Consider the following 55,607-nt stretch of genomic DNA (forward strand, 5'->3'; position numbering starts at 1 on the left):
CGGCAGGGGGCATTAAAACAACTACGTTACGGATTCTGGCAGGGATTACCAAGTCGGCGCTCCAAGGGAAAGAGGTGGTACTGCTCTACCGCCGTCAAGTGCCCCCCTCCCTCATCATGAAAGCCGTCGCCGTCGCCTTTGGCTCAATGTTTACGGTGCTGGTTTCAACCACCCTGATTGCGATCGCTGACCCGGAAGAGAATTTCATCAATATCCTCTTTGAAACTGTTTCTGCCTTTGCCACCGTTGGGCTTTCCACCGGTATTACCAGTGATCTAAGCATCTTTTCTAAGTTAGTCTTGATTGTAACAATGTATGCCGGCCGGGTGGGTATCCTGCTACTGATGGCGGCAATTATCGGTGATCCCCAGCCTTCTAACGTTCAATATCCCGAGGAAAATCTGCTGGTGGGTTAGGGGGCGGCGTACTCGGCAATCGCAGCAGCCATCTCTTGGGTGCCTACGGGTTCTTTGCCTGGCGCCGCCAAATCATAGGTGACAAAGCGCCCCTCAGCAATTACTTTTGCCACAGCCCCTTGCAGACGCTGGGCTGCCTCCATTTCACCCAGGTGTTGCAGCATCAATACCCCTGAGAGAATCAAGGCCGTGGGATTGGCTTTGTTTTGACCCGCGTATTTGGGGGCTGAACCGTGAATCGCCTCAAAAACCGCATATTCATCGCCAATATTGGCGCCGGGAGCCACCCCCAGACCGCCAATCATCCCTGCACAAAGGTCTGAAAGAATATCGCCGTAGAGGTTTGGCATCACCATCACATCGTAGAGTTCGGGTTTCTGCATCAACTGCATGCACATGTTATCGACGATGCGATCTTCAAAGGCAATATCGGGGTAGCGGGTGGCAATTTCGCGGGCGCGCTCAAGGAAGAGGCCATCGGTAAATTTCATGATGTTGGCCTTGTGAACAGCTGTCACTTTCTTGCGGCCGTTGGCCTTGGCATATTTGAAGGCAAACTCAAGGATGCGATCGCTCCCTAGGACGGAAATGGGCTTGACACCAATGGCTGCATCCTCCCGAATTGGCTTGCCCGATAGATCACTTAAAAAGGCGCGGGCTTTAGCTGCTGCGGGACTGGTGTATTCAAACTCAATCCCGGCGTAGAGGTCTTCGGTATTCTCGCGAACAATGACGAGGTCAATGTTTTGAAAATAGCTTTTCACCCCCACAATGGATTTAGCAGGCCGTAGGTTCGCATACAGATTGAGCCGCTTGCGGATCTCGACATTGACAGAACGAAAGCCTGTACCCACGGGGGTGGTAATCGGGCCTTTGATGGCAGTTTTCGTACTTTTGATGGCCTCGAGAACCTGTTCGGGCAAGGGAGTACCGTAGCGTTCCATCATATCCACGCCGGCATCCACCACTACCCAGTCAATTTTGACGCCGGTGGCATCAATGGCGGTGCGAGCTGCAGCGGCAACCTCAGGACCAATACCGTCGCCGCGAATTAAGGTGACAGCGTGGGACACGAATTTTCTCTCCCTATGCAGAACTTCAATCCAGAGATACCAAAAGGGTAGGATGCAGCTAAATGAGCTTCACGGTACGTAGGGTGTGAAACAAAATCGTCGCCAGGGCGATCGCACCAGCAACAATGACAAAGTACAAAACGACTCCCATTCTGTTTCTCCTCAAGTTGCAATAATTGCTCCTAGGATGAAGAGCACCCTAGGCTGTGCCTACAAAACTAACATCACTAAATCGTTTTTGCGCCTCACTGACGGGACGATCTTTGCCCTCCTCTTGCCAGTAGTTAATGATTTCGGTGGCACGGTTGAGGAGTTCAATGCGCTCGGCTTCCGTAATCCAAGATTTCTTCTCTAACTCCGCCTTGAGGAGTTCCCAAGCGTCGGTGCGCGGCCAAAAGAAGTAGGAGGTGAGGGGGCTTGTCCCTTTGCCAACAATTTGATCGACAGCGATCGCCACGTCTTTCTCTAACCAAAGCACTCTTAGGGTAAAACGGGACAACTCTAACCTCCTAGAACTGATTTTTCACAAAAGACCATCCTCTATAATAACCAATCAGACCAACTGCATACAAGTTTCTGGAGAGCCACAGTTGAGTACCCCCTGTGCCTGTGTCTTTTTTGATATTGACGGGGTGATTCGCGACGTCAGTCGTTCCTATCGCCGTGCCCTAGCGGATACCGTTGAGCATTTTACGGGGGGTGCCTATCGTCCCAGTCAAAAGGAAATTGACGACCTCAAGGCGGAAGGCTGCTGGAATAACGACTGGGAAGGATCCCGCGAACTCATTTATCGCTACTTTGAACGTCAAGGAAAACCCCGTTCCCAAGTGCCCTTGGACTACAAACGCTTGGTGATCTTTTTTGAAGAGCGCTATAGCGGTGAAAATTGGTCAGGCTATATTCAAGATGAGCCCCTACTGGTGGATGTTGCCTATTTTCAGAGCCTCGATCAAGCCCAGATCCACTGGGGGTTTGTCAGTGGTGCCACGCGGGACTCGGCAGAATATGTCCTGAAACACCGTTTGGGTTTGGATCAGCCCCTGTTGATCGCCATGGAAGATGCCCCCGGCAAGCCTGACCCCACAGGACTCTGCATGGCCTACCGTCAGGCCAGTGATCAAGAAACGATTCCCGCCTTTTATGTGGGGGATACCGTGGCGGATATGCAAACCGTTGTCAATGCTCGCAAAGAACAAGCAACAACGCCGTGGATTGCCCTCGGAGTGATTCCTCCCCATGTCAAGCCCGAAGATCGGCGACGCTATGGCGATCGCCTGCGCTCAGCGGGAGCCAGTGCAGTCTTTGAACGCACCCGCGACATTACCCCAACGGTGGTGGCAGCGTTCTTAGGGCAATTGGCTGCCCACGACTCAAACTGCGGGCAATAAGATCGCAGCGTTCATTCCCGACATCGCCGCTATGGCCGCGTACATGGCGCCATTGGACTAAGGGATCATTGAGGGCATCTAACTCCTGCCACAGGTCTTGGTTGAGAACCGGCTTTTTGGCGGCTGTTTTCCAGCCCCGCCGTTTCCAGTTGTGGATCCACTCAGTAATTCCCTTGAGGACATACTCGCTGTCGGTGTAAAGGGCGATCGCGCGCCCAGGCGCCAGTTGGTGCCATGCCTTGAGGGCTTCAATAGCAGCCTGTAATTCCATGCGATTATTCGTAGTGGCCGGGTGGTGTCCTCCAAGCTCCTGCACAGAGCCATCGGTAAAGTAAATAACCACGCCCCACCCCCCGGTCCTGGATTGCCTTCACAGGCACCATCGGTATAGATGGCACGAATATAGGTCATGGGTCTCTAGATTCCCCAAATACTAAAAAAGGGTGGCCAGAACACCACCCTGCAAACAAATGGATACCAAAGATTACTTGATGCTGACTTTGGCGCCGGCTTCCTCGAGTTCTTTCTTGGCGGCTTCGGCGTCTTCTTTGGTAGCACCTTCTTTCACGGGTTTGGGTGTGGATTCCACCACTTCCTTGGCTTCCTTGAGACCCAAGCCCGTCAAAGAGCGCACCACTTTGAGCACAGCAATCTTCTTGTCGGCGGGGACTTCTTCAAGAATGACATCAAAGGCGGTTTTCTCTTCGACTTCTTCTGCGGGAGCAGCCGCAGCACCAGCGACGGGCGCGGCCACCATCATCCCACCGACGGGCGCAGCGGCACTGACGCCAAAGGTCTCTTCAATTTGCTTGACCAGCTCGGCCGCTTCCAACAGGGTCAAGGATTTCAACTTTTCGAGAATTTCATCGGTTGCAGCAGACATTGTAAACTCCTATCGTTTCAAAGTTGGAAAACAAGAACAGGTGGCTTCCCGAGGGAAACCGAAAACAGGATCGATCTATTCCGCACCTTTGTCGGCGATCGCCTGCGTTGCCCGCGCCAAGGAAGCAGGAACTTCCTTGATGCCAATGGCAATCTTCGCTGTGACGGCATTGAGGGCACCGGCAATCTGGGCCATGAGTTGTTCTTTTGAGGGCAGATCACCAATGGCCTTCACTTGCGCTTCGTCAAGGGCACGTCCCTCCATGACCCCACCGCGGAGGGTGGTTTTCTTTGTGGCCTTCTGGAATTCTTGGTAGGCCTTAATTGCGCCTCCAATGTCCTCCTTGACCAAGAGGAACGCTGACGGTCCCTTGAGGAATTGGGTCATGGGTTGCCAAGTGTCACTTTCTTTGACCGCCAATTCCATCAGCGTATTTTTCGTAACCTTGCAACTGGCATTGCACTTGCGCAAGCGTTGCCGCAAATCCTTCATCTCGGCATCGGTGAGACCCTGGTAGTCAATCACCAATGCCATTTGTGACTCCCTCAGGCGTTCCTTGAGCTCCGCCACAATTTCTTTTTGTTTGCTAGCGTGCGTCCCACGCGCATCACCTCCTCTAGTCAGTGAAAGAAAAACCCCAGCAGTGGTGCCGGGGCGATCGCCCAATCGCAACGGATGGACTTCGCAAACCTCGGCAGGAAGATTATGTCTCAGCCAGACCCCTGCGGTCTTCGGTTTTAGTCTTGAGTTGTCAAGTATTGGGCAATAGGCAAGTCCTCCTTAGACGGCTTCGGCCAGTTTTAGCTCCCGCAGAGCATTAATGTCCACCTGAATGCTCGGCCCCATTGTCGCCGCCACATAGACACTGCGCCAGTAGCGCCCCTTGGCACCACTCGGGCGGTTGCGGTCAATGCTTTCTTGCAGTGCCTTGAGGTTAACGAGCAGGTCTTCGGCGCTGAAGCTGGCTTTGCCAAAGAGCACATGGACAATCCCGGTGCGATCGGCGCGGAATTCCACTTTCCCCGCTTTGAACTCCTGAATTGCTTGGGGCAAGTCAAAAGTCACCGTACCCGCCTTGGGGGAGGGCATGAGCCCCCGCGGACCCAGAATCCGACCCACTTTGGCCACTTGGGGCATCATATCGGGGGTGGCAATGAGGAGGTCAAAGTCCATCCGCCCCTTTTGAATTTCGTCAATCAGCTCCTCTGAGCCCACAAGGTCGGCACCGGCGGCACTGGCTTCGGTCACTTTTTCACCACGGGCAATCACCGCCACGCGAATGGTTTGACCGGTGCCCTTAGGGAGCGCCACGGTAGTACGCAATTGTTGATCTGTATATTTCGGATCAATGCCCAAGCGGATGTGGGCCTCGGCCGATTCAGGAAATTTGGCTGTGGCCGTTTCCTTGAGCAATTGTAAGGCCTCAAGGGGAGCGTAGGGACGATCCTCCACCTTGGCATAGAGTTCGCGCAGTCGTCGCGAGAGTTTACGCATCAGAATTTACCTCCACGGGGTACCAACGAAACAAAGTTTCTCCCCCAACACAACAAAGGGCTCAATAGGAACACACTCAGAAAGCTTTAGTCGGTAATGGTCACGCCCATATTGCGGGCCGTGCCTTCGATAATCCGCATGGCCGCTTCAATATCGTTGGCATTGAGATCTGGCATTTTCTTCTCAGCAATTTCCCGCAGTTGGGCACGGGTGATGCTGCCCACTTTTTTCTTGTTGGGTTCGCCGGAGCCCTTTTCAATGCCAGCGGCTTTTTGAATCAGTACGGAAGCGGGTGGGGTTTTGAGAACAAAGGTGAAACTGCGATCTTCATAGACTGAAATTTCAACGGGAACCACCATCCCCACTTGATCGGCGGTGCGAGCATTGTACTCTTTGCAGAACATCATGATGTTCACACCGTGCTGACCAAGGGCTGGGCCAATGGGGGGAGCAGGGTTGGCTTTACCTGCTTGAATGGCAAGTTTAATAACTGCGACGACCTTTTTCGCCATAGTAAGTTCGCGTCCTAATCTACTTTTTCCACTTGAGTGACTTCGAGTTCGACCGGTGTTTCGCGGCCAAAAATCGAGAGTAATGCTTTCAGTTTGCTGCGCTCAGCACTGACTTCAATGACCTCTCCCTCAAAGTCCTTAAAGGGACCATTGAGAACTTTGATCCTATCACCACTGTTGAGATCAATGCGGTGAACCGGTTCTTGTTCTTGGGCTTTGCGGAAGATGCGCTCCACTTCGGCTGGACTCAGGGGCATAGGCTTGACGTGACCGCGTCCCCGGCCTGTACTGCGGCGCTGCTCGGCACCGACAAAGTTAATCACATTGGGGGTGTTTTTAATCACCTGCCAAGCTTCATCATCAATTTGCCATTCGCCGGTTTCGGGAGATTGCTGGGCCCGTACTTGGACAAGCACATAACCGGGAAAAACTTTTTCCTCAATGGTTTGCCGCGAGCCATCTTTTTTGATTTTGATGACCGGGGTTTGGGGAATTTCAATGCGAAAGATGCGATCGGCCACATCCAGCGTATGGAGCCGCTGCTCGATGGTGCTTTTCACTTTTTTTTCGCAGCCAGAGGCGACTTGGACGGCATACCAAAATCGTTTGACCTTACCAGCTTGCTCCTCTTCGGACACTTCAACGGTATCGTCAAGAGGATCGCTTAGATCAGAATGATCAGTAAATTCACTCACCATAGGCGCGTACTCGTAGAAATCTTTGGCTGTCTAAAAAATCAGTGTGGCCAGCCAACGAAAGAGTTCATCCACTAGGTAGATGACAGCAGCGGAAAGGGAAACAATGAGAATGACTGCGGCAGATTCGCCAATCAGGCGTTGGCGATCGGGCCACACCACTTTGCTGAGTTCTTCCTTGGTTTCGCGGAAAAACTCGGTTAGATTAAAGCCACTAGTGGGCTTTTCGCCTTCGGTACTCTTGCTCACGGCGGCACTCCATTGGGGCGGGGCAGCCCGTTGCTACCCGTTTAATTCAGCGCGATTTATCATCATAGCAGGTTTCTTCTCTTTAGGAAATCCCCATGTTTGACTGCTTGCGATCGCGCACCCTCACAACGGCTATGGGTGAGGTGGCCTACGTGACGAATGATTTCAGCCCGGCGAACCCTGCCCGGCCGCCTCTATTTTTTTGGCATGGCTTTGGCGGTGGCTCGAGCCGCTATGAGTGGTCGGCGGTTTATCCAGCCTTTGCAGCCGAGTATTCCCTTTTTGCTTTGGATTTGCCCGGTTGGGGAGCCTCTGAGCATCGCGATCAACCCTATACGGTGGCGGCCTATGTGGATCACTTGCTGGAGTGCCTTGGCCAATTGACGGCAGAACCGGCGGTGGTGATCACGTCTTCACTGACGGCAGCCTTTGCCATCCAGGGGGCGATCGCCCATCCCCAACGCTTCCGTGGCCTCATTCTCACCTGCCCAACGGGTTTGAGTGATTTTGGCCAAGATTACCGCCAAACTCCCCTTGCCCAGATTGCACGCCAACCCTATGTGGATATAGTCTTTTATCGCCTTGGCGTGGCCAATTCCCTGAGTGTGCAATCCTTTATGGCTCATCAGCAGTTTGCCCGACCTAGCCGCATCAGCCCCGAAATGGTTGCCACCTATACCCAAGTGGCACAGTCACCGGGGGCAGAGTTTGCGGCACTGGCTTTTGTGCGCGGTGATCTCTGCTGCGATCTCAGTCGCTTCTTGCCCCATTTGACGGTGCCGACCTATATTGTTTGGGGAGAGCAGGCAAAACTCCCTCCTCTGAGGGTAGGTCAACGCTTGGCACAGTTAAACCGGGAGGCGATTCGTGCCTTTGATGTGATTCCAGAGGTGGGACTAACGCCCCAGCTGGAGTGCCCGGCGGTGATGATTGGCTGCATCGATCGCTATCTGAGCCAATTGAGGTAACTGCTCCCCGCTGGGGCACTTTGAATTTTGGATACCACTGCCCTCAATACCTGAATTGCCCTAGGGAAGGAAACCTAGGGCCGACGCTGGGCATTAGCAGTGGCGGGTAGGGTGGTGCCATAGACACGGGGGCGATCGCCCTGGGCCAATTGGGTGCTGCCTTGGGTATCCACTGCCCAAATCGTAACTTTGGGATTCCCCATTGTTTGGGTTTGAAAGAGCACCCGTTGCGGATCCGTTGTGCTCCAGCCGAGGAGGGTGGCAAAGTCGTATTCCTCAGCGGTAGGATAAACTGTGGCCACATGACCCACCCCCGCCTGCCAAATCCATGCGCCGTCGCTTATTAAATCCGTGGCAAAGAGCCCACCGACCTGTCGCACCAAAAGACGATTGCCCGTTGCTGACCAACCGACAGGAACCAGCACCGCAATCAGACCTTGGCCTGGGGGCACCTCTGCCAAAAATTCAGGCGGCATTTCCTTGAGACTTTCAATCTGCTGTTGGCTGCCGCTCTGGCGATCGCGAATTTCAAGAACGCTCACCAGTTGTTGCCGTTGCGCCTCGGGATCAGCCCTAAAGTAGAGGGTGGCCTGTGCTACATAGCGGCCATCGGGAGAGAGATATTGGGGGGTCTGTTGTGTGAAGCGGAGGGGTTTCTTGGCTTTTACAGCGGCAGCGTGGCCGTCCTCAATCCATTTCCAAGGGAGCGGGAAGGAACTCTGGAGGGGATCCGCCACAACAGTTTCTACAGGTTGATCGGGGGCAGGGGGTCGTTGGGATTGGGCAAGCATCACTGGGGCGATCGCGAGGGCGGTCAGTATCCCACAGACTGAGGAGAGCAAAAAGCCCCGCCAGGGCTCAAATCGGGTTACCATGAGGTCACTCCCCTTAAATAAAATTTTTTATTGACAGTTTGGTTAAATGAATGACGACGGCTCCTCACACCTCCAGCATAGCAATTGGCCTAGGCCGATCGCCAGCAAATTAACGAATTTTTATGGCCTTGACAAAATTAATCAAAGAATCTCGTAACTATTTACATTCACTGGCAGTCATCGAGATTCATTCCCAGTGGTTTCCCCTCACCTCCCCCTCCCTCAAAGATGCAGGGACGACTCCCTATGCCGTGAATGTTAAAGGTCATCTGGCGTGGCCCAAGGGTCGGCACTCCCTGTGGTTGGGGCAGCGGATCAGTGTACCGGCGATGGTTCAAGGCTATAGCGTGGCGGGCTTAACTCTACGCCTTGATCTCACGTGGTGGGCAGATCAGGCCACGGTGTATGTCAATGGCCAGGCGATGCATCGGGGGGATTTATTCGATCATTCGGTGAGTCTTTGCCTAGGGGAAGCCGTAACCCCTGGCCAAGCCTGGGATGTGGTGTTGCATCTCATCAGTCCCAGCCACGATGACGGTGCTTTGGTGAGATCCTGCCTGCGGTTTGAATCGTCCACGGGAGTTGACCCCGACTTTGTTGCCGCTGAGTTGAACATTTTGGAGATTTTTGGTGACACCCTCAACTTAGAACCCCTTGAACTGCTGCTGAAGGAAATTCTAGAAAGTCAAGGGCAGCGCCCCGTTTTAGATCCGTTGCTGGCGGAGATTCATGACAGAATGCTGGCGATCGCCACCCCTTTACGGGAGTTCACTATCCATCTGTGTGGCCATGCCCATTTAGACTTGGCGTGGCTCTGGCCAATCGCAGAAACATGGCAAGTGGCACAGTCCACTTTTCAATCCGTCTTGGGGCTCAAGAAACGCTACCCTGAGCTGACCTTTACCCACTCCACCCCAGCTTTGTATGCCCATTTACAAACCCATGCCCCGGAACTCTTTGGGCAAATTCAGGCAGCCGTTGCCGCCGGTTGGTGGGATGTGGCAGCGGGTCTTTGGGTGGAACCGGAGCTCAATCTCATTAATGCCGAGTCCATTGCCCGTCAAATTCTCTATGGGCAGCAGTACGTGCAGCAGGTCTTTGGTGACATTAGCCCCATTGCTTGGTTGCCCGATACCTTTGGCTTTCCGGAACGCTTGCCCAGTTTCTTGGCCCAAGGGGGGATTCGCTACTTTGTCACCCAAAAATTGCGCTGGAATGACACCACCCGCTTTCCCCACGGTTGGTTTGTCTGGCGGGATGTGGCGGGGGCTGAGATCAATGCCCTGATGTCAGCGCCCATTGGCGAGGGGATTGATCCAGTGAAAATGGCGACCTACGCCCAACAGTGGTGGCAACAAACGGGATCGCGGCGCAGCCTCTGGCTCCCCGGTGTTGGGGATCATGGCGGTGGACCAACGGCGGAAATGTTGGAACGGGTGCGACGCTGGCAACGCCTTGACGGCCTTGGGCCGCAGTGGCAATGGACAACCCTGCGGCAGTATTTGGAACAGTTGAGCCAAGAAACACCGCCGACCACTCAGTGGCAGGGGGAACTGTATTTAGAATTCCATCGCGGTTGCTACACCAGTCATGGTGATCAAAAGGCTGCCCACGATCGCGCCCAACGGCAACTGCAAGAGGCAGAGCGCTGGTGTGCCCTCGCCGCAATTACGACTGCTTTTTCCTACCCCAGGGAAGAACTCAAAACCTGTTGGCAACAACTGCTCTTTAACCAGTTCCACGACATTCTGCCTGGCTCCTCAATTCCTGAGGTCTATGCTGAGGTCAATCCGACATGGCAGCAGCTTCTGAAAACCACAGAAACATTACTGGCTGCGGCCCAAACCGCTCTGTGTGCGTCGATAGACTACGGCACCCCCCCCGTGGCAGGGGCAATTCCTGTGGTTATTTTCAATAGTGGGGTGGGCGATCGCGCCGGGGTTGTCCACATTGATTTGGCGCAGCTACCGCCGGAGATCCCCTCTTGGCGGGTGTATTGTCCACGGGGTAACTACGATTTACCAGCCCAGTTGAATACTCCCCAGGGGTGTCTGACCTTTCGTACCCCTGAGGTGCCGGGAATTGGCTACACACTCCTGTGGCTCTGCCCGCGATCGCGCCCTGACCCCTTACCCACCCCGCCCTTGGGCTATGTCTTGGAAAATAGCTATCTTCACGTTGAGATTGATCCGACAACGGGGGAAATCACCAACCTCTACGACAAGTTGAATCATCGTCCCTGTTTGGGCGAGCGCGGCAATCAACTGCAATTTTTCCGTGATCAGGGGCAGTACTGGGATGCCTGGAACATTGATCCCAACTATGGGCAGCACCGCCTGGCGGGCGCGATCTTAGAGTCAATTGAATGGGTGACGTGGCATCAACTGGAGCAACGCCTACGGGTAAGGTGGCGCTTTCAGTCCTCAGGGATTCAGCAGGAATATGTGTTGCAGTATCAAACCCCCTGGCTGCGCATTGATACGGTAATTGACTGGCAGGAGGAACATATTCTCCTCAAGGCAGCTTTTCCCTTGGCAATCAGTGCTGAGCAGATCACCTGTGAAACTCCCGGCGGCGTTACGGTGCGCCCGACACTCCCGAATCCGCACCTCAGTCCCCATGAACAAACCAAATGGGAGGTGCCCTTTCTCACCTGGGTGGATTTGAGTACGCCAGAGTATGGGGTGAGTCTTTTCAGCAACTGCAAGCACGGGCTTGATGCCCAAGCCAATCAACTGCGCTTGACCCTCTTGCGATCCCCCACATGGCCTGATCCGACGAGCGATCGCGGTCAGCACCGCTTTAGCTATGGCGTGTTTCCCCACAGGGGGTCATGGCAGGCGGCGGCTGTCTCCCAATGGGCGGCTCAGTTTCATCATCCCCTCAGGAGCGCGATCTGCCACGGTGCAGCGAAGCTGTTTGGTCACTCTCCAGGAACCTTACCCGCCCACGCCCATCTGCTCCATTGGTCGGAGGCTAGCATTCAATGCCTTGCTCTCAAGGAGGCTGAAGATGGAGAGGGCTGGCAATTGCGAGTGGCAGAGGTCACTGGGGAAGGGGGCACCTTGGAACTGCACTCAACCCTCATCCCATGGCAGATCAAAGGCGGCCAAACCCTCCTGGAGAGGTCCACAGACCGTGGAGACCGAATGACCCTGGAGCCATGGGAAGTGGTAACCCTGCGGCTGGAAACTTAGAAGGGCACCTCGTCCAAGTTGATATCCCCGGCTTCAGGTTCAGGGGGTGGGGAGGCCACCCTGGGTGTCACGGGTACGGTGGCGGCGGGCTGTGCAGGGTGGTCCACAATGTTGCCCTCAACTGTGTAGAAACGGCTCACCACTAACTCGGCGCGTTTTTCTTTGAAGCCCTCGGGGCGGTCAATGGTGTCCATTTTTAGCCGACCTTCTAAAATCAGGCGATCGCCTACCTTGCATTCTGCGTGCATTTTTTGTCCCAAATTCCCCCAAGCAACTGTTCGCAAACTCATGGGTGGTTCTTCACTGCGAAGGCTGGCAAACTGCACCACCATCGTCGCCACTGCCATTTGATTTTCTTGGGTGTAGCGCAGTTCTGGGGCTTGGATCACTTCCGCAAAGAGGACGCAACTATTCATCTGTGGGCTTCCAACAGCTCATGTTCTTTCCAGTATAGTCCCAATGGCTGCCGCAACAAGGCCACAAGATGAACAGTGCAACTCTGGGGTTTTTCTCAGCACAGATGGCTGTGGCCAATTGTATCTTCTTATACTACCATATAGTTAATTAAATAAATTTGTAGAGGATACAGTCATGGCACGGGTGGTTGTCCTTGGGGCGGGCATTGGTGGATTGCCCACAGCCTACGAATTGAAACATCGTTTCGGCGATCGCCATGAAGTGATCTTGGTCTCTGATGTGGATCGCTTTACGTTTATCCCAGGATTAGTGGCGGTTGCCCTCGGATACAATTCCCTCGAACACCTGCAAGTGCCCCTAGAGAGGGTCAGCCGGCGCCATCGGCTGAGATGGGTGCAAGGGAAAGTTCAGCGGCTTGCCCCTGAGGAAAAGAAAATTTACTTGCCTGAACAAACCCTTGACTACGACTATTTGGTGATTGCCACAGGGGCAGAACTGGCACTTGATACGATTCCCGGGCTCGGTATTTACAGCCATTCCGTGTGTACTCCCGCCCACGCAGTAGCTGCCCAGAGAGCATGGCAAGAATTCCTCAAAGAGCCAGGGGACTTAGTTGTGGGTGCCGCTCCCGGCGCCAGTTGCTTTGGGCCTGCCTATGAATTTCTCTTTTTGGCAGAGCAGGCCCTGCGGCGTCATGGATTGCGCGATCAGGTCAAGATCACCTTCATTACCCCTGAACCCTACGTTGGCCACTTGGGAATTGGTGGGTTGGCCAATGGCGATCAACTCACCCGCAACCTGATAGAGAAACGGGGCATTGAAACAATTACCAACGCTGAGATAACTGCTATCGAGCCGCATCGAATCCTGCTGCGGGATGGACAGGTGATCCCCTTTGGCTACAGTATGATTTTGCCACCTTTTCGCGGAGTGGCCTTTGTGCGCGCCTCTGGCCTTGGCAATGAGAAGGGGTTTTTGCCCTTGCTGCCCACCCTACAGCATCCCAACTTTCCTGAAATCTATGGGGTGGGCATCAGTGTTCACTTTCCACCTTTAGAAGTGACCCCTGTGCCTATGGGAGTGCCCAAAACCGGTCAAATGACGGAGGAGATGGCGATCGCTGCGAGCCACAACATTGCCGTTGCCCTTGGGGAATTAGCGGCTGACCCTGTGGTCCCGACACTGGATGCCCTATGTTTTGCTGACTTTGGCAATACCGGTATTGCCTATATTGCCGCTCCGGTCATTCCGGAACCCCCTGGGGGGAACCGCCGCTTGGCCTACGCCATTCAAGGATTGTGGGTCAGTTGGGTCAAGGCCGCCTTTGAACGCTACTTCCTGCTGAAAATGTGGTGGGGACTGAGTGTCCCTTGGTTTGAACAGTGGGGACTGCGGCTATTCTTTGGCCTTTCCCTTGTGCGTCCCCTGCAACCCACGGTGTTTCCAGAGCAGCAACCCATCATAAAAGTTTGACAGACAAACATTGACAAAATTTAATAAAGGAGTAACTTCTATGGTGCGCATCTTTCTCATGGCTCTGTTGATGGCGTCCCTATGGATCCAGGCTTCCCCGCCCACCTTGGCCAGTGTGAATCCTGATGAGCTGGGGAAAGTGGTCACAGCCATTGAACAGTTGGATCAAATGCGCATTGGCCTTGCCTCTACCCTAGAAGGGGGTACTGGCGAACCGACCCTTGACACCTTTAAGGCCGTCTGTGCCCCCGTGGGCAAGCAAGCCAAGGAAATTGCTGCTGCCAATGGCTGGCAAGTGCGTCAAGTGGCCCTCAAGTATCGCAACCCCAACCATGCCCCGCGCACAGCCCTGGAAGTGCAAGCCTTCAATCAGTTTGATAACAACCGCCAACTGCAAGCCTTTTGGCAAACTGATAACGAAGGGGTGCACTACTTCCGTCGCATTGATGTCCAAGCCAGTTGCCTTGCCTGCCATGGCGCTAAAAATCGCCGTCCTGCCTTTATTCAGGAAAAATATCCCAGCGATCGCGCCTATGGCTTCCGTGTTGGCGATCTGCGGGGCATTTACGCTGTAACGATTCCGCAAATTCAGCAGGCACTCCAAACCTCACCCTAAGGAGGTCCTCCCATGGCCCGTTGGGAACGTTGTTTACTTTTGATTCTGTTAGTCATTCCCCTGTGGCTGGCGGTGTCCCCCAGTAGCGATGCCATGATTCGCACCATTGAAGAGGCTCCCAACCAAGTGGTGGTGCAGTCGCGGCATTCGTTGCGCGATAATCATGGCTTTACGTGGCAGGTGATTCTCTTTTCGCGTCCCGACCAGTTGCAGTTGCGCTTGGTGGGGTTTCCAGAGCAGTACCATTTTCGCCATCCCGATCCCTTGGTGTTGATCACGTCCAGCGGTCAAACCCTCACAGCTGCGGATGACTTTCCCAAGGCAGACACCGTTGCCAATGTAGGACAGTTTGATCTGTTGCCCCTTGCCTCGCAACTGCCGAGGAGTGAGCCCTTGGTTCTGCGTCCACCCCTAGAGGAGCAGGGGATTGAGATTGCTGTTCCTGCCGCTGTGGTCATTGAGTGGCACGCCCTGATGGCGGAAGTTTAGGAACGGGTGGCAATGGGCGTTGGTGTTCCGAGGGCAAGGAGCAGGGCTTGGGCTTTGCTCAGGGATTCTTGCCATTCCCGTTCTGGATCGCTGTCGGCCACAATACCGGCACCTACTTGTCCCCAGGTTTTCTGGCGATCGCGCCCCACCAAGAGGGTACGGATGAGGATATTCAAGTCCAGATGCCCTCGCTGATCCCAGTAGCCACAGGAACCGTAGAACAAATTGCGGGGAAAGGGTTCAAGAGCTGCCAAAATCTCCATGCAGCGCACCTTGGGACAGCCGGTAATGGTGCCACCGGGAAAGAGGGCACGGATCACATCCACGGGGGATCTCCTCGGCTGTAACTTGCCGCGCACATTGCTCACGAGGTGCATCACATGGCTGTAGTACTCCAAACTGAGGAGTTCATCCACCACCACACTGCCCCATTGGCAGATTCGCCCCAAGTCGTTGCGCTCTAAATCCACAAGCATAATGTGTTCTGCCTGTTCCTTGGTATTGCTGCGGAGTTCCTCGGCGTGGGCGCGATCGGCCGCAGGGGTTTGGCCGCGGGGACGGGTACCGGCAATGGGTCGTGTTTGCACCCAATCTCCCTGAACCTGCACCAAGCGTTCCGGTGAGCAACTGACAATGTAGCCCCAAGGGGTTTGCCAAAAGCTGGCAAAGGGAGAGGGGTTAATCTGCTGTAGCCGCAGGTATTGTTGCCACGGATCAACGCGGCCATCATGGCAAAAGCGCGCCGACAGATTGGCCTGAAAAATATCGCCAGCGCGGATATGGCGGAGAATTTGCTCAACGGCTGCTTGGTAGGTCTCGGACTGCCAGCCCGCCGCGAGTTCAATGCTGCCGGGGCGATCCGGTAATAAGAGGAACTGCTCAAGGGGGGGATCTTCAAGAGTTTGTTGCAGCGCCGCCAGTTGACTCGCACTCGAAGCCGCCAGATACAGGCGATCCGCCTGATGATCCAAGACAGCAAAGGCTTGAGGCTCATACCAAAAGGCCACTGGAAAAGGGAGCGGATCGGGCTTGGGCGGGGGTAGCGCTTCAATTTCCCATGCCAATTCGTACCCCAGCCATCCCAACCACCCTCCTGCAAAGGGCAGATGGCTGACTTCTTCGGGCACAGCGGTTGCTTGGGGAAATGTTTGTAATGTTGGCAGCACCTCACCGAGGGATAAAACCCACTGGCGATCGCGCCGTGGTGACCCCGCACAAATGGAATAGCGAGCTTGGGGTGTGGGGGCTTGGGCTGGACTTTCCAGTAGGACAGCAATTGGCTCCCTCAAAAACAACTGCTGAAAAATAGCGCGACCCGTGCGCCCACGCAGGGGCAGACAGCGCCAAAGCCACGGCTCACAGGGGCGCATCACGAGTGCTCAACCCCCAACCAACCCAAGCGAATTAACCAAAATAGCCCCAGACCCCCCAAGGCTAACCAATCGCGCCGCTGCAATCGCAGATGGTGCCACGGGTTATCGTAGGTTTCCGGTTCTTGAAAGCCCCGCACTTGCATCGCACAGGCCACCTGTTCTGCCCGCAGGAGTAAATTTTCCAACAGCCGTACCGCTAAGGTGAGCCACAGCTTGATACTGCCTTTAATGCCCACAAGTCGCCAATTGATGGCACGAGTCCGCACCGAGCGGCTCAGGTTTTGCACTTCTTCCAAGACCAAGGGAATAAACCGCAGTGAAAGCGTCAAGGTCAGGGCAATTTCGGCCACCGGCAGCTTAAAGCGTTTCAGGGGCTGCATGAGATTTTCTAAGCCAGCGGTCACTTCCTCAGGAGCGGTGGTGAGCAAAAACAAATGCGTACTGTACAGGAGTGTAAACAGGAGGGTACTCAGGCGGATGCCTAAATCCAGCGATCGCTGGGAGACTTGCAGCTGAATGGGAAACTGACCCACTTGGGCGTGAAATTGCCACAGGATATAGCGGTAACTCGTGGCCGGAACTGTCGCTGCCAAGGGACGGCGGGGTTGATAGGTTACAGCCATCCCATCGGGCATCAAAGCTGTGATCACCAGAATTAAACTACCCACCAGGAGGAGCCACAGCAGTTGCCGCCGCCATACCCGTGCCGGAATTCCCCCTACGAGCGTCAGGAGAATTAAGCTGACCACTAGCCCCAACCGCCAAAAGACATCCGCTAAAATAGGGGCCAACAGAAACGTCATCAACCATGCCAACTTCACCCGTGGATCAAGGCGGTGCAGCCAAGTGATGGGTTGTTCAAGGTATAGCCCTAGGGGGAGCGATCGCAGCAAATCCATGGAAAATCGCTAGTTTTTCTCCAGTTGTCGCCGCAGGGCTTCCAATTCTGGATCGTAGGCAGGGGTGCTACTGGGGGACAGTTGCGGATTGGCTAACTCCGCCTTCAGCCGCGCTAAGTCCTCCTCCACACTGCCCCCTTCTAGGGCAGCAAACTTGGCTTCGAGGGTATCGCTATTGAGTTCAGCCACCGCTTGGGAGCGAGCCTCCAGTTCCTGAACCCGCTCTTCCATGCGCTCAAAGGCGGCCATTGGGGCGTTGATGTTCATACTGCTAAAGGTTTGTTGCAGTTGCTCTGAGGCCTTGGCTGCCCGTGCCCGTGCCACTAGCATTTCTTTGCGGGTTCTCGCTTCAGCAATCTTGCTTTCAAGCTGTTGCATTTGTTTTTTGAGAGCTTCTACTTGGGTCACAGACTGCTCCAGTTGCCCTTTGAGGGCCATGGCTGCATTGAGTGCTGTTTTTTTGCGACTCAAGGCCTCTAGCGCCAGTTGCTCATCCCCATGTTGCAGGGCAATTTTGGCACGGCGTTCCCACTCAGCCGCCTGCTGTTGGTTTTGGTTGAACTGTTGCTCTAACCGCTTTTGGGAGGCGATCGCTTGGGCAACGGCTTGCCGCAGTGTTACCAGATTGTCCTGCATTTCGATCATGGTCTGCTCGAGAATTTTTTCGGGATCTTCAGCAGCACCCACCAGCGCATTGAGCCAACTGCGAACCACACGGCTGACGCGATCAAATAGTCCCACAGCGTTATCTCCCTATTGGTTCCTTATCTATAGCAGTATGCCACTTTCTTCAGATTCTTTGGCCACAAGTCTCAAAAACGCTTGCTGCCCTGGGCTTAAGCTATAGTAAAATCATTGGAATCTTGATCCTAACTTTAGTGATGTCTGCTTCTTCGGGGCGATCTTCAGACTCCTTTGATAAACATGGTTTTCTCAGTCGCTACGCCCCGGCCATTATTAATCAAAATAGAGCCGATCAAATGCTGGCGGACTATGCCAAGGGGCGGCGTGACTTTCGGCGGCTTGATTTGCGTGGCATCACCCTAGAAGACGTGAATTTAGCAGGGGCAAATCTCAGTGGTTCGGATTTAAGCAATGCCACACTCATCAATGTAGATTTGACTGATGCCAAGCTGATTGAGGTTCAGCTGATCAATGCTGAACTCACGGATGTGCAACTGCGCCAGGCGAATCTTAGTCGAGCTAATCTGCGAGGTGCTAAACTCACCCATACTTCCTTGGCCACGGCAACCCTGCGGGGCACAGTCCTCCCCAATGGCCGGTTGTCGGATTAGTTGTCAGATTCGTTGTCGGATTGATCGTGTTGGTTCAAATAGGCTTGCAGCCGTTGCCAAAAGCGCTCCATTTCCGCAGGGGTGCCAATGGTTACCCGGATGCCGCCGGCGATCGCCCGCACAAGGGTGCCCTGACTCCTCAAGGCATCCCACAGGGGCGGGGTGTGTTGGGGTTCGCGCAAGCGGAAAAAGAGGAAATTGGCCACACTTGGCCACACCTGCAGTTGGGGGCATGACTGAAGCCGTGCATAGAGCTGATCTCGCTCCGCTAGCACCGTGGGAATTTCTGCTAGCAGCGCCTGACGATGGTCAAGGGCAACTTGCGCCGCCACTTGAGAAAATGTAGGCAGGTTATAGGGCAGACGAACCTTTTCTAAAACCGCAATCACCTCTGCATTGCCAATGGCATAGCCGACCCGATGCGCCGCCAGTCGAAAGGCCTTGGAAAACGTCCGCAGGATCAACCAGTTAGGATGGGCTGCCAAGTCCCCCACCAGTGTCTTGCCGGAAAATTCAAAATAGGCCTCATCAATCACCACTAAAATATCCTCAGGAAGCTGCCGTAGCCAGTCCACCTCAGCTGCAGTTAGGGGGTTTCCCGTCGGCGAGTTGGGTTGCAGCATAAAGAGAACGCGCACCGGTGGCGCTGCTTGGGCAATGAGGGTATTGGCGGCGGCAATTTGCACTGCAAACGTGTCAGGATCGCGGGTTGCTCGATGGACGGGAATCCCTAGGGTTTGGGCGAGGATCCCGTATATGGAAAATGTTGGTTCTGCCACTAGGATAGAACCGTAGCCCCCAATCGCCGTAGCCAGCAGTATGGAGCGAATCAGCTCATCGGAGCCGTTGCCAACCGCAATTTGGTGTGGGGAAATTTCAGTTGGGCTGTGTTCACTGACGTAGCGGGCGATCGCCTGCCGCAGCGGCCAGTGGTGACTATCGGGATAGCGATGACTGCCTAGGGTGCTGACGTACTGCTGAGCTAACGCCTCCTTAAGGGCAGTGGGCAAATCCCAGGGAAACTCATTGGTATCGAGGTAGTCCAGTTCTAGCGGTAGGGAGTCGCTCGTGGGGGTGGAGTAGGCGCGAAAGTTGCTCAGTTCTGGACGAAGAAACGTCGCCATGCCAAGACAGTATAAAGGGATTCAACTATAATAGCACTGAGCTTTTTGCCCTAATTTGCTGTCAGCCCTGACACTCAATCTCCATCTTTTGACTACGTAGAGGCGAATGTTCCTATGGCGCGTACCGACTTCAAAGATTACTACCAAATCCTCGGGGTCAGCAAAAATGCCACGGAGGCTGAAATTCGGCAGGCCTTTCGCCGCCTTGCTCGCAAATATCACCCGGACTTGAATCCGGGGGATAAAGAGGCAGAAGCTCGTTTTAAGGAAATTAACGAAGCCCACGAAGTTCTTTCAGATCCGCAAAAACGACGCAAATACGATCAATTTGGTCAGTATTGGCAACAGGCCAGTGCAGCGGAGGCGGGTGGCTTTAATGTCAATGTGGGCGATTTTGGCGCTGATTTTAGTCAGTTTGCCAACTTTGAAGACTTTATCAATGAATTGCTGGGGCGATTTGCCACAGGCACAGGGCGTACCCGCACTTGGAGCACGGTTGGGTTTGATACCTCAGGATTTGGCAGTGCCGATGCAGAAGCAGAGATCCAAATTAGCTTTCAAGAGGCCTTTCAGGGCTGCCAAAAATCATTCGCCATTGGTAATGAACAGGTAACCGTGACGATTCCCGCTGGCATTAAGCCGGGGACGAAGTTGCGGCTGCGGGGCAAAGGTCAATATAACCCCTACAGTCAACAGCGGGGAGATTTATATCTCACGGTACAGGTGGCGCCCCATCCCCTCTTCCGCTTTGAGGATGATCAACTGGTGATTGATTTGCCTATCACTCCCGATGAAGCTGCTTTGGGTGCGCAAGTGACGGTGCCAACACCCTCGGGGAATGTGGTTTTGAATGTGCCTGCGGGAACGCGATCGGGGCAATCGCTCCGGTTACGGGGCAAAGGCTGGCGCAGTAGTGGCGGCATTGCTGGCGATCTCCTGGCCAAGGTGCAAATTGTGCCCCCCAAATCCCTGAGTGCCCAAGAAAAAGAACTCTACGAAAAATTGCGATCGCTCCGTACCTTTAATCCCCGTGCCCATTGGCCGATCTGAGTCGATCTAAGTCAGGGAAATTGCCGCGATTTGACGGCTTGGCAGTAATTTTCAATGGCGGCGATCGCCTGTGTTCCCAAGTCGGCATACACCTTAGCAAAGGGGGGCACCTGGAAACTCAAGCCCAAAACATCTGCAGTCACCAGTACTTGACCATCACAGTGGGGGCCGGCGCCAATTCCAATTGTGGGAATCTTCAACTGGGCGGTAATCTGCTGCGCCAAAGCCGCAGGAATATGCTCCAAAATCACCGCAAAGGCACCGGCTTCAGCAAGGGCAAGGGCACCCGCTAGAATCGCTTCTGCGCCTTGGGGAGTATTCCCCTGTTGTCGCCATCCCCCCAACTGATGTACCCGTTGGGGCAATAGACCCACATGACCCAGCACTGGAATTCCAGCCTCCACTAAGCACCGCGTTGCTGCCTGCACCACAGGGGAGGCACCTTCCATTTTCACAGCTTGCACTTCTGCCTCTTTGATTAGGCGCCCCGCCGATCTCAGAGCCTGTTCAGGGCTTTCTTGGTAGCTCAAAAAGGGCAGATCACACACCAGGAAACTATGGGTAACGCCTCGGCGCACTGCTTGGGCATGGTGAATCATCTGGTCAAGGGTCACAGGCAACGTGGTTTGATATCCAAGGGCAACCATCCCCAGGGAATCCCCCACAAGGATCACATCCACCCCCGCCGCATCCAACAGGCGGGCCCACAGATAATCCCAAGCCGTGAGCATGGTAATGGGTTCTCCCAGCGCTTTTTTTCTTGGAGTTGGGGTAATGTTACAGGGCGACGCACCATGGCCATATTCAAGAGGGTTGTATCCCCATCCTCTAAAGGAACAGAGAAAACGTCAATTGAGCTTTATCAGCAGGAAGCCCCCCATTGCGGATTCTGTTCACTCAAACATAAATTCAGTGTCGAGGTCAGAGCTGTATAGGGTATGATTGATGAAACAGATGTGGAATCTCTGGAGAGTTTCCCTGATGGGTCTCAGTATGTCTGCGCCCTGGGTCCTGCAGTGGCAGCAGGCTGAGGCCTCTGTATAAAGATGTCGATGAAACGTGAAGTCCGCTCTCCATCTGAGGTGTGTTTATTCAGTGAACAGGAGAGTCGGGGGTCGTTCACCCATAGTACACATGTCTTTGCCTGCCTTTGTTGAAGCCCTATTAACCCCTGCTGCTTACCCTCATGCGGTCACCAGTCCGATTCAATTGCTGCAAACGCATATTTCCTATGTGTTTCTGACGGGGGACTATGCCTATAAGGTGAAAAAGCCGGCGGACTTTGGTTTTTTGAACTTTACAACTCTAGAAAAGCGGCTGTTTTACTGTCAGGAGGAGTTGCGGCTTAATCGCCGCTTGGCGCCCGATCTCTACTTGGGGGTGGTGCCCATTGTGGCGGTGGGCGATCGCTATTGTGTGGCGGATCCCCAAGACTTACCCGTGGGGGCTGAGGTCATTGACTATGCTGTGCAAATGCGCCAATTTGATCAGTCGCAACTGTTTTCTCACCTCTTTGCGGCTAACCAAGTCACCCCTCACCTGATTGAATCCCTTGGCAAAGAACTAGCCCGCTTCCACCGCAGCGCTGCTACGAGTCCCCACATTGCTAAATTTGGTTCGCCGCGGGCGATCGCCCAAGTGATTGACAACTGCCATGCCTTGGCTGCCCAGTTTGTCGGTCGGTGTCAATCCCCAGAGCAGTACGCGGCAATTCATGCCTTTACCGATGACTTTTTGAGCCGTCATCAAGAGTGGTTTGTGCGGCGGCAGGCAGGGGGCAAAATTCGGGAGTGCCACGGCGATCTGCACCTGAATAATATCTGTCTATACAGGGGCAGGGTCCAAATTTTTGACTGTATTGAGTTCAACGAAGAATTTCGCAATATTGACGGCATCTATGACGCCGCCTTTTTGCTGATGGATTTGGAGTTTCGCGGGCGCGGCGACTTGGCCAATCTTTTCCTCAACACTTACTTGGAATGGAGTGGTGACTATGAGGGGGCGGTGCTCTTGCCCCTGTACCTGTGTGTGAGAGCCTATATTCGGGGCAATGTCAATGCCTTAGCCCTCAATGATCCCGCCATTGGCGAAGCCGAAAAGGCACAGCTGCAAGCCACTGCTGCGGCCTACTATGGGGCTGCCTATCGCTACACCCAACCCCGCCAAGCCAAGCTCTATGTCATGTCTGGTCTGTCGGGAGCAGGCAAAAGTACGCGGGGACGAGGTCTTGCTCAAGGGGAGCAGGCAATACAAATTCGCTCCGATGCGGTGCGCAAACACTTGGCGGGCTTACCCCTAGATCGCCGCAGTACGGATTTCCCTGAGGTGGATCTCTATTCCGATGCCATGACCCAAAAAACCTATGATCAGCTCTTGGCCTATGCGGAATTGTTGCTGCGTCAGGGACAAACGGTGATTTTGGATGCGAAGTACGATCGCGTGGCGCTGCGCCAACCGGTGATTGCCTTAGCCAAGAAACTGCGTGTCCCCCTAGAGATTCATTTCTGTAGTGCCCCCCCGGAGGAACTGCGCCGTCGCTTGAGCGATCGCCAAGGGGATATTGCCGAGGCCACCCCTGATCTGATTGCTGCCCAAGTGGCCAGTTTTGAATCCTTTTTGCCTGAGGAGGAGCCCTACGTTCGCCATGTGTGTGACTAGGACGAGGGCAACTGATAATAGGAACAGAGCAATAGGACGGGTCTGATGTATCACATTGGTTTACTAGGGTTAGGCACGGTCGGTGGCGCTGTGGCGCAAATTTTGGTAGATCCAGCGGGGCGCCATCCCCTGCTCAAGGAACTGGCGATCGCCCAAGTGGGGGTACGGGATCCCCATAAGCCCCGTGCCGTTGCCCTTGATCAGCAACTTTTGACAACGGATTTGGAAAGCATTGTCACCAACCCAGCCATTGACATTGTGGTGGAAGTCCTCGGCGGTATTGAACCGGCGCGATCGCTGATCCTCAAGGCCATTGCCCATGGCAAGCACATTGTTACCGCCAACAAGGCCGTCATTGCCCGTCATGGTGCCGAAATTTTTGATGCTGCCAATGCCCAAGGGGTCTATGTGATGCTCGAAGCTGCCGTAGCCGGTGGCATTCCCGTCATTCAAGCCCTGCGACAGAGCCTAGGGGCCAATCGTATCCACAGTGTTAGCGGCATTCTCAATGGCACCACCAACTACATTTTGACCCGCATGCAGCAGGAGCAGGGGGATCTTGCCCCCATCCTTGCCGATGCCCAGCGCCTAGGCTATGCTGAAGCTGATCCCAGTGCCGACATTGAAGGTTGGGATGCAGCGGATAAAATTGCCATTCTGGCCAGCCTTGCCTTTGGAGGACGAATTCGCCGCGAGGAAGTGTATGCCGAGGGCATTGGTGGGATCACAGCGGTGGATATTGCCTACGCTGAAAAACTGGGGTTTTGCATTAAACTGCTGGCGATCGCCCGCCAACTAAGCGGTCAGCCCCTCGAAGTGCGCGTTCATCCCACCCTCGTGCCCCTCGATCATCCCCTTGCGGGTGTCAATGGCGTCTATAATGCCATTCTCCTAGAGGCAGAGCCCTTAGGACAGGTGATGTTCTATGGTCCCGGTGCCGGTGCAGGGGCAACCGCCAGTGCCGTCGTGGCAGATTTAATTAACATTGCTGCTCTTCTCCCCCAAGGACGTGCCAGCCATCCTTTGCTCACCTGCCAGCACAATCAGTTTATGCCGCTGCTACCGATGGCAGAGGTGGATAGTCGCTTCTATGCTCGTGTCCATGCCCAAGATCATCCGGGGGTGCTGGGAAAACTGGGCACCTGCTTTGGTCAGCATCATGTCAGCCTGGAATCCTTAGTTCAAATTGGCAGCCATAACGAGCTAGCAGAAATTGTGATTGTCACCCACCACGTGCGCGAGGGCGAGTTTCGCCAGGCGATGGCCGAGATTGCGCAAATGGCAGACATTGAAGCAGTGCCCTCTGTTTTACGGGTCTTGGGCATGTCCTAGGCATTGGGCTTGATGCCTGTCTTGCGCTCTAAAATTTCCTTCACCACCAGTGTCACTAAGGCCAGCAGGCCAAGGATGACCGCTGCCGCGTAAGCAGACTCGGTGTTGTAATTTTTATAGGCGTCCTCCACAAAGAGGGGCAGGGTTTGGGTGAGGCCAGCCACATTGCCAGAGACCACCATCACGGCACCAAATTCCCCCATGGCGCGGGCATTGGTTAACAAGACACCGTAGAGCAGCCCCCAGCGGATATTGGGTAAAGTAACTCGCCAAAAAGTTTGCCACTCATTGGCTCCAAGGGTTTTTGCGGCCTCCTCCTGCTCGGTGCCGATTTCTTCCAGCACAGGAATGACTTCTCGCGCCACAAAGGGCAAACTAACAAAGGCGGTTGCCAGCACCATCCCCGGAAAGGAGAAAATAACGCGCATATCCAGCGCTTGCAGCCAGCTCCCGAACCAGCCATTGCGGCCATAGACCAGTACCAGCATCAGTCCAGCAACAACGGGGGAGATGGAAAAAGGTAAGTCAATAATGCTGAGCAAGAGGGTGCGGCCGGGAAAACGATGGCGGGCGATCGCCCAAGCGGCACAAAGGCCAAAGACTGTGTTTAAGGGCACCACCACCAAGGCAAGGGCAAACGTCAGCCACAGGGCATGGAGAAAATCGGGCTCCAGCAAATTTTCCAGAAAGGGCATGACTCCCCTGTAAAACGCTTGGAAAAGAACATTGGCCGCTGGAATCAGCAGCACAAGGGCTAAGTAGCCGATGGCAATGACAATTAAAAGGAGATGCAGCCACGGCTTTTCTTGGGTGGGAGAGGGTTTAAGGCTCCGCATAGCGCCGCCCCCATGCCTGCAGCAGATTAATCAGAAATAAAATCCCTAAGGAGACCAAGAGCATCACCGTACCAATAATGGTTGCCGCCTCATAGTCGTACTGCTCTAAGCTCTGAAAGATGAGCACCGAGGCAGTCAAGTCCCGGAACGAGGTGTTGGAGGAAATAATAACAATTGAGCCAAATTCTCCTACGGCCCGTGAGAAACCCAGGGCAACGCCTGTGAGAATCGCGGGCATCAAAGGCGGCAAAATGACTCGCCAAAAGGTCTGCCCATGGGTGGCACCCAGGGACCATGCAGCCTCCTCTACATCCTTTTCCATTTCCGTGAGGACAGGCTGAACCGTGCGAATGACAAAGGGCAGGGAAATAAAGAGCATGGCCACCGCAACTCCCCAGCGGGTAAAGGCAATTTTCACTCCCCAGGGGGCCAGTAAACTGCCAATCCAGCCGTTTTCACTGTAGACCGTTGCCAAGGTCAAACCTGCCACCGCCGTTGGCAGAGCAAAGGGCAGATCCACCACGGCATCAAAAAAGCGCTTCCCCGGAAAGGAGTAGCGCACCAGCACCCAAGCAATCAGGGTCCCAAAGAGGCCATTGATCAGAGCTGTCACTAGGGCAGTTACAAAGGTTACCTCATAGGCCGATAGGGCGATCGGCCGCGTCGCTACCTGCCAAAAATGCAATGGCCCGGCACTGCTGGCGCGACTAAAGAGGGCAGCTACGGGCACAACCAGCATCACCAGCAAGTAAAAGACAGTGATTTTCCAAACCCAAGGGAACCGCCAGCGCCGTTTCTGAGAAATGGGGGGGGTAGCACTCATCAGGCTTGATTCTCCCGCTGAATTTGATCAAACAGGGCACCCTGGGCAAAAAATTGAGCCTGCACCCTCTCCCATCCCCCGAGATCCCTAACGGTAAACAGAGTGGGTACCCGTGGAAATTCTTGGGCATGGGCAGCCAGAACTGTCCCATCCACTGGCCGAAAGCCATATTGAGCAAAAACTTCTTGAGCCTGAGGTGTGTAAAGAAACTGAAGGTAGGCTTGGGCAACCTCACGAGTACCGTGCTGATCGGCGTATTTGTCCACAATCGCAACTGGGTTTTCAATGAGGATATTTACCTTAGGAATGTGATAGGAGAGGCGCTTCCCCTGCTTGCGGGCCAAAATTACTTCACTTTCATAGTTGATCAGAGCATCCCCCTGTCCCTGCGTCAAAAAGGCATCGGTGGCCTCACGGCCATCGCGGGGGAGAGCCGCTACGTGGCGAAAGACCTCAGTAACAAAGGCTTTGGCTTCCTGAGGGGTTCCCCCCGTCTGCGTTACTGATCCCCACAGGGCAAGGAAGTTCCAGCGGGCGGCTCCAGAGATTTTGGGATTGGCCGTCACAAAGGTCACGCCCTCACGGGTTAAATCCTGCCAGGTCTGTAAGTTTTTCGGGTTACCCTCACGGGTGATCAGGGTACAGACAGAGGTGGTGACAGTACTGTTGTGGGGGGCCTGACGCGCCCAATCGGGGCGGATTAAACCTGCCTGGGCAATGCGATCCACATCTAAGCCAAGGGATAAATGCACAATATCGGCCTCTAGGCCATCAATGACTGCTCGGGCTTGACTCCCAGAGGCACCATAGCTGGTGCGAAAGCGGACCGCTTGTTGATGTTCCCGTTTCCACTGAGCGGCAAATAGGGGAATAATTGCCTCGTGGGCTTTCCTAGTCAACGAAAAGGACACCAAGGTCAAGTTGACCTGGGCAGGACGACCATCCGGTAAGGTGGCTTGAAATTGACAGGCAGCAGTGAGACCACTGAGGCCTACCGCTAGTAAGAATAAGCTTAACCCAATCCTAAAACGCCGCCAACTCACCATTCTACCGTTAATCTACCATAAATCGATCGGAATACCGATATGCAAATCCATCTTAGCAGAAGGGGGGTGATTCTAGCTGAAATGCTTAAAACGTGATCAGCACCTGTCTAGGATGGGTGGGAATCACTCATTGCGGTTGATTGCGATGGGGCGTTTTCGGTGATGGCGCGATCGCCAGGAGGTTGGCGGAACACTGACCCCTCTTAGCGGTAGCCCATACACGGGTTGCGTCTGAGGAATGGGCACCACATACACCAGCTGACGGCAACCACCGAGCTCCACATTGACATTCAATTAAGGGCAATTAAGGGGTGGTTGTATCCGCAAAGGAAAGGATGGTCAAACCAGTCAAGGAGGATAGGCCAACTACTTGGAGTGTTGTCAACATCCTCAACTCCGCCACAGAAAAAACGTCCTGCGGGGTCTGATGCTCAATCTATAGGGAGGGTTCCACCACACCTGCGCCCAAATAAAAAGGGGGAGAGTTTCCCCCGATTCTGTTAACGTTGTTTACTCAACTCCCTCAATCTTGTCCTCCACTTCTTGATAGAGTTGCCGTAGCAGTTCCAGATTGGCCTCACTGGTCTCCCAGTAGCCACGTCCGTGGAGCTCTAGGAAGGTGCTGACCATCTTACGGAACGAGTGAGGGTTGGTATTCAAAAGCCGCTGCCGCATCTGCTCATCGAGAATAAACGTGGCATTCGCTTCTTCATAGACCCAGTTATCCACGGCCCCGGCGGTGGCCGACCAGCCCATCGTGTTCACGAGCCGCTTCGAGATTTCGCGCACCCCTTCGTAGCCGTGGGCGAGCATTCCTTCGTACCACTTGGGATTCAGGAGTTTGGTACGGCTGTCGAGGCGAACGGTTTCCGAGAGGGTTCGCACTTGGGCATTGGCGGTGGTGGTATCGGCAATATAGGCCTTGGGTTGCTTGCCATCCCCCCGCAGTGCTGCCACCAGCTTGGTCGGATCCGAGTCAAAGTAGTGGCTGACATCCGTGAGGCTAATTTCTGAGGAGTCGAGGTTTTGGAATGTCACATCCACGGTTTTGAGCGCCGTTTCAAAGAGTTCCCGGGCCTGCTGCATCGTCCCCGGAGAATCCGCCGAGAAGGCAAAGGACTTACGGGAGAGATACATATCTTGAAGTTCCGACTCCTGTTCCCAGGAGCTATTTTCCACCGCTAGGTTGACATTGGCGGCGTAGGAACCAGAGGCATTGGTAAAGACTCGTGTGGCCGCTTGGCGCAGGTCAATCCCTAGTTCTGAGGCCTGTTGCAAGGCGTGCTTGCGGATAAAGTTTAGCTCAAGGGGCTCATGGGCTTCGGCAGCCATTTTGATGGCACGGTCAATAAGCGCCATCTGGTTAATAAAGAGATCGCGGAAGACGCCCGAACAGTTGACGACCACATCAATGCGTGGCCGCCCCAGCTCCTCGAGGGGGATGAGTTCCACCTTGTTGACGCGCCCCAAGGAGTCGGGTAAAGGACGTGCTCCCACTAGCCACAGCACTTGGGCCAGGGACTCGCCATAGGTTTTGATATTATCTGTGCCCCAGAGCACCATGGCAATGGTTTCTGGCCACTGGTTGTTATTTTCTGCTTTTTGCCGCGCGAGGAGGCGATCGACCACAACTTTGGCAGACTGCACCGCAGCGGCTGTAGGAATGGCTTGGGGATCTAGGGCGTGGATATTTTTGCCGGTCGGCAGGACCTCAGGATTGCGAATTGGATCGCCACCGGGACCCGGGAGAATGTACTCGCCCTCAAGGGCTTGCAACAGTGCCCCCAGTTCATTGTCAGCGACAATCTGCTGCAAACAGAATTCGAGATATTCCATGAGGGGCTTGAGGGCAGCGGCATCCACTTGGGTATAGCCTGCACCATGGAGAGATTCAATCCACGGCTCTTTGCGCCCCATGTTAAAGAAATTCAGCTTCGAGACCCGCGACACACGACCGTCGGCATCAGCTTGGGCTTGGACGAGGGCACTGACGGCGGCGCGGGTGGCTTCGTTAATCTGGCGTAGCAATTCGACATCCGCCAGTACGCCGCGATCGCTCTGCTGATAAATGTCGTCAATGTCCCGGCCTAAGCTTTCGGCAATCAGGCGCGGCAGACTCTTAATACCGTCCTCAGCGCGATCCAAGCTGGCAATATTCACCAAGGTGGCCACTGCTTCTTCCGTTGTTGGTGGTTTACCAATCACGTGCAGACCACAGGGCAGGAGGCGGCTTTCAATCTCCATCAGCTTGATGTAGACCTTGCCCACGAGGGTATCGCGCTCCTCGGCACTGAGATCCGCGGCGTCCTTGTCGGGGAGAGCGACATCTTGATCGAGATTGACCATACGGCACTTGTCCATGATCGTGTTGACAATCTGGACACCCCGACCGCTATCTTTGAGGCTTTGGTAGGAACCAATGAGATCGCTGAGTTCCCGTAGCCCTTTGTAAAGGCCGGCATTTTCCGCCGGCGGTGTGAGGTAGCTAATTGTGTTGGCGTAGCTGCGGCGCTTGGCAATAGTGGCCTCGGAGGGGTTGTTGGCGGCGTAGTAGTAAAGGTTGGGAATACAACCAATGAGATTATCGGGGTAACAATCGCCGGACATCCCCATCTGTTTGCCGGGCATAAACTCCAAGGAGCCATGGGTGCCAAAGTGAAGGACCGCGTCCGCCTGCCAAATATGGTTGAGGAAGGTGTAGTAGGCAGCAAAACCATGGTGGGGACTGGCGGAGCGAGAAAAGAGTAGCCGCATCGGATCCCCCTCGTAGCCAAAGGTGGGCTGCACGCCGATAAAGACGTTGCCGTAGATTTTGCCGTAGATAAGCAGGTTTTGGCCGTCGCTGTTGAGGTGTCCCGGGGGTTTGCCCCAGTTTTCTTCAAGGCGCTTGGCATAGGGGGTGAGGCGCTCGTATTCGGGCACGCTCATGCGGTAGGCAATGTTGAGTTCAGGACTGCCCACTTGGGCGCGGGCGTCGTGGAGAATTTCCTGCATCAGAGCTTCAGGACTCTCCGGCATGTCCTGCACATCATAGCCATTGTTTTTCAGGGCTTCCATGACTTTGTAGATGGAGCCAAAGACATCCAAGTAGGCAGCTGTACCAATGTTGCCCTTGTCGGGTGGGAAGCTAAAGATGGTGATGGCAACTTTCTTTTCTACCTTGGGTTTGCGGCGCAGATTGGCCCACTTCAAGGCTCGCTGCACAATCATTTCGACGCGATCTTGGAGGGCGATCGCCTTACCAGTCATGCCATCGCGACCCGAAAGAATAATTGGCTCAATGGCGCCATCCAGTTCCGGTAGGGCAATTTGCAGTGCCACTTGAATCGGGTGCAACCCCAGATCACTCTCCTCCCATTCTTCGGTGGTTTGAAACACCAAGGGCAGTGCCACCATGTAGGGACGGTTGAGCTTTTTCAGTGCCGCCACGGCTTTGGGATGATCCTGCTTGGCGGGGCCGCCCACAAGGGCAAAGCCTGTTAGGGAAACCACCACATCCACAAGGGGTTTATCGGTGTGCAGGGGATCGTAGAAAAATTTTTCCAGGGGCGTTGAGAAGTCCAGACCGCCGGAGAAGACGGGAATTACTCGCGCCCCTTGGGATTCAAACTCTTGCACAATGGCGACATAGTGGGCATCGTCACCTGTGACAAGGTGGGTGCGCTGCAACAGCAGGCCAATGGTCGGCACCAGAGGATCTTTGAGATCGGCGCCAATATCGCGACGACTGTTGAACCAGTTGAGGTACTCTTTGAGATCCTCAAACATTTGAGGGGCTAGGGGATGCCAAATGCCCGTGTCGGGGTAGGTGACGGGTTCTTGGTACTTGAGATTGCTGCTGTATTGCCCCTTGAAGACATAGCGATCGGCCAGCATCAGGAGAAAGTTTTCTAGGTTCTCCGGCGAGCCCCCCAGCCAGTACTGGAAGCTGAGCATGAAGTTGCGGGCATCCTGTGCCTTGTCAATGGGGAGGTACTTCAGGACTTGGGGCAGGGTTCGCAGGAGTTTGAGCATGGCATCTTGGAAGCCGGCCCCTGACTTCTCCTTGCGCTTTTTCATGAAATTGGCAATCACGCTCTTAGATTGGCCAATCTGAGCTAAGGAAAAGCTGCCCATTTTGTTGAGGCGCATCACCTGCGGCAGTGAGGGGAAGACAACCGCTACATCGAGGCGATCGCGATAGGGCTGAACGGCCTCGACCACCTTATCCGCCAAGTCCTCAATAAAAATGAGGGAGGCAATAAACACATTCGCCCGTGCCACATCTTCACAGAAGGCGGCATAGTTTTCAGGATTGCGCAGTTCCTCAAGGAGATAGCCACTGATTTCAATGGCCACCTGTGGATGGGTATCGTTAATGCTGCGAACCGCTGCCGACAGCGCGCTCTGGTATTGGGCTTCAAGTACCACATACACCACTCGCAACAGCGATCGCCCATTTAACGCCGCTGGCGCGATATGCCGAATTGTGGACTTGACGTGGGTGAACATGCGTTCAAACTCCTTGTAACGATCGAGACCAAACCCCAAGTGGGGGATATACGCCCTTTTGCTAAAACCATGGAGCACATCGAGGAGGTACTATCCCCCACGGGCCTTCACAGTGCTGCGGGTTTTCCATCCTTGCAAGAAGGGCTGTACCTCTTGTGGTTGTAGCAGAAAATCAAGCTGTAGAGCGACTTTGCGTCCCTGCGGTAACAAATTGCAAAGTTTTGCTACCTAAGTATTAAAACTTATTACAGGACTTGACTGAGGGGAAGTCAGTGGTACTAGACAACCGTTTTCCAATCGCCACCTGCGATCGCTCATCTCCTGCAGTTCGGTGGCCTCATGGGTCACCACAAGAAGACTCCAGTGTTCCTTGAGGCGGCCCAGTAGCTGTACCAATTGGCGGCGCATGGACCAATCCAGACCCGCTGTGGGTTCATCGAGCAAGAGCAGGTAGGGTTGACGCACCAGTTGCACAGCGAGAGCAAGGCGACGCTGCTGCCCACCACTGAGGGATTCAGGGCGGGTGTGCAAAGGCAGGTGATCGAGGCCAACATCGGCAAGAGCACGGTAAAAATTTTCGTAGGGAATTTCTGGGTGGCCAAAGCGCAACTCTTCAAGAATGGTGCTGCCGCAGAAGTAGCGATCTGGGAACTGAAAGACCAATCCGGCCAACTGTTGTAAATGATCCGGTGTGAGAACCTGATCCTGCCATCGAATGATTCCCCGACTAGGGGTGGCCAAGCCCGCTAAAATTTCCAGTAGGGTGGTCTTGCCGGATCCACTGGGTCCGATAATCAATCCCAGTTCAGCCATACCCAAGTCTAAATTAATGTCCCGCAAAATGGGTTGAGGGGTGGCGGCGGGATGGTAGCTGAGATGGCGAACCGAAAACAAGATGCAGACTCCGGAGGTAACGACTGTGCAAAGACGTCAATGGCGCCTATGGCAATACTTTGCTCTCTATCTTAGTGGAGCGATCGCTCCCTGGGTACTGAGTACGGCTGCCCTTGCTGGAGATCCTTTCCGGAACGGCCCCCAGGCGCGACCCATTTCAGATGCAACGGAAGCCGTCTTTGTTGCCCTCTTTCGCGATGGTGACTATGTCAAAGGTAAGGAGTTACTGCCCGCTGCCCTAGAGCGCGATCGCCAAGAACCCCTAACGCTGACGTTGGCTGCCGCCATTGCCTATCTCAATGAAGACTGGGCAGAGTACAAACGCTATGCTGAGGCAACCCTCCGCGCTGCCCAAGCCCTCACGCGCCGCGATCCCCTGCGGGGTAACCTTTACCAAGCAGTCGGTCACTTCTTGATGGCTGGCTATGAAATCTCCGATGCGGGATCCGGTCCTGTAATGGGTACGCCAGCCGCTCTGTTGCGGGTACAGCGGGTTCTCGATCATGTGGGCCGCGCCGAAGCTGTCAATCCTCGCGATCCGGAATTGAATCTTATCCGTGGCTTTATGGAGTGGGGCATTGCTAGTAATGTCAGCTTTGTCAGCATGGATCGGGCGATTCAAACCCTGCAAACCTACGCTGCTCCTGATTACCTGAGATATCGGGGGTTAGCCTTGGCCTATCGCGATCGCAAGCAATGGCCCCAAGCCTTAAACGCCGTTGATCAAGCCTTGGCACTTGCGCCCAACAATCCAGAACTGTTTTATCTGAAAGCCCAAATTTTAGCCGCCAGTGGCAAGCGATCGCAGGCGCAGCAATACTTCCAGCAGGCCCTTGCCAAACAAAACCAATTGCCACGAGGCATTCGCGAGGAGATTCAGCAGTTTAGCCGCCGTATCCTACCTCAGGGCTAGGGTACTCGCTCCGACAAAGGAACTCCTTGGGTTTCCAATACGGAATCCAATACTGACGTCAGGGGTGCCATCCTTGGGAAAAAGGCTGTACCGCTAGTGTGCGACGATAAGGATAAGCAGCCAAAAATCTGGAGAACTTCCCTCGCCCAATGATTGATGAACTACTGGAACTCTCGCCCAACTGGGGACTAGATACCCTGTTGTTACTTGTGGTGTTGTTGGCATTGGAAGCAGTTCTCTCAGCGGACAATGCGATCGCCCTAGCAGCTTTGGTGCGCGGCATCGAAGATTTAGATCAACAGCGGCGGGCACTCAATCTGGGACTCGCCATTTCCTATGTTTTTCGGATTGGGCTTATCCTCACAGCCACTTGGGTCTTGCAGTTCTGGCAGTTTGAGTTGGCGGGGGCCCTTTATCTGCTGTGGTTATCGGCAAAGTACTTTTTCTTTACGACTGAGCCAGAGCATGAACACGAGCGGGTGATTCGTTCTTTTTGGCAGGCAGTCCCCCTGCTGGCCTTAGCGGATTTGGCCTTTTCCCTCGATAGCGTGACCACAGCGATCGCCCTGTCGGATGAGCGTTGGCTGGTATTACTCGGCGGCACGATTGGGGTGATTATGCTGCGCTTTATGGCGGAGCTATTTATTCGTTGGCTCAAAGAATTTTCTCGGCTTGAGGATGCGGGCTATTTCACAGTGACGCTAGTGGGCCTGCGGCTGCTGATTCGTGTCATCAATCCGCAACTCGTCCCCTCTGACTGGGTGATGATTAGCCTGATTGCCCTTTGCTTTACGTGGGGCTTTTCCAAGCGGGAGGTGGAGGAGCCAGACACTCCCCCAACCCTCTCCAAATCAACCCATGAGCCTACATCTCATACACCCAAGAGGTAAGGGCCGGCTCCCAAGGCACGAGTTCCTGGGTTTGGAACCAGAGATTGATTTCCCGCTCCGCATTTTCGGGACTGTCGGAGCCGTGAATCACATTCCGTCCCACATCTACGGCAAAATCGCCCCGCAGCGTTCCTGGTTCAGCATTGAGAGGGTTGGTGGCACCAATGAGTTTGCGGGCACTGGCAATCACCCCCCGTCCTTCCCAGACCATGGCCACCACTGGCCCAGAGGTAATGAAATTCACGAGCCCCGGAAAGAAGGGCTTGTCTTTGTGTTCGCCGTAGTGCTGCTCCGCAAGTTCGCGGCTGACGCGCATGAGTTTGAGGCCGACCAGGGTGTAGCCTTTTTGTTCAAATCGTTGGATAATCGTCCCCACTAGCCCACGTTGCACACCATCGGGCTTAATGGCTAGAAATGTCCGTTCCACGCAGTATGTCCTCTGCTCGATCTACAGGATTGATCTTACGGTTTTCGGGGGTCGGATGCCGCTACCACTGTACCAAGTTGATGCTTTTACTCAAGAACCCTTTCAGGGTAACCCAGCGGCGGTTTGTGTCCTAGAAGCATTTCCTGGGGATGAGACCTTAAGGGCGATCGCCCGTGAAATGAACCTTTCAGAAACGGCTTTTGTCGTACCGCTGGCCAGTGGCTTTCACCTGCGCTGGTTTACCCCTGTGGCGGAAGTGGCTCTGTGTGGTCATGCCACCCTCGCAACGGCCCACGTCCTCTGGCAACACCAGGGGGTGGTGGAGGACCTAGAATTTCATACCCACAGTGGTCTCCTGCGTGCCCAGCGCCTTGGGGATTGGATCGCCCTTGATTTTCCGCAGCAGCCCGTGACCCCCCTTGAGGATCAGCAGGTGCAAGCTTCAATCATTACAGCACTGGGAACAACGCCCCTGTTTATGGGACAAGCAGGGAGTGATCTGCTGGTGGAGCTGGCCGCTGCCGATGCCGTAGCCCAGTTGAAACCCGATTTTGACCAGATTGCCCGCCTGCCCTGCCGGGGACTGATTGTAACTGCCCGTGGCGAGAAATATGGATATGACATTATCTCTCGCTTTTTTGCCCCCCAATTGGGCATCCCAGAGGATGCCGTCACGGGCTCTGCCCACTGTAGTCTTTATCCCTACTGGCAAGCCAAGCTCGGTCAACGGGAACTGGTGGCCTATCAAGCTTCAGCACGGGGCGGCGTGATTAAAATGCAACCCCAAGGGGGCGATCGCCTGCTGCTATTGGGTCAGGCGGTTACCATCTTCGCCGGGGAACTCCTGCTTTAGAATTCGATCCCCGGCTGTGCCCTGACCCCCTGCTCACGAAAGGGATGCTTGACAAGGGTCATTTCTGTCACCAAATCCGCGGTCTCAATCAGGGCCTGGGGAGCACCGCGCCCGGTGAGAATCACATGGGTCATTTCTGGCTTGCGGGCAAGCCCCTCGAGCACCTCTGCCACATTTAAGTAGTCTAGCTTGAGGGCAACGTTAATTTCATCCAGCAGCACCAGGCGGTACGCGGGGTTTGTGATGTAGCTGAGGGCCAGCTCCCAAGCGGCTTGGGCACAGGCAATATCCCGCTGCCGGTCTTGGGTTTCCCACGTAAAGCCCTCCCCCATTGCATGGAAGGCCAATTGGTCTGACCAATGGCTAAGGACGGTTTTTTCCGCTGGCTCCCACGCCCCCTTAATGAACTGAATAATTGCCACTCGGTAGCCATGCCCTAGGGAACGCAGCACCATACCAAGGGCCGCTGTGGTTTTGCCCTTACCGTTGCCTGTATGGACAATAATGAGACCTTTTTCACGGGTGCGCTCCGCGAGGCGTTGGGCCTGCACGGCTTTGCGCTGCTGCATTTTTTGGCGGTGCTGTTCGTCAGTGAGCATGGGCTAGCTGGCAAGGTACTCGTGAATATCGCCCCGGCGTTTGCGGAGTTTGCTGAGGGCTTCCCGCTCAATTTGCCGTACCCGCTCACGACTAATGTTGAGCAGTTCTCCCACTTTGGCAAGGGTGAGGGGTTGACCATTCTCTAGACCAAAGCGTAGGGAGAGGACGTGGCGTTGCTGTGGGGTCAGATCCGCCATCAACCGTTCGAGGTCACTGCGCAATGAGGATTGAGTTGCAAACTCCTCGGGTGAAATGGAGGAATCCTCCAACAATTCCCCCAACTCTGTATCCTGATTATCGCCGACACGGACATCAAGGGAGAGGGGCTGCCGTGCCCGTTCGAGGTATTCCCGCACTTGGGCGGGGGTTAACTCCAGTTCTGCGGCCAGTTCGTTAATCGTGGCAGCGCGACCCAGGCGTTGGGACAGTTGTCGCTGGGCTTTTTTAATTTTGTTCAGCTTTTCGGTGATGTGGATAGGGAGGCGAATCGTCCGCCCCTTTTCAGCGATCGCCCGTGTGATGGCCTGGCGAATCCACCAGTAGGCATAGGTAGAGAAGCGATACCCCTTAGTGGGGTCAAATTTTTCTACCCCTCGCTGCATCCCGATGGTTCCCTCTTGAATGAGATCGAGCAAATCCACATTGCGCTTGATGTACTTTTTGGCCACCGAAACCACTAGCCGTAGGTTGGCTTCCACCATTTTCCGTTTGGCGCGCTCGCCATTCTCGATAATTGTCTCCAACTCTGCTTCACTGATGTTGGCGGCGGCAGCCCATTCAGCACGGGTGGGTTCACGGTTGAGTTCTGCCGCCAGCTTTTCGCGAATCTCGTTCATGGCGGCGAGCTGCTGCACTTGTTTTCCGTAGATCACTTCCTGTTCATGGGTGAGCAATGGCACACGGCCAATCTCCCGTAGGTAAGTGCGCACTAAATCTTTTGAGGTATCCATAGTCCCTATCGCTCGTTCTCAAGGTTGACAGCAGTGATTCGTCCAAAGCCTAGGAATATCGTTTTCTCTATAGGATGGGCGATCGCCCCTGCTAAAGATCGCGGCCAAGCCAACGGTGCTTTAACAGCTTTTGCAAAGCTAGATTACATATATTAAGAATCTTAACATTTCTAAATCTGTTCGGCAGAATACTAACACTGACCTTTAGCGGTTCTTAATCTTTCTTTTATATTTTCCTTATTGACAAAGCTCTATGAACTTTGAAAATAGAGACGAATTCAATAAATCCTCTATGCATGCCTCCGCCCCCCCGCCCTACTGAAGAGTTATCCATTCCTGCAGCTAGGGGTATGCAGTCGCCTTTTAGGAGTTGGACGTGCTGTCTTGGAGAAGGGATTTAATTTGGGCTAACAATTGGCCAGGTTTCCCCTCCTCAAAAAGGGCATTCACCAGGGCCAACCCACTGGTGAACAGGAGCAGTTTATTAAAATCAGCGGTGCTGCCGCCATTGGCAAAGCATAAATTTTGGCATTGCCAATCACCCCCGGTTGGGGGCAAGGGCTTGGCGAACCTAAAGCATTATAGGCCGGCGCGGTAATTTCGGTGTGGGGAGCGATGGCTCGCTGTTTTTAAGGGTTTCTAAGGGTTTTTAATTTGCAGCAGCCACTTCGGTGGTTGAGGCCACGGCGGCATCTTTACGTTTTTTCTTCTCTGTCACTGTTACAGGTCGCATTTCAATATGGTTGAGCAGGGTCGTGACAAAGGCAAAAAGCAAAAAGGGCAAGGTTAAGACCAAAATTAGCCCCCCGACCAGAAACGCCTGCACTGGATTGTTGTAGAGGGTGAGGGAGGCGGCCAAACCAATAAAGATCACAATTAGCCAAACAATGACTTGGCCATAAATATCCCCGAAGGTGAGGGTGCAGACGAAACGGTATTTTTGTAAACTGTTTTGTAGTTCATTGGCCATAGGGGCTATCCTCGCGGCGTATGCTCAACAGTTCCAGTTAAAAAACAAGCTTTTGACTAAGGCGGGGTGAAAGTGGGAGCTGTGTTACAGGGTTTGCAAGTATAGAAAAACGAAAGTACTTGAATTTTAGAGAACCTGCCCGCAAGATTAAAGCTTTTGCAACAAATGTACAAACTTTGGTCAAAAAAAGCAGGCCCGGGCACTAAACAGACCCTTTCTACACCTTTCTACAATGGGGATACCCTAAAAAACCTCTCTGATCTGAATCCTGGTTTTCGCAAGCTTGAGTGGCTTCTCGCCGTGGGAAAAGGGCTGTAATATGACAGATTGTACCAAAACTCCATCCATCGCCCCCGCAGCACTCTATGGGTAAGTTTTACCGTTTAACCACCACGGCGGGTTTACAGACTGCCCTTGGCGCATTCTCTCCGGCAACCACGGTTGGTTTTGTGCCGACAATGGGGGCACTCCATGGGGGGCATGCTGCCTTGATTCAGCGGGCACGGCAAGAGTGTGATGTGGTTGTTGTCAGTATTTTTGTCAATCCACTGCAGTTTGGTCCCCAAGAGGATCTGGAGCGCTATCCCCGTGCCCTTGAGGCCGATACTGCCCTCTGTCAGCAGTTAGGGGTGGATCTGCTCTTTGTGCCCAGTGTGGCTGAGCTTTACCCAACGGGGATGAAGCACTTGACCGTGGTGGAGCCGCCAAGGGAGTTAACGGAACACCTCTGTGGGCGATCGCGCCCCGGCCATTTTCGCGGGGTAGCAACAATTGTGCTGAAGCTGTTGCATCTAGTCCAGCCCGATCGCGCCTACTTTGGGCAAAAGGATGCCCAGCAGTTAGCGATTATTCGCCGCTGTGTAGCGGACTTGAATCTGGAGGTGGAGATCATTGGCTGCCCCATTGTCCGCGATGCCGACGGCCTTGCCCTGAGTTCCCGCAATCAATACCTGAATGCTGAGGAGCGCGCCACTGCCCTTGCCTTAAGCCAAAGCCTAGAGGTGGCTCAGGCTGCATTCCGTCAGGGCTGCTTGGAAGCGAGTCTGCTTCTAGCCCAAGTGCAAGATCATCTGCGCCAGTTTCCCCAGTTGCGCCTCGACTATGCCGAATTGGTGCATCCCCAGACCCTTGTGCCCTTGGAACGCATTGAGACCGTGGGTCTGTTGGCGATCGCTGGCTGGGTGGGGCAAACGCGCCTCATTGACAATTGTCTACTGGATCGCCGCCTGCCGATTCTGGCGGTGGATGGTCCTGCCGGTGCTGGGAAGTCAACCGTGACGCGACTGGCTGCCCAAGCCCTAGGGTTGCAGTACCTTGACACCGGTGCCATGTATCGGGCGGTAACTTGGTGGTGCTTGGAAAATAATATAGATTTCCACGATGAGCCAGCGATCGTAGAGGCGATCGCCCATTGTCAGTTGCATCTTGAGAGCCGTGATCCCCATCAACCAACGCGAGTGTGGATCAACAATCGCGAGGTCAGCCAAGCGATTCGCTCCCTAGAGGTGACGCAGCGGGTATCCCAGATTGCCGCCCTGCGCGGTGTGCGGCGGCTAATGGTACAACAACAGCGGGCGATCGGAGCCAATGGCGGAATCGCTGCTGAAGGTCGTGATATTGGCACCCATGTCTTTCCAGAGGCGGGCTTGAAAATTTTCCTAACGGCCTCCCCCCAAGAGCGTGCCCAGCGCCGCTGGCAGGAATTACAACAGCAGGGACAATGCGACCTCTCCTATGAAGAATTGCTTGCTCAGATGACCGCTCGCGACACAGCGGATCAGCAACGCACCTACGCCCCCTTTCGTAAAGCGGCCGATGCGATAGAAGTTTGCACTGACAACTTGGGGATCGATGAGGTAGTGAGTAAAATTGTCCACCTCTACCGCAGCCGCTTTCCTCAACCTTGAAGAGCAAGAGAGATTTCCCGTAGAGTAAAAGGGATAGTCTGCTTCGGGATGAACTCTATGGATCGCAATCCCCTCGAAATCGTCCAGCAACTCTACTACACCGGTATTGGAGCTGCGGCTGCCGCCATTGAATCGCTACAGGATGAAGCCAAGCGCCAAGAATACCTGACGCAGCTGCGAGTGGATGCCCGGCACCTGGCCACGGTCTGCGCTGAGAAAGGCCGACTCACTGAAGCCCAGGCCCGGGAACTAATTCAAGCCTTTATTGCTCAGCAGCGGCAAGCCCCCTCAACCCCTGAGCCTGCTGCTCGCGAAAGTGCCGACTTGGCCGCAGATATTCAGACGCTTTTGGAAACCCTGCGAGCCCTTCGCCAAGACCTACAGCAGGACTTAGACGCACCCACGTCCTAGGATTTGCCCATTAGGGGAAGTAGGTGCCCTCAATGATTGTTCTTTAATCGTTTTAATCGTTGTCCCAGCACTCACGACCAATGAGGTCGCCAATGCGATCGCGCAGCATAAAATCACAGCGCTCTAACTCTGCCTCAATGAGGGGCCACTCCCGAACGGGCACAAACTGGCAGAGGGTGTAAATGGGCTGCTGCCGACTGACCACACCTTTGGCCACCAATCGTCGTGCTTCATCTTTGACGAGTTCAATGGAGTATTGAAGGGATTGAACCATAACATCCTCGTTTGGCTGAAGAGACCCTAGGAGTCAGAATTGGCAAATTGTAATATCCAATACTGAACTATTTTAATTTTTGCCCTAGGGAGCTACCTGCCATAATAACAAATGTTTCCTAAGTCAGGGGGTTCTGACGAAAAAATCCTACGACTGGTGGAAGTAAGCCGTACCCAAGTTGCCTTGAGGGCTGAAGACCAATCCCTACCAATCCCCTAGCTAAGGGCATGCTTTATCCTAGAAGTGCATCCTAAACAAAATCTTAAAGACTGCCCCATGGCTTTCCATCTTCCGCAAGTGAGCTGCCAACTGCGTCCAGAGGTCGCTGCCCTACAACCTGAACTTGTGCAGTGGCGACGCTATTTGCACCAACGACCGGAATTGGGCTTTCAGGAACACCTGACGGCGGCCTTTGTCAGTGAAAAACTGCGGCAATGGGGGATTCAGCATCGCACTGGCATCGCCGAAACGGGCATTGTGGCGGTTCTTCCGGGATCTCGACCGGGGCCTGTGCTGGCAATTCGCGCTGATATGGATGCCCTGCCCATCCAGGAGGAAAACGATAAGCCCTATCGCTCTCTCCATGAGGGGAAAATGCACGCCTGCGGGCACGATGGTCATACGGCGATCGCCCTCGGCACTGCGAAATATCTGGCGACTCACCGCGATTTTGCTGGTACGGTCAAAATCATCTTTCAGCCGGCCGAAGAAGGTCCCGGTGGTGCCAAACCAATGATTGAAGCGGGGGTTCTCGATACGCCAAAAGTGGATGGCATTATTGGCCTGCACCTCTGGAATTTTCTGCCCGTTGGCACGGTGGGCGTGCGTAGTGGGCCGTTGATGGCGGCAGCGGAATTCTTTGAGTGTGAAGTGCACGGCAAGGGAGGACACGCGGCTTTACCCCAGTTTACAGTGGATACTGTGCTCGTTGTTGCTCAAATCATTACAGCGTTGCACACCATCGTCTCGCGCAATGTGGATCCCCTCGAGACTGCGGTGATCTCCGTGGGGGCAGTGCACGCGGGCACCGCAAAGAACGTGATTGCCGATACTGCAACGTTTCGGGGAACAGTTCGATACTTTAAGCCAGAGTTGGGGGACTGGCTACCCCAGCGCATTGAACAGGTGATTGCTGGTATCTGCCAGAGTCATGGTGCCACCTATCGCTTTCACTACGAGCGGATGTATCCCCCCACGGTCAACGATGCCAAAATGGCGAAATTAGTGCGCTCTGTTGCGGAATCGGTCGTCGAGGTGCCAGCTGGAGTCACGTCCCATTGTCAGACGATGGCCGCGGAGGATATGTCATTTTTTCTGAAAGCTGTTCCAGGCTGCTACTTCTTTTTGGGGTCAGCCAATGGCACACTGGGGTTAGATTTTCCCCACCACCATCCCCGCTTTGACTTTGACGAAATCGTTTTAAGTATTGGGGTTGAGCTGTTTGTCCGCTGTGTGGAGAAATACTGTGGTCTAGTGGAGACATAAATTTCCTATGTCCCTTACAGTACTCATTGCCGACGATGATCCCGGCATCCGCTTGTCGGTGAGTCGCTTTTTGGAATCCGAAGGGTACTGTTGCCTGACGGCGGGAGATGGGGCCCAAGCTTTGGAAATGATCCATCGCTATCAACCTCACCTGCTGATTACGGATATTGCCATGCCCAATATGAATGGCTATGAGTTAGTGCGGCAGGTCCGCCAGCATCCCTCGTTACGCTTACTGCCAGTGGTGTACCTAACGGCGCGCACGGAATTGGAGGAGCGAATTCGTGCCTATCGTACCGGCGGCGATGTCTATCTTGCCAAGCCCTTTGACCTCAATGAGTTAGCAGCGGTGGTGCGCAACCTACTCGATCGGGCACAACTGGTACAAATGGAGTGGCAGCAGCGACAGCAGCCTTTCTCTGTCTCGAAAAGCCAACGCGTTAGGGTTGATCTGACGCAGCGGGAAAAGGACGTTTTGGCTTTGTTGGTGGCGGGACTCTCCAATGCCCAGATTGGCGATCGCCTGCACTTGAGCGCGCGAACGATTGAAAAGCACGTCAGTAGCCTTTTTCAAAAAACAGCAGTTCACAATCGGGCTGAGCTGGTGCGACTGGCAATTGAACAGGGCTTGGTGGAGCGACAAACCAGTTCCCAACCTTGAGCTATAGCGGTTAGTTTGACATCCTCGCCGGCGATTCCTACTGCGCTCCGCAGGGATTGCACCTTGTCTAGTCGCTTTAAGGGATTCCTGCTTCCGACCGCTAGTGGGGTTGAATCCACAGGCCCTCCGGGGGTGTCTTGGATATTCCTGTTAGCATTGGATTTTCGTGCTAAGAACAATTAAGAACAATATTGTAGTCCAACTATTCTATGCTGTAACTAAGGCTGTAACTAAGAACGGAGACACCAATCCTGCTATCCTTGTGCGCCCTAGACGGCGGAGTTTGTTACGCCTTTGGTCAAAGCAGGATGTTCAGGAACTGAGAGCCCATGCAACAGATGCCCCCTGCCCCTGGTCAAGAGTCGGTCTGGGACTACCCCCGTCCGCCCCGTCTTGAACCCACGGCAAAACACCTGCGGGTGGTCTTTAATGGTGTGGTGATTGCTGACACCCAGCGGGGACAGCGGGTACTTGAAACCAGTCACCCCCCGGTGTATTACTTTCCGCCAGAGGATGTACAGTCGCAGTATCTGGTGCCCTCGGCACGGCAAACTTTTTGTGAATGGAAAGGACAAGGCGCCTACTACCACGTCAAGGTGGGCGATCGCCAAGCTGAGAATGCAGCGTGGTACTATCCCAAACCCACCCCTGCCTTTGCGCCAATCCGCAACTACATTGCCTTCTATGCTGCTTTGATGGATGAATGCACCGTGGATGGCGTGGTGGTGATTCCGCAACCGGGGGGCTTCTATGGCGGCTGGATTACGCCAGACATTGTTGGCCCATTCAAGGGGGCACCGGGAACGTGGGGCTGGTAAGGGCTGCTCAGTGTTTCTCAAGTCCCTCCATCTGCGCCACTTCCGCAACTACAGCGAGCAATCCGTGGTGTTTGCTGCTCCGAAAACTATCGTCGTCGGCGACAATGCCCAGGGCAAGTCCAATTTGCTGGAGGCTGTGGAGTGGCTGGCCACATTGCAATCCCATCGCACCCATCGCGATCGCGACCTGATTCAGCAGGGACAAGAGAGTGCCCAAATTGAAGCCACCCTTGAGCGCCAAGGGGTTCCCCTTGATCTGGCGGTGAGTTTGCGCCCCCCCTCAGGCCGTGTCCTACGGGTCAATGGCTGTACGGTCAAGCGCACTGCGGAATTTCTCGGTCAACTCAATGCGGTGGAATTTTCCTGCTTGGATTTGGAACTGGTGCGGGGTACACCAGCGATTCGCCGCAACTGGTTGGATCGGATTTTGGTGCAATTGGAACCCCTCTACAGTCAACTCCTGCAAACCTACCAAAAAGCCCTGCGCCAACGCAATGCACTCCTCAAACAGGCAGGCAGCCAAGGATGGGATGAAGCCCTCTGGCAAGCCTGGAATCAGCAATTGGTTATCAATGGCACCCGCATCATCCGCCGCCGACAGCGCCTCGTTGAACGCTTGGCTCCCTTGGCACAGCATTGGCAGCGAGTCTTGAGTGGCGATCGCGAGACCCTGACCTTGAGTTATGAGAGCCATGTGCCCCTTGGGGATGGCACCTCTGAGGCCATTGTGGCAGCCTTTAGTGAGGCCTTGGCGACTCGCCGCGCCATTGAACTGCTCCAAAAAACTAGCCTGGTGGGACCGCACCGTGATGATGTTGGCTTTTGGCTTAATGCTCAAAGTGCCCGTCAATTTGCTTCCCAAGGGCAGCAGCGCACGCTCGTATTGGCGTTGAAACTAGCGGAACTGGCTCTTGTGGAAAGTGTGGTTGGCGACACGCCCCTTTTGTTGTTGGACGATGTCCTCGCCGAACTGGATTTGCAGCGACAGGGAATTTTGCTGGAGGTGATGGGCGATCGCTACCAAACCCTGATTACCACCACCCACCTTGCCCCCTTTGCCGTCCCTTGGCGCAAGCAGGCGCAAATTCTTAAGGTAACGGCGGGGACGATCGCAAGCGTGCCTGACACTGCTGTTCAAACCACCGACTAATCTGGGGAATAGTTAGCTCGGCAATAGGCACCCCCTCCCTTTTAGCCACTTGCCGTAGTTGCTTGAGAGCGCTGATGAGAATTTGGCCATACCACGTTATAAATCCCCCCTGGCGTGCTTCCTCCGCTTGCAACTGGGGATCGGCAGCAACCAGTTCATAGACTTGGGCTGCGGTCAGGTCTTCGAGGGGCTTCCCCTCAATCTTGGTACGTAGGTAACGCTGGGCATACACCGCCACTCGAATCGCAAAGCGATCGGCCGCTGGCAAAAGCAGTTGATCAATCTCTTGGCACTCACTGACGGTGAGCAGATCCTCAGGGGTCATCAATAGCCTTGCTTAGACCAGTCCAGCAGGTGTCGGTACTGCTGTGCGTTCTTGGATATTAATCACGTTGGGAGTAAAGAGAAAGACACCGTCCCCAAGGCGCGATTGATGGCCATTGATGGCATAGGTGCTACCCGCGGCGAAATCGGAAATGCGCTGTGCCTCAGCCACATCAAGGTGCTCCAGGTTGAGAATCACTGCCTTGTCCGCCCGCAGCGCTTGCACAATCAAGGTGGTATCACTGAGGGACTGCGGCTTGATCACCACTACTTCATAACCGCTACTCAAGGAATGACTAAAGGCAGTTAGTTCACTCATGACACCCCCCTTGGGAACATAGCAACCGTACCTATGGATTTAATAATCCCATTAGACTTCCATTTTGTTATACCAACTACATCAAAGTCTATGCATATTTCAGCTTTGAGATCTGGCTACCAATCAATTCTTGAGCTATGGGTGGCTGTTTTCCTTATCCGTTGAAGCCCCCACTAGGGATAGTCAGGCAATCGGTTGACCCCTAAAATGGGCGCTACTGGGATTGGAAGCTATGTCCAGTAATATGGTCAAACGTAGTCAAGCAAAGCGATATGCTTCCCTGGGGGCGATCGCCCTTCTGACCACATACCTCGTGGTAGCGAGTCCTAATCCCGCCTTGGCCATGCACATCAGTGAGGGCTTTTTGCCCCTAGGTTGGGCTGTGGGTTGGTGGCTGGCCTTTCTCCCCTTCTTGGCATGGGGACTGTGGTCATTGCAACAGCAGATCAAACAACACCCCGAATCCACCCTACTGGTTGCCTTGGCAGGCGCCTATGCCTTTGTTGTCTCTTCTTTGAAGATTCCCTCGGTGACTGGCAGCTGTTCCCATCCTATCGGGATTGCCCTTGGGGCTGTTCTTTTTCGGCCTCCCTTGATGGCAGTATTGGGGACACTGGTGTTGCTCTTTCAGGCCCTCCTCATTGCCCATGGCGGATTGACGACACTGGGAGCCAATGCCTTTTCGATGGCCGTCGTAGGACCGTGGCTCGCTTGGCTTACCTACTGCAGCGCGTCTCGTTTGAGAGTGAAGCCGGCGATCGCTCTGTTTGCCGCTAGCTTTATCAGCAATGTGGGTACTTACACCTTGACCTCTTTGCAATTGGCCTTGGCCTTTCCCGACAGCGTGGGTGGCGTGGCCACTTCCTTTGCCAAATTTGGCACCCTCTTTGCCGTCACACAGATTCCCCTCGCCATCAGTGAAGGGCTGCTGACGGTCTTGGTGTGGAACTGGTTGACGACCTACTGTGTTGCAGAACTGCAGGCCTTAAGACTCTTGCCTGAGGAAGAGTTGCCCTAAAGGACTCTACCGGCTACCGGAGGATAGTCATTTCTGGGATATTTGATCTGAAAAACTGGTAAAAACTGGCACTCGAGGCTGTGCAGCAGAAAGATGGTGGAGGTTTTTGATGAATAAAAAATAGCGGCCCTCCTACTAGGAGCAGGAACCGTTGTCCTGGGCATCTTTCCTTTACTTTTCGTTAAGGGGAATTTTGAAGGTGCCGATGCCCAAGCCCAGGACTTGATTCAGGAGGTGGCGCCAGACTTTCAGCCGTGGGCAAAACCCCTTTTTGAGCCACCCAGTAGTGAAGTGGAATCGCTCCTATTTGCGGTACAAGCAGCCCTAGGGGCAGGGGCCATCGGCTTTATTGCCGGTCAGTACCACGCCCGTTCAGCAACCCCTCGACATTCTAAGGATCCTAGGGCGTGAATGCACCATCACCTCGATATCTACGCCTACACCAATGGTCTGCGGCATCTGCACCCCAAACAAAAGCTAATTTTTGCGATCGCCAGCCTGTTATTTACGTTTTTTGCTCACCCCCTTGTCCAGAGCTTGCTTTGGCTATGGCTCAGCCTTTGGATTCTTGGCTATGCCCGCATTCCGTGGCGGGTTTACTTCACCCTCCTAGCTACAGTGGCCGTGTTTTGGCTAGTGAGTTTACCAGGGTTAGTGGTGCAAATCATCCCGACGGAGACTTTAAGGGCTTCGGGCCAAGTGGTTCTTAGTGACATCTCCCTAATGGGCTGGTCGCTTTTTATCAGTGCCGAGAAATTGCACCAAGGCTTAACGGTAGGACTGCGGACAATTGTTGCCAGCACCTGTTTACTATTGATTTTATTGACGACTCCCTTCCCAGCACTGTTGGCAGTGGCTGAGCGCTGGGGCGTTCCCGCTTTCGTCCTCGATGTCTTGATGCTGATGTACCGCTATATCTTCACCCTCCTCGAAACTGCCTTCACGCTTCAGTTGGCGCAGCGGGCGCGGGGAGGCTATCAACGGCGATCGCGCTGGCTATTCAGCGTCAGTCTCTTAGCAGCTCAGCTTCTGCAACAATCGCTGCATCGCTATCAAGCCATTCAGCTTGCTTTGGTCAGTCGGGGCTTTCAGGGGCCGTTTCGAGTGTTGCGCCCCTGCACCTATACCTATTCCCAGCGGTATGGCCTCGAAGTCCTCATTGGTGGCAGTGCCCTGCTCCTGCTAAACACCGTGATGGTCTAAGATGTCTGTCCCCCTATTGGAATTTCATCAGGTTGAGTTTCGCTATCCCAATACCTCTGAACCGGTTCTGCGGGACTGCTCCTTTACCCTAGAGACAGGACGGAAAGTTGCCCTTTTGGGCCTGAATGGCTCAGGGAAATCCACCCTCTTTTATTTGGCTGCTGCCCTCTATCGGCGCGATCGCGGCGAAATTTACTGGCAAGGGCAACGCCTGGTTCACCAACCGGAGAAACTGCGGCAGTGGCGGCAACGGATTGGCTTAGCCTTTCAAGATCCGGAACAACAGTTGGTGGCAGCAACCGTAGCCGAGGACATCTCCTATGGGCTGTGCAATTTGGGTCTCAGTCCCCCAGAAGTGGAAGCTCGCCTCTATCAAATCTTGCAGGAGTTTGATTTAGTGGCTCTCGCTGACCGCCCCTTACATCATTTGAGCTTGGGGCAAAAACGACGGGTGGCACTGGCTGGGGTCATGGCCTTGGCACCAAGGCTGTTACTCCTGGATGAACCCACCACCTATCTGGATCAGCAGCAGCGGCAGCAATTGCGAGAAGTGCTAGAGAAAATTCACCAACAGGGGACAACAATTATGATTGCTACCCATGATCTGGATTTTGCCTATGGCTGGGCAGACTGGATTATAACTCTTGTCAATGGTCAGGTGGCAGTGAGCGATCGCGCCCAGCAGGTCTTTCAACAGTGGCCTGACCTTGCGCCCCACCTGGGAACCCCCACCCTCCTTGCTCTCTGGCAACAATTGCCCCCCGCGTGGCGACAACAGCGTCCCTTCCCCCGTACGGTACCAGAATTTAGCCGAGAACTCGGGGCACTCTTTCGGCATCTGCTCGACCAGAACTAAAGAACTTTGCTGACGCTCCTTAGCCTTGGAATCAAAGTGGTACCCTGGAGTATAGACAGCATCATTGGCTGTTCCAGTGCATATTCTAGTGCATAATAGTCAGCGTATTGTTTGCGGCATCAGGCAAAACCCCCTATGGCCACAATTATGGTTGTTGATGACAGTCCCACCCTGCGGGCAATGATTGTTGAACTCATGAAAGAACAAGGCTACGACGTTGTTGAGGCCGAAGATGGCATCGAAGCTCAGGAAAAAATCAAAGCCCAATGCCCTGACCTGGTGATTCTAGACGTGGTGATGCCGCGCATGAATGGTTATGAACTCTGCCGCTGGATTAAGGGAGAAGCGGCTTCCCAAAAGGTGCCAGTGATTATGTGCACAACTAAAGGTGAAGAATTTGATATTCACTGGGGCAAAAAACAGGGGGTGGATGCCTACATCACTAAGCCCTTTGATCCTGCAGAACTTGTTGCCAGCGTCAAACAGCTCTTGGGATAGCCCTAAATCCAAGACGGTAACCACATCCGCCTCAGAAAGTCTTGGGGCGTCAAGGGCAGTCCTAAATATAGGGGAAGCCAGTAAAGGAAGCCCCCGACAACTCCTCCTAGGACAGCAGTACGTGCCCAGCGTGCCCAGTCTCCCCAATCGCGGCTGGCTTCCCAGACCAAGGCCACAGCCATAAAGCTGTAGAGGGCAGCGGGGAGGTAGTGATAGAGAAAGACACAGCGGGTTACAAGTGCCCAAGGCAGGAGATTGGCGGCATAGTTCCAGAGCACAAAACGGCCTGCCGTTGTGGTCAGCCCAAGGGGTAAAAGTGCAAGGGTGGCTAAGGTGCCGAGCCACAGGAGGGGCGGATTGAAGAGGGCATAGACAGCATAAACCCACTGGGTATCCGCCATGGGTAGGGGCGGGCCAATGACGGGCACCGGTTCGCTGAGGGTTTGTACTCGCTGAAAAAAGTAGCTCATGGGGCGCAGCAACAGCGGCCAAGACCACCATGGCGAGCAGTAGGGATGGGCGGTACTGGCAACGCTGCGGTGAAAGTTAAACATTTGGCGATGCAGCTCAAGGAGACTCTGGTGGGGATGAAACTGGAGATGGGGCAGCCAGAGCAGGGTATAAACCCCAAAGGCAACCAGGGGCAGGACCAGGCACATCTGCCACCACTGGTAGGTCGTCTTCCCCTCAGCGGCCAGCGGCAACCTCTGCTGGAGAACCCAGAAAAGCTCCACCCCCAGCAAGAATCCCAAACCACTCCACTTCACAGCTCCACAGGCGCCAAAGGCAACCCCTGCGGCCATCAGCCAGAGCGATCGCCCCCTGCCCTGGTGGCGCAACCCCCACAGCCAAAGAATCTGTGCCACCACACCAAAAAGCACAAGGGAGATATTGATGAGAGCATAGCGGGACTCCACCAAAAAGAGGCCATCGAGGGCAACGAAGAGTCCCGATAACAGCGCCACGCGCGATCGCCGGGTCAGGAGATAGGCCAACACTGCCACTGCCACGGGAATCAGCGATCCCATCAGCGCATTCAACCAGCGATAGCCCCAAGGGTGAAAGCCGCCCCCCAGCCAAATGCTCAGGGCAATCAGGTATTTTCCCAGCGGGGGATGGGCATCAAAGAAAGGCACACCTGCAAGATAGTGGCGGCCAAAGCGGGCAAAATAGACCTCATCAAACACTAGGGTGGGAAAGCGGCTCAGGCCCCAAAAGCGGGTGGCAAGGGCAAAGAGCCACAGCAGCAGTAGCCCCAAGGGCATCTTAAGCCGCTCCCTGCAACGCTGCTGTCCGCACCGCAATCCGTTGAGTGCGATCGCCCCGCTGAACGGTTAAATTCAGAACTTGCCCCACCGCGGCACTATCGACAATGTTCTGCAACTGATCGGCGCTGGTAATCGGTTCCCCATCTACTGCGGTAATCACATCCCCCCAGCGCAGACCAGCTTTTGCCGCAGGCGTATTGGGCAACACCTGTAGGACAAGAACGCCATTGACTTCCGGCAGAATCACGGGTGAGTTGGGGTTAGCATTGTTTTCCTTGGCCATTGCCGGCGTAAAGGTGGTCATTTGAATGCCAAGGTAGGCGTGTTGAATTTTCTCACCCCGAATCAGGCGGGTTTGCAGGGCTTTGGCTTTGTTGATGGGAATGGCGAAGCCAATCCCCATGGCATCGGCACGAATGGCGGTATTAATGCCAATTACTTCCCCCGCTTCATTGAGCAAAGGTCCCCCCGAGTTGCCGGGGTTGATGGCCGCATCCGTTTGAATAAAATCAAGGCGCTTATCGGGGATACCCACTTGAGCGCTGGAGCGGTGGAGTGTACTAACAATCCCCAATGTTACTGTGTTGTCAAGGCCAAGGGGATTGCCGACAGCGATCGCCCAATCCCCCACCTTCACCTCACTGGAATCACCAAGGGGCGCCGTGGGCAATGGTTCGGTGACCCCTTTGAGTTTGACAATCGCTAGATCAGACACCTCATCCACGCCGCGCACTTCCCCCTCAAAGACTCGGCCATCCTTGAGGCGCACTGTCACCGTATCGGCTTGACTCACCACATGGGCGTTGGTCATGACAATGCCACTAGGATCAATGATGAACCCTGACCCTTGACCCCGCAGCCGATCCTCTTGGGGGGGCAAGGCTAAACCGGGGAAAAATTGGCGAAAGAAGGGATCACTCAAGAGGGGATCGGGGGTGCGCACAATTGTGCGTTCAGTATCAATGCGAACAACCGCATCCCCAACCCGCTCTACTGCAGCTGCTACAAAACTATGGTGAGCTGCGGCTGCCCACACCGGTGTATTGCTATTCAGATACCAAACCAGGGTAAGACCAAGGCAAAATTTGAGGGTCTGCTGAAGTAAATGGGCAAGGCGTTTCATCATGGATGGCCTAGAGCGCAACAGATTTATTTCTGATTGTATCGAAGCTATCTCCGCTGGCTGTGAAGCCAAAGCACAAATGTGCAGCGGCGGAGAATATCCCTCAGAACAAGAATAAGGTCACAATTGGAAAGGTGTTTAGGTTAGAGGCGGGATGCTGCGCATTGGTATTGTCGGGCTGGGACTGATTGGTGGGTCGCTGGGCATTGATCTGCGGGCCAAGGGGCACTACGTGGTGGGGCTGAGTCGGCGCCCTGAAACCTGCGAGCGGGCGATCGCCAGGGGAGCCATTGACTGGGGCGGTACGGAGCCGCAAACTTTGCGTGCCCTTGATCTGGTGTTTCTCTGCCCCCCTATCGGCAGCATCCTTCCTGTTGCACTTGAGATCATCCCCTATCTCAGTCCAGAAACGGTGCTGACGGACGTGGGATCCGTCAAGGGAGAGATCGTCCCCGCCCTCGAAAAACTCTGGCCACGCTATGTCGGTGGTCACCCGATGGCCGGTACCGCAGAATCCGGCATTGAAGCGGCCCAAGCTCATCTGTTTGAGAATGCTCCCTATGTTCTCACCCCCACCCTGCACACCCAAAGTGTTGCCATTGACTGTGTCGCTGGCGTGGTCAATGATCTCGGGGCAAAGCTGCTCTATGCCACCCCATCGGATCACGATCGCGCCGTTGCTTGGATATCCCACCTCCCCGTACTGGTGAGTGCAGCCCTGATTCTCGCTAATGCCCAAGAAGCCAATGAGCCAATTCGGACGCTGGCCCAGCAGTTGGCTAGCTCTGGCTTTCGCGATACCAGCCGCGTTGGGGGTGGTAACCCAGAGTTGGGACGGATGATGGCGGAATATAACCGCGCTGCCCTGCGCCACTGCCTGATTCACTACCGTGCCACCCTTGATGATCTGATTCGCCAAGTGGAGCAGGAGGACTGGGAGCACCTGCAAAGAGCCTTAGAGCAGGCCAAAGCTTACCGTGAGCAGGTCTATCCCTCAGGGACGCCGCCGATAGTTTAGACGACGCACAATCCAGTAACTGGCAGACAAGGCCAAGATGGCGATCGCCAGCCCCAGGAGCTTTGCCACCGTTTCTGGTTGGCTAATATCCAGAATGATGATTTTACGGGCAATGGCAATCAGGGAGGTAACAATCACCAGCTCAACAATCTGGGAGGAGACATGGGTTTTCAGGTAGGCCGTGATGTTTTCGAGAATTTCCAATGCCACCAGAACATTGAGAAAGAGGCCAAAGATTTTCACCAGTTCCAAGCTAAACTGCCCCAGGGGGGGTGAGAGTAGCTCTACCGTCAAAATCCGCCCCAAATCAATAATGGCGACGATGACCACCAGCAGCATCCCGATCGCCAGCACCCGCGTTGCTATGCCTTCAATCCGGCTGAGAAGGTGCAAAAATCGCTGATTGTCCTGAAGCAGAATGACGACCTGTTGCCCAAGGTCAATCAAAGACCGCAACCAGCGTCGCATTCCTAAGCCTCAGCCAGCAGAACAAGGGGAGTGTAGGCCACTGGTTCCACCAAACGAGTGCTGAGTCCAAGCCGCTGAAACGACCCTTGTAATTCCTCAAGGGTTCCTTGAACCGAGAGTAGTCGCGGTAGCCATCCCTGAAGGCGGAGGCTGCCATTGCCCGCTGTCGTGATCATGACCTTCGGTTGTAGCCATTGCCCCAATTCCAATGCTATTTTGCCCCCCTTGAGAATCGCCCCCACCAGGGGTAAACACACATCCAATAGGGGGGTAATCACCACATCCACCTTGCCATAGCTGCGCAGCCACGGATCATGAGAGCCGTGGGGTTCATAGTAGAGACTTTGGGTACCCCAGCGCAGAATGTACCCATTTTCCTGTTGAGTGGGGCCGATACTGGCACCCTTGGTGGCTTGGATGGCCAGATCGCGGTAGGTATGGGTTTGGTGGGGGCTAAGGGAAATCACCGTTTCAAAGCCAAGACTCTGGGCAACGTTGGCGGCACTGGGGGAGGCAATGACTGGTAGGGCGCGATCGCAGGCACGGAGGGTAGGCTCATGGCAGTGATCCGGGAGTCCTTGGGAGAGCAAAATGATATCCACATCGCTCGGCATGGCACAGGGGCGCGATCGCTCCGCCTGAAATAGCCAGGGGGTATTGCCAAAGGTGAGCGGGCCCACCAACCACGGATCAACCAGAACCCTTGTAGAACCCAGCTTCCACAACCACGTATTGCTCTCCAGCCACATTAACTGCATAGCTCCGCTCCTACAAGAACTGCGCCAAAACGTTGTAAATCAACAAAAAGATGTTACCGACAACAACGCAACCTAAGCCGACTAAACCACACATGAGCAGGGCCGTCGGTCCCCCCAATCCCGCCTGCAAGGAAGGAAAAAAGAAAAGAGCCGCCCCTGACAATGTCCCAATGATTAATTGTTCCCAGTGTTCAATCCAGCCTTTGAGCTGCATAAATACCAAGAGGGCAAACACCCCCCCAATCACACCAGCACTGACCCCAAGGGGTAATTGCCAACTGGTCATTAAGCTGGAAACCATCACCCCCAACGCCGCCATTTCAAAGCCCGTAAAGCCCGCCCCCATGAGAATTTTGAAGGCGGGTAAGGGTGGAGGAGGCCGCCGCGGTGGTCTCGCCTTTGCAGGGGGTGCCCCTTTGGGAGACGGTATCGGCACCGAAGGTGACGGTGGTGAGCTCACTTGGGAGGGCGGGAGGGGTGCCGTCACTGGCTGTGGAGAGGGGAGCGGTTGTGGCGAGGGGGGGGTGCTGGGGCGGGGGTAGGCGAAGCATTTAAGTCTGCTAAGACCTCTGCCGCCGATTGGTAGCGATCGCTCGGCGCCGGCTGCAACATGCGGTCTAGAATGTGCTGGAGCTGCTGACTGACAGAGGGAACATAGGAGTGCCAATTCCAGCGGTTGTTATAGGCATCAAATAGCTCTTCGGGGTCTTTGCCCGTTAGCAGCACAATACAAGTGACCGCCAAAGCATACAGGTCTGAGTTAGGAAAGACCCGTTCACCCCGTATCTGTTCTGGAGGCGCATAGTGAGCTGTATAAATACCGGTACTGCGGCTTTGGATAGACGTTTGGGAAACTTGTTTCACCGCCCCAAAATCCAGCAAGTAGAGCCGCCCTTGACCGGGAAACTTGGTTTTACTGGGGTGCTGGCGCATGATATTCGAGAGCTTGATATCGCGGTGAATAGAGCCGCGCTCATGGACATATTGCAGGACAGGCAGCAGCTCCCGCAGCACTTGTCGTACCTGCTCTTCGCTAAAGCAGCCCTGCTGCGCCAACTCGTCTTCTAGGGTTTCACCATCAATAAACTCCTGAACCAAGTAAAAGTAGCTTTCTTCACCGGAGCCGTTAAAGCTGGGGACTTCCTCGCGAAAAAACGCCAGTAAATCAGGAATTTGAGCATGTTGACCCAGTTCTTCGAGAACTTTTGCCTCCCGCTCAAAGAGTTCTTGAGCCTTTTGCAAGCTGTGGGGGTCTGAGACGTTGGGCAAAAATTGTTTAATAACACAGTATCGCCACCCTGGCGTATCCAAGTCCCGTGCTAAGTAGGCAGCCCCAAAGCCCCCCCGCCCCAAAACCCGCTCTGCCACATACCGACCCCGCAAAATGAGGGGCATGCCACAGGTGATGCAAAATCGGTCACGAATGCGACTGTAGCTCTGGTTAGGTTGATCCAATTCGGGAAGAGCATTTTGCGGACGCGGGCAATGGGGACGAGTACAATAAGCCAACATGGACCTGCTGATGCAAGGTTTCCTCTATAATACTGCCCCCAGAATATCTGCCACCCTTGCACAGGGCAAGACTTTTTAGGAATAGTAACCTCTTGACAAGCTGATGGTCGGACTCGAACCGACGACCTACTGATTACAAGTCAGTTGCTCTACCAACTGAGCTACACCAGCACTATTTCTAGCATACTACGTCTTAGCAACGTCTTAGCAACAGTGGGGAACCTTACCTATCAATCTTTTTTGGGCATTGCGCAGTCCCAGCGCCGAAAAGATTCAAGGCCAAGGCGGCCTGCTAAGGGGATGCCAAGTTGAAGATCGCAGCAATCGGGCTTGAGTTGTTAATGATTCATTGCAAACCCCAGCAGCC

58 protein-coding genes, 1 tRNA gene, 2 pseudogenes and 1 other annotated feature (1 of these 62 cut by a window edge) are annotated in these 55,607 nt (G+C 54.4%); of the genes and pseudogenes, 26 read left to right on the forward strand and 35 right to left on the reverse strand.

The features are described from left to right. On the forward strand, positions 1–416 hold the final stretch of the coding sequence (locus NK55_RS00535; RefSeq protein WP_024123916.1) for a TrkH family potassium uptake protein. It extends 949 nt beyond the left edge of the window; the window shows 416 of its 1,365 coding nt (coding positions 950–1,365); the start codon falls outside the window, past its left edge; the stop codon is at positions 414–416. On the opposite strand, the gene NK55_RS00540 is transcribed toward NK55_RS00535, so the two are convergent. Together NK55_RS00540 and NK55_RS00545 are read right to left on the reverse strand one after the other, a co-directional pair. Beyond that, entirely contained in the window at positions 413–1,489 is a 1,077-nt protein-coding gene (locus NK55_RS00540) for an isocitrate/isopropylmalate dehydrogenase family protein (protein ID WP_024123917.1), read from the reverse strand. The genes NK55_RS00535 and NK55_RS00540 overlap by 4 nt on opposite strands. 199 nt (positions 1,490–1,688) lie before the next feature. After that, positions 1,689–1,988, reverse strand: a complete 300-nt coding sequence (locus NK55_RS00545) for a 30S ribosomal protein PSRP-3 (protein WP_024123918.1) — start codon at positions 1,986–1,988, stop codon at positions 1,689–1,691. A gap of 91 nt (positions 1,989–2,079) precedes the next feature. Between NK55_RS00545 and NK55_RS00550 the strand changes: the two genes are divergently transcribed. After that, a complete protein-coding gene (locus NK55_RS00550; protein WP_024123919.1) occupies positions 2,080–2,877 on the forward strand; it encodes a TIGR01548 family HAD-type hydrolase in 798 nt (265 codons plus the stop codon). Here NK55_RS00550 and rnhA read toward each other — a convergent pair. The 7 genes and pseudogenes from rnhA to secE form a co-directional block, all read right to left on the reverse strand. Next, positions 2,810–3,288 (reverse strand): annotated as a pseudogene (gene rnhA / locus NK55_RS00555) (ribonuclease HI). The gene NK55_RS00550 and the pseudogene rnhA overlap by 68 nt on opposite strands. Positions 3,289–3,361: 73 nt before the next feature. Further along, on the reverse strand, positions 3,362–3,760 hold the full coding sequence (rplL, locus tag NK55_RS00560; protein ID WP_024123920.1) for a 50S ribosomal protein L7/L12: 399 nt from the start codon (positions 3,758–3,760) through the stop codon (positions 3,362–3,364). A 75-nt stretch (positions 3,761–3,835) separates the two neighbouring features. Next, positions 3,836–4,362, reverse strand: a pseudogene (rplJ, locus tag NK55_RS00565) (50S ribosomal protein L10). A gap of 18 nt (positions 4,363–4,380) precedes the next feature. Next, positions 4,381–4,513, reverse strand: a sequence feature (ribosomal protein L10 leader region). A 27-nt stretch (positions 4,514–4,540) separates the two neighbouring features. After that, positions 4,541–5,257, reverse strand: coding sequence for a 50S ribosomal protein L1 (gene rplA / locus NK55_RS00570; RefSeq protein WP_041428853.1), 717 nt, complete (start codon positions 5,255–5,257; stop codon positions 4,541–4,543). Between the two features lie 83 nt (positions 5,258–5,340). Next, positions 5,341–5,766 carry a 50S ribosomal protein L11 gene (gene rplK / locus NK55_RS00575; RefSeq protein ID WP_011056150.1) on the reverse strand — a complete coding sequence of 142 codons (426 nt, stop codon included), beginning with the start codon at positions 5,764–5,766 and terminating at the stop codon, positions 5,341–5,343. Positions 5,767–5,780: 14 nt separating this feature from the next. Further along, positions 5,781–6,464 (reverse strand): transcription termination/antitermination protein NusG, encoded by a 684-nt coding sequence (gene nusG, locus NK55_RS00580; RefSeq protein ID WP_024123923.1) that lies wholly within the window; start codon positions 6,462–6,464, stop codon positions 5,781–5,783. A gap of 30 nt (positions 6,465–6,494) precedes the next feature. Then, positions 6,495–6,710 carry a preprotein translocase subunit SecE gene (gene secE / locus NK55_RS00585; protein WP_024123924.1) on the reverse strand — a complete coding sequence of 72 codons (216 nt, stop codon included), beginning with the start codon at positions 6,708–6,710 and terminating at the stop codon, positions 6,495–6,497. Positions 6,711–6,805: 95 nt separating this feature from the next. Here secE and NK55_RS00590 point away from each other — a divergent pair, with 95 nt between their 5' ends. Continuing rightward, positions 6,806–7,678, forward strand: a complete 873-nt coding sequence (locus NK55_RS00590) for an alpha/beta fold hydrolase (RefSeq protein WP_024123925.1) — start codon at positions 6,806–6,808, stop codon at positions 7,676–7,678. Between the two features lie 74 nt (positions 7,679–7,752). On the opposite strand, the gene NK55_RS00595 is transcribed toward NK55_RS00590, so the two are convergent. After that, complete coding sequence (locus NK55_RS00595; RefSeq protein WP_024123926.1) at positions 7,753–8,553, reverse strand: hypothetical protein; 801 nt, start codon at positions 8,551–8,553, stop codon at positions 7,753–7,755. 122 nt (positions 8,554–8,675) lie between these two features. Here NK55_RS00595 and NK55_RS00600 point away from each other — a divergent pair, with 122 nt between their 5' ends. Beyond that, on the forward strand, positions 8,676–11,750 hold the full coding sequence (locus NK55_RS00600) for a glycoside hydrolase family 38 C-terminal domain-containing protein (protein WP_024123927.1): 3,075 nt from the start codon (positions 8,676–8,678) through the stop codon (positions 11,748–11,750). Here the strand turns inward: NK55_RS00600 and NK55_RS00605 are convergent. After that, complete coding sequence (locus NK55_RS00605; RefSeq protein ID WP_024123928.1) at positions 11,747–12,166, reverse strand: single-stranded DNA-binding protein; 420 nt, start codon at positions 12,164–12,166, stop codon at positions 11,747–11,749. The two genes, NK55_RS00600 and NK55_RS00605, sit on opposite strands and share 4 nt — an antisense overlap. A gap of 175 nt (positions 12,167–12,341) precedes the next feature. Here NK55_RS00605 and NK55_RS00610 point away from each other — a divergent pair, with 175 nt between their 5' ends. Genes NK55_RS00610 through NK55_RS00620 form a run of 3 tightly spaced genes read left to right on the forward strand, consistent with a single transcriptional unit; the run spans position 12,342 to position 14,745 of the window. Then, a complete protein-coding gene (locus tag NK55_RS00610; protein ID WP_024123929.1) occupies positions 12,342–13,640 on the forward strand; it encodes an NAD(P)/FAD-dependent oxidoreductase in 1,299 nt (432 codons plus the stop codon). A 40-nt stretch (positions 13,641–13,680) separates the two neighbouring features. After that, on the forward strand, positions 13,681–14,256 hold the full coding sequence (locus tag NK55_RS00615) for a DUF3365 domain-containing protein (protein WP_024123930.1): 576 nt from the start codon (positions 13,681–13,683) through the stop codon (positions 14,254–14,256). A 12-nt stretch (positions 14,257–14,268) separates the two neighbouring features. Next, positions 14,269–14,745, forward strand: coding sequence for a DUF3122 domain-containing protein (locus NK55_RS00620; protein ID WP_024123931.1), 477 nt, complete (start codon positions 14,269–14,271; stop codon positions 14,743–14,745). On the opposite strand, the gene NK55_RS00625 is transcribed toward NK55_RS00620, so the two are convergent. Genes NK55_RS00625 through NK55_RS00635 form a run of 3 tightly spaced genes read right to left on the reverse strand, consistent with a single transcriptional unit; the run spans position 14,742 to position 17,758 of the window. Continuing rightward, positions 14,742–16,115, reverse strand: coding sequence for an anthranilate synthase component I (locus NK55_RS00625; protein ID WP_024123932.1), 1,374 nt, complete (start codon positions 16,113–16,115; stop codon positions 14,742–14,744). The genes NK55_RS00620 and NK55_RS00625 overlap by 4 nt on opposite strands. Beyond that, entirely contained in the window at positions 16,115–17,017 is a 903-nt protein-coding gene (locus NK55_RS00630; protein WP_024123933.1) for an energy-coupling factor transporter transmembrane protein EcfT, read from the reverse strand. Before NK55_RS00630 ends, NK55_RS00625 begins: the two co-directional genes overlap by 1 nt. Before the next feature lie 9 nt (positions 17,018–17,026). Next, positions 17,027–17,758, reverse strand: a complete 732-nt coding sequence (locus tag NK55_RS00635) for a PspA/IM30 family protein (RefSeq protein WP_024123934.1) — start codon at positions 17,756–17,758, stop codon at positions 17,027–17,029. 140 nt (positions 17,759–17,898) lie between these two features. On the opposite strand from NK55_RS00635, the gene NK55_RS00640 reads away from it, so the two are divergent. Then, positions 17,899–18,312 carry a pentapeptide repeat-containing protein gene (locus NK55_RS00640; protein WP_071823286.1) on the forward strand — a complete coding sequence of 138 codons (414 nt, stop codon included), beginning with the start codon at positions 17,899–17,901 and terminating at the stop codon, positions 18,310–18,312. On the opposite strand, the gene NK55_RS00645 is transcribed toward NK55_RS00640, so the two are convergent. Then, positions 18,309–19,436 (reverse strand): histidinol-phosphate transaminase, encoded by a 1,128-nt coding sequence (locus tag NK55_RS00645; protein ID WP_024123936.1) that lies wholly within the window; start codon positions 19,434–19,436, stop codon positions 18,309–18,311. The genes NK55_RS00640 and NK55_RS00645 overlap by 4 nt on opposite strands. 114 nt (positions 19,437–19,550) lie before the next feature. Here NK55_RS00645 and NK55_RS00650 point away from each other — a divergent pair, with 114 nt between their 5' ends. Beyond that, entirely contained in the window at positions 19,551–20,486 is a 936-nt protein-coding gene (locus NK55_RS00650; protein WP_024123937.1) for a DnaJ C-terminal domain-containing protein, read from the forward strand. Between the two features lie 11 nt (positions 20,487–20,497). Here the strand turns inward: NK55_RS00650 and panB are convergent, their stop codons facing one another. Next, a complete protein-coding gene (panB, locus tag NK55_RS00655) occupies positions 20,498–21,217 on the reverse strand; it encodes a 3-methyl-2-oxobutanoate hydroxymethyltransferase (RefSeq protein WP_024123938.1) in 720 nt (239 codons plus the stop codon). A 403-nt stretch (positions 21,218–21,620) separates the two neighbouring features. Between panB and NK55_RS00660 the strand changes: the two genes are divergently transcribed. Both NK55_RS00660 and NK55_RS00665 read left to right on the forward strand, forming a co-directional pair. Beyond that, on the forward strand, positions 21,621–23,144 hold the full coding sequence (locus tag NK55_RS00660; RefSeq protein ID WP_024123939.1) for a bifunctional aminoglycoside phosphotransferase/ATP-binding protein: 1,524 nt from the start codon (positions 21,621–21,623) through the stop codon (positions 23,142–23,144). Between the two features lie 45 nt (positions 23,145–23,189). Beyond that, positions 23,190–24,476, forward strand: a complete 1,287-nt coding sequence (locus NK55_RS00665) for a homoserine dehydrogenase (protein ID WP_024123940.1) — start codon at positions 23,190–23,192, stop codon at positions 24,474–24,476. Here the strand turns inward: NK55_RS00665 and cysW are convergent. The 5 genes from cysW to NK55_RS00690 form a co-directional block, all read right to left on the reverse strand. Next, complete coding sequence (gene cysW, locus NK55_RS00670; RefSeq protein ID WP_024123941.1) at positions 24,473–25,312, reverse strand: sulfate ABC transporter permease subunit CysW; 840 nt, start codon at positions 25,310–25,312, stop codon at positions 24,473–24,475. The genes NK55_RS00665 and cysW overlap by 4 nt on opposite strands. Beyond that, positions 25,299–26,135, reverse strand: a complete 837-nt coding sequence (gene cysT / locus NK55_RS00675) for a sulfate ABC transporter permease subunit CysT (protein WP_024123942.1) — start codon at positions 26,133–26,135, stop codon at positions 25,299–25,301. The genes cysW and cysT overlap by 14 nt, the downstream gene beginning before the upstream one ends. After that, positions 26,135–27,181: a sulfate ABC transporter substrate-binding protein gene (locus tag NK55_RS00680; protein WP_024123943.1), complete on the reverse strand. Its 1,047-nt coding sequence runs from the start codon at positions 27,179–27,181 to the stop codon at positions 26,135–26,137. Before NK55_RS00680 ends, cysT begins: the two co-directional genes overlap by 1 nt. Positions 27,182–27,691: 510 nt before the next feature. Then, complete coding sequence (locus tag NK55_RS00685) at positions 27,692–31,672, reverse strand: magnesium chelatase subunit H (RefSeq protein WP_024123944.1); 3,981 nt, start codon at positions 31,670–31,672, stop codon at positions 27,692–27,694. Positions 31,673–31,900: 228 nt separating this feature from the next. After that, positions 31,901–32,566 carry an ABC transporter ATP-binding protein gene (locus tag NK55_RS00690; protein ID WP_024123945.1) on the reverse strand — a complete coding sequence of 222 codons (666 nt, stop codon included), beginning with the start codon at positions 32,564–32,566 and terminating at the stop codon, positions 31,901–31,903. 25 nt (positions 32,567–32,591) lie between these two features. Between NK55_RS00690 and NK55_RS00695 the strand changes: the two genes are divergently transcribed. Both NK55_RS00695 and NK55_RS00700 read left to right on the forward strand, forming a co-directional pair. Further along, positions 32,592–33,479, forward strand: coding sequence for a Sll0314/Alr1548 family TPR repeat-containing protein (locus NK55_RS00695; protein ID WP_024123946.1), 888 nt, complete (start codon positions 32,592–32,594; stop codon positions 33,477–33,479). Positions 33,480–33,628: 149 nt separating this feature from the next. After that, positions 33,629–34,369 carry a TerC family protein gene (locus NK55_RS00700; RefSeq protein ID WP_024123947.1) on the forward strand — a complete coding sequence of 247 codons (741 nt, stop codon included), beginning with the start codon at positions 33,629–33,631 and terminating at the stop codon, positions 34,367–34,369. On the opposite strand, the gene ndk is transcribed toward NK55_RS00700, so the two are convergent. Next, positions 34,344–34,796, reverse strand: a complete 453-nt coding sequence (gene ndk, locus NK55_RS00705; protein ID WP_024123948.1) for a nucleoside-diphosphate kinase — start codon at positions 34,794–34,796, stop codon at positions 34,344–34,346. The two genes, NK55_RS00700 and ndk, sit on opposite strands and share 26 nt — an antisense overlap. 55 nt (positions 34,797–34,851) lie before the next feature. Here ndk and NK55_RS00710 point away from each other — a divergent pair, with 55 nt between their 5' ends. Then, complete coding sequence (locus NK55_RS00710; protein ID WP_024123949.1) at positions 34,852–35,649, forward strand: PhzF family phenazine biosynthesis protein; 798 nt, start codon at positions 34,852–34,854, stop codon at positions 35,647–35,649. Here NK55_RS00710 and cobO read toward each other — a convergent pair. The 3 genes from cobO to NK55_RS00730 form a co-directional block, all read right to left on the reverse strand. Further along, on the reverse strand, positions 35,646–36,248 hold the full coding sequence (cobO, locus tag NK55_RS00715; protein WP_024123950.1) for a cob(I)yrinic acid a,c-diamide adenosyltransferase: 603 nt from the start codon (positions 36,246–36,248) through the stop codon (positions 35,646–35,648). The two genes, NK55_RS00710 and cobO, sit on opposite strands and share 4 nt — an antisense overlap. A 3-nt stretch (positions 36,249–36,251) precedes the next feature. Then, positions 36,252–37,208, reverse strand: coding sequence for an RNA polymerase sigma factor, RpoD/SigA family (locus NK55_RS00720; protein ID WP_041428862.1), 957 nt, complete (start codon positions 37,206–37,208; stop codon positions 36,252–36,254). Positions 37,209–37,848: 640 nt separating this feature from the next. Then, positions 37,849–38,169, reverse strand: a complete 321-nt coding sequence (locus NK55_RS00730) for a hypothetical protein (protein ID WP_024123953.1) — start codon at positions 38,167–38,169, stop codon at positions 37,849–37,851. Positions 38,170–38,534: 365 nt separating this feature from the next. On the opposite strand from NK55_RS00730, the gene NK55_RS00735 reads away from it, so the two are divergent. Both NK55_RS00735 and NK55_RS12220 read left to right on the forward strand, forming a co-directional pair. After that, complete coding sequence (locus NK55_RS00735; protein WP_024123954.1) at positions 38,535–40,076, forward strand: bifunctional pantoate--beta-alanine ligase/(d)CMP kinase; 1,542 nt, start codon at positions 38,535–38,537, stop codon at positions 40,074–40,076. A gap of 57 nt (positions 40,077–40,133) precedes the next feature. After that, the gene (locus tag NK55_RS12220) at positions 40,134–40,487 is read left to right on the forward strand and encodes a hypothetical protein (RefSeq protein ID WP_024123955.1); all 354 of its coding nucleotides are present in this window, start codon (positions 40,134–40,136) and stop codon (positions 40,485–40,487) included. Between the two features lie 52 nt (positions 40,488–40,539). Here NK55_RS12220 and NK55_RS00745 read toward each other — a convergent pair whose 3' ends face one another. Next, positions 40,540–40,761, reverse strand: a complete 222-nt coding sequence (locus NK55_RS00745; protein WP_024123956.1) for a DUF4327 family protein — start codon at positions 40,759–40,761, stop codon at positions 40,540–40,542. A gap of 276 nt (positions 40,762–41,037) precedes the next feature. Here NK55_RS00745 and NK55_RS00750 point away from each other — a divergent pair, with 276 nt between their 5' ends. From NK55_RS00750 to recF, 4 genes are all read left to right on the forward strand, one after another. After that, positions 41,038–42,246: a M20 family metallopeptidase gene (locus NK55_RS00750; RefSeq protein ID WP_024123957.1), complete on the forward strand. Its 1,209-nt coding sequence runs from the start codon at positions 41,038–41,040 to the stop codon at positions 42,244–42,246. 7 nt (positions 42,247–42,253) lie between these two features. Further along, entirely contained in the window at positions 42,254–42,907 is a 654-nt protein-coding gene (locus tag NK55_RS00755) for a response regulator transcription factor (RefSeq protein WP_024123958.1), read from the forward strand. Positions 42,908–43,236: 329 nt separating this feature from the next. Beyond that, positions 43,237–43,725, forward strand: coding sequence for a DUF427 domain-containing protein (locus tag NK55_RS00760; protein ID WP_024123959.1), 489 nt, complete (start codon positions 43,237–43,239; stop codon positions 43,723–43,725). 10 nt (positions 43,726–43,735) lie between these two features. Next, a complete protein-coding gene (recF, locus tag NK55_RS00765) occupies positions 43,736–44,875 on the forward strand; it encodes a DNA replication/repair protein RecF (RefSeq protein WP_024123960.1) in 1,140 nt (379 codons plus the stop codon). Here recF and NK55_RS00770 read toward each other — a convergent pair. Continuing rightward, complete coding sequence (locus NK55_RS00770) at positions 44,814–45,200, reverse strand: hypothetical protein (protein WP_024123961.1); 387 nt, start codon at positions 45,198–45,200, stop codon at positions 44,814–44,816. The two genes, recF and NK55_RS00770, sit on opposite strands and share 62 nt — an antisense overlap. Positions 45,201–45,212: 12 nt before the next feature. Next, a complete protein-coding gene (locus NK55_RS00775; RefSeq protein WP_024123962.1) occupies positions 45,213–45,518 on the reverse strand; it encodes a cell division protein SepF in 306 nt (101 codons plus the stop codon). A gap of 232 nt (positions 45,519–45,750) precedes the next feature. Between NK55_RS00775 and NK55_RS00780 the strand changes: the two genes are divergently transcribed. The 5 genes from NK55_RS00780 (at position 45,751) to NK55_RS00800 (ending at position 49,093) form a co-directional block, all read left to right on the forward strand. Beyond that, on the forward strand, positions 45,751–46,536 hold the full coding sequence (locus tag NK55_RS00780) for an energy-coupling factor ABC transporter permease (protein WP_024123963.1): 786 nt from the start codon (positions 45,751–45,753) through the stop codon (positions 46,534–46,536). Between the two features lie 120 nt (positions 46,537–46,656). Continuing rightward, positions 46,657–46,947, forward strand: a complete 291-nt coding sequence (locus NK55_RS00785) for an energy-coupling factor ABC transporter substrate-binding protein (RefSeq protein ID WP_041428866.1) — start codon at positions 46,657–46,659, stop codon at positions 46,945–46,947. Next, positions 46,948–47,739 carry a cobalt ECF transporter T component CbiQ gene (cbiQ, locus tag NK55_RS00790; protein ID WP_024123964.1) on the forward strand — a complete coding sequence of 264 codons (792 nt, stop codon included), beginning with the start codon at positions 46,948–46,950 and terminating at the stop codon, positions 47,737–47,739. A 1-nt stretch (position 47,740) separates the two neighbouring features. After that, entirely contained in the window at positions 47,741–48,595 is an 855-nt protein-coding gene (locus tag NK55_RS00795) for an energy-coupling factor ABC transporter ATP-binding protein (RefSeq protein WP_024123965.1), read from the forward strand. 135 nt (positions 48,596–48,730) lie between these two features. Beyond that, positions 48,731–49,093 (forward strand): response regulator transcription factor, encoded by a 363-nt coding sequence (locus tag NK55_RS00800; RefSeq protein WP_024123966.1) that lies wholly within the window; start codon positions 48,731–48,733, stop codon positions 49,091–49,093. Positions 49,094–49,095: 2 nt separating this feature from the next. Here the strand turns inward: NK55_RS00800 and NK55_RS00805 are convergent, their stop codons facing one another. Beyond that, positions 49,096–50,358, reverse strand: a complete 1,263-nt coding sequence (locus NK55_RS00805; RefSeq protein WP_024123967.1) for a phospholipid carrier-dependent glycosyltransferase — start codon at positions 50,356–50,358, stop codon at positions 49,096–49,098. Between the two features lies 1 nt (position 50,359). Next, on the reverse strand, positions 50,360–51,487 hold the full coding sequence (locus tag NK55_RS00810; protein ID WP_041428869.1) for an HhoA/HhoB/HtrA family serine endopeptidase: 1,128 nt from the start codon (positions 51,485–51,487) through the stop codon (positions 50,360–50,362). 154 nt (positions 51,488–51,641) lie between these two features. Between NK55_RS00810 and NK55_RS00815 the strand changes: the two genes are divergently transcribed. Continuing rightward, on the forward strand, positions 51,642–52,502 hold the full coding sequence (locus NK55_RS00815) for a prephenate/arogenate dehydrogenase (RefSeq protein ID WP_041429363.1): 861 nt from the start codon (positions 51,642–51,644) through the stop codon (positions 52,500–52,502). On the opposite strand, the gene NK55_RS00820 is transcribed toward NK55_RS00815, so the two are convergent. The 5 genes from NK55_RS00820 to NK55_RS00840 all read right to left on the reverse strand — a co-directional run bounded on the left by NK55_RS00820 (position 52,479) and on the right by NK55_RS00840 (position 55,411). Then, positions 52,479–52,970, reverse strand: coding sequence for a phosphate-starvation-inducible PsiE family protein (locus NK55_RS00820; protein WP_024123970.1), 492 nt, complete (start codon positions 52,968–52,970; stop codon positions 52,479–52,481). The two genes, NK55_RS00815 and NK55_RS00820, sit on opposite strands and share 24 nt — an antisense overlap. Before the next feature lie 2 nt (positions 52,971–52,972). Then, positions 52,973–53,728, reverse strand: coding sequence for an MBL fold metallo-hydrolase (locus NK55_RS00825; protein ID WP_024123971.1), 756 nt, complete (start codon positions 53,726–53,728; stop codon positions 52,973–52,975). A 10-nt stretch (positions 53,729–53,738) separates the two neighbouring features. Beyond that, entirely contained in the window at positions 53,739–54,215 is a 477-nt protein-coding gene (locus tag NK55_RS13740; RefSeq protein WP_225871764.1) for a hypothetical protein, read from the reverse strand. After that, positions 54,212–55,240 carry a serine/threonine-protein kinase gene (locus NK55_RS00835; protein ID WP_041429365.1) on the reverse strand — a complete coding sequence of 343 codons (1,029 nt, stop codon included), beginning with the start codon at positions 55,238–55,240 and terminating at the stop codon, positions 54,212–54,214. Before NK55_RS00835 ends, NK55_RS13740 begins: the two co-directional genes overlap by 4 nt. A 98-nt stretch (positions 55,241–55,338) precedes the next feature. Then, positions 55,339–55,411 (reverse strand) — tRNA-Thr (locus NK55_RS00840). Between the last annotated feature and the right edge of the window lie 196 nt (positions 55,412–55,607).

Origin of the sequence: Thermosynechococcus sp. NK55a (assembly GCF_000505665.1) — a bacterium.
Lineage (GTDB): Bacteria > Cyanobacteriota > Cyanobacteriia > Thermosynechococcales > Thermosynechococcaceae > Thermosynechococcus.

What these genes read in the sequence shown, in the direction of transcription:
- rplL (WP_024123920.1), bottom strand. Translation starts at nt 3,760, where the DNA reads ATGTCTGCTGCAACCGATGAAATTCTCGAAAAGTTGAAATCCTTGACC.
- rplK (WP_011056150.1), bottom strand. Translation starts at nt 5,766, where the DNA reads ATGGCGAAAAAGGTCGTCGCAGTTATTAAACTTGCCATTCAAGCAGGT.
- nusG (WP_024123923.1), bottom strand. Translation starts at nt 6,464, where the DNA reads ATGGTGAGTGAATTTACTGATCATTCTGATCTAAGCGATCCTCTTGAC.
- NK55_RS00590 (WP_024123925.1), top strand. Translation starts at nt 6,806, where the DNA reads ATGTTTGACTGCTTGCGATCGCGCACCCTCACAACGGCTATGGGTGAG.
- NK55_RS00595 (WP_024123926.1), bottom strand. Translation starts at nt 8,553, where the DNA reads ATGGTAACCCGATTTGAGCCCTGGCGGGGCTTTTTGCTCTCCTCAGTC.
- NK55_RS00600 (WP_024123927.1), top strand. Translation starts at nt 8,676, where the DNA reads ATGGCCTTGACAAAATTAATCAAAGAATCTCGTAACTATTTACATTCA.
- NK55_RS00605 (WP_024123928.1), bottom strand. Translation starts at nt 12,166, where the DNA reads ATGAATAGTTGCGTCCTCTTTGCGGAAGTGATCCAAGCCCCAGAACTG.
- NK55_RS00610 (WP_024123929.1), top strand. Translation starts at nt 12,342, where the DNA reads ATGGCACGGGTGGTTGTCCTTGGGGCGGGCATTGGTGGATTGCCCACA.
- NK55_RS00615 (WP_024123930.1), top strand. Translation starts at nt 13,681, where the DNA reads ATGGTGCGCATCTTTCTCATGGCTCTGTTGATGGCGTCCCTATGGATC.
- NK55_RS00620 (WP_024123931.1), top strand. Translation starts at nt 14,269, where the DNA reads ATGGCCCGTTGGGAACGTTGTTTACTTTTGATTCTGTTAGTCATTCCC.
- NK55_RS00625 (WP_024123932.1), bottom strand. Translation starts at nt 16,115, where the DNA reads ATGCGCCCCTGTGAGCCGTGGCTTTGGCGCTGTCTGCCCCTGCGTGGG.
- NK55_RS00630 (WP_024123933.1), bottom strand. Translation starts at nt 17,017, where the DNA reads ATGGATTTGCTGCGATCGCTCCCCCTAGGGCTATACCTTGAACAACCC.
- NK55_RS00640 (WP_071823286.1), top strand. Translation starts at nt 17,899, where the DNA reads ATGTCTGCTTCTTCGGGGCGATCTTCAGACTCCTTTGATAAACATGGT.
- NK55_RS00645 (WP_024123936.1), bottom strand. Translation starts at nt 19,436, where the DNA reads ATGGCGACGTTTCTTCGTCCAGAACTGAGCAACTTTCGCGCCTACTCC.
- NK55_RS00650 (WP_024123937.1), top strand. Translation starts at nt 19,551, where the DNA reads ATGGCGCGTACCGACTTCAAAGATTACTACCAAATCCTCGGGGTCAGC.
- panB (WP_024123938.1), bottom strand. Translation starts at nt 21,217, where the DNA reads ATGCTCACGGCTTGGGATTATCTGTGGGCCCGCCTGTTGGATGCGGCG.
- NK55_RS00660 (WP_024123939.1), top strand. Translation starts at nt 21,621, where the DNA reads ATGTCTTTGCCTGCCTTTGTTGAAGCCCTATTAACCCCTGCTGCTTAC.
- NK55_RS00665 (WP_024123940.1), top strand. Translation starts at nt 23,190, where the DNA reads ATGTATCACATTGGTTTACTAGGGTTAGGCACGGTCGGTGGCGCTGTG.
- cysW (WP_024123941.1), bottom strand. Translation starts at nt 25,312, where the DNA reads ATGCGGAGCCTTAAACCCTCTCCCACCCAAGAAAAGCCGTGGCTGCAT.
- cysT (WP_024123942.1), bottom strand. Translation starts at nt 26,135, where the DNA reads ATGAGTGCTACCCCCCCCATTTCTCAGAAACGGCGCTGGCGGTTCCCT.
- NK55_RS00680 (WP_024123943.1), bottom strand. Translation starts at nt 27,181, where the DNA reads ATGGTGAGTTGGCGGCGTTTTAGGATTGGGTTAAGCTTATTCTTACTA.
- NK55_RS00685 (WP_024123944.1), bottom strand. Translation starts at nt 31,672, where the DNA reads ATGTTCACCCACGTCAAGTCCACAATTCGGCATATCGCGCCAGCGGCG.
- NK55_RS00700 (WP_024123947.1), top strand. Translation starts at nt 33,629, where the DNA reads ATGATTGATGAACTACTGGAACTCTCGCCCAACTGGGGACTAGATACC.
- NK55_RS00710 (WP_024123949.1), top strand. Translation starts at nt 34,852, where the DNA reads ATGCCGCTACCACTGTACCAAGTTGATGCTTTTACTCAAGAACCCTTT.
- cobO (WP_024123950.1), bottom strand. Translation starts at nt 36,248, where the DNA reads ATGCTCACTGACGAACAGCACCGCCAAAAAATGCAGCAGCGCAAAGCC.
- NK55_RS00730 (WP_024123953.1), bottom strand. Translation starts at nt 38,169, where the DNA reads ATGGCCAATGAACTACAAAACAGTTTACAAAAATACCGTTTCGTCTGC.
- NK55_RS00735 (WP_024123954.1), top strand. Translation starts at nt 38,535, where the DNA reads ATGGGTAAGTTTTACCGTTTAACCACCACGGCGGGTTTACAGACTGCC.
- NK55_RS12220 (WP_024123955.1), top strand. Translation starts at nt 40,134, where the DNA reads ATGGATCGCAATCCCCTCGAAATCGTCCAGCAACTCTACTACACCGGT.
- NK55_RS00745 (WP_024123956.1), bottom strand. Translation starts at nt 40,761, where the DNA reads ATGGTTCAATCCCTTCAATACTCCATTGAACTCGTCAAAGATGAAGCA.
- NK55_RS00750 (WP_024123957.1), top strand. Translation starts at nt 41,038, where the DNA reads ATGGCTTTCCATCTTCCGCAAGTGAGCTGCCAACTGCGTCCAGAGGTC.
- NK55_RS00755 (WP_024123958.1), top strand. Translation starts at nt 42,254, where the DNA reads ATGTCCCTTACAGTACTCATTGCCGACGATGATCCCGGCATCCGCTTG.
- NK55_RS00760 (WP_024123959.1), top strand. Translation starts at nt 43,237, where the DNA reads ATGCAACAGATGCCCCCTGCCCCTGGTCAAGAGTCGGTCTGGGACTAC.
- NK55_RS00770 (WP_024123961.1), bottom strand. Translation starts at nt 45,200, where the DNA reads ATGACCCCTGAGGATCTGCTCACCGTCAGTGAGTGCCAAGAGATTGAT.
- NK55_RS00775 (WP_024123962.1), bottom strand. Translation starts at nt 45,518, where the DNA reads ATGAGTGAACTAACTGCCTTTAGTCATTCCTTGAGTAGCGGTTATGAA.
- NK55_RS00780 (WP_024123963.1), top strand. Translation starts at nt 45,751, where the DNA reads ATGTCCAGTAATATGGTCAAACGTAGTCAAGCAAAGCGATATGCTTCC.
- cbiQ (WP_024123964.1), top strand. Translation starts at nt 46,948, where the DNA reads ATGCACCATCACCTCGATATCTACGCCTACACCAATGGTCTGCGGCAT.
- NK55_RS00795 (WP_024123965.1), top strand. Translation starts at nt 47,741, where the DNA reads ATGTCTGTCCCCCTATTGGAATTTCATCAGGTTGAGTTTCGCTATCCC.
- NK55_RS00800 (WP_024123966.1), top strand. Translation starts at nt 48,731, where the DNA reads ATGGCCACAATTATGGTTGTTGATGACAGTCCCACCCTGCGGGCAATG.
- NK55_RS00805 (WP_024123967.1), bottom strand. Translation starts at nt 50,358, where the DNA reads ATGCCCTTGGGGCTACTGCTGCTGTGGCTCTTTGCCCTTGCCACCCGC.
- NK55_RS00810 (WP_041428869.1), bottom strand. Translation starts at nt 51,487, where the DNA reads ATGATGAAACGCCTTGCCCATTTACTTCAGCAGACCCTCAAATTTTGC.
- NK55_RS00820 (WP_024123970.1), bottom strand. Translation starts at nt 52,970, where the DNA reads ATGCGACGCTGGTTGCGGTCTTTGATTGACCTTGGGCAACAGGTCGTC.
- NK55_RS00825 (WP_024123971.1), bottom strand. Translation starts at nt 53,728, where the DNA reads ATGCAGTTAATGTGGCTGGAGAGCAATACGTGGTTGTGGAAGCTGGGT.
- NK55_RS00835 (WP_041429365.1), bottom strand. Translation starts at nt 55,240, where the DNA reads ATGTTGGCTTATTGTACTCGTCCCCATTGCCCGCGTCCGCAAAATGCT.